A 50,120-nucleotide genomic window follows, 5' to 3' on the forward strand; every position below is an offset into this window, starting at 1 on the left:
AGCTTACAAGGCGATCAGAAATGCCACGCTGTAAGCCATGTTCAGGCTTCGTTCTTCCTTAGCGTGGTTCTACGAAGAAACCTTCCGATGGGGCCTGCTGGCGCGGAAGCGCGAGGTCTCGCGGAAGTTCTCGCCTTTCACGTCGAGCACCACGGCGGAGCCCTTGTAGGTCAGCAGGTTCGGGATCACGAACCCCACGCCCTTGCCCCGGCCTGTAGGCGCCACGATCAGCGCGTGGGGGAAGGTTTTTGAGACTAGGAACGGGCGCTTGGATTTCGGGGAGCCGAGCTTGCCCAGAAGGAAGCCACCGTCGGGCTTGGCAAAGAAACCGTTCCTGTTCATCTCGCTGCGGGTCTGCCAATGCGTCGTCCCGAAGCGGGTCAATGCATCCCCCAGAAGCGTGACGCTCAGCATCAGCGATGCCAGGCCGAAGCTGCCAAGGATGAGGTTCACCCAGAGGAAGTCTTTCGGTGCAGACTGAGACAGACCCCGATATTCGCGGGCAAGCAGGGTGACGTCGAAACGGGTGGGAGAAAGCCCATAGCGGAACATGACAAAGCCGGTCGCCACGACATAGCCCATGGCGAGACCGACCAGCACGAGGCTCAACACTCCTAAGGCAATCTTGCCTTTATCCATGGGTGATCCCCTTCTCGCCATCTGCCGCAGCGTGGCGTGCGCGCTGCGCCTCTATCTGTTCTTCCGCCAATGCATCGAGAACGCGCTCCATCGCCGGGCCGTGCGCAGTGACCTCGCTGCTCTGGAGATAGGTCTTGGCGAGTTCCAGCTGGCGCAGCGGATCCTCGGTGAATGTGTCCAGGACGTCCGCGTTACCGGCCCGCAGCGCGTCGATTGCGTCGTGGCTTAGTCGCTCGTTTATCTGCCGGACGATGTCCTGCTGCTCTGACTCGGAGAGCGGGCCCTCGACGTCGGCGTTTCGCACAAAGGCCATGACGGTTGGCGCTGTCTCTTCCAGATACCGGCGCTCGGCGTAGTCTTGTCGCGCCTGGTCCTCGATCTCGAAACTGCGCTCGCTGATATAGGCACGCGACGCGCCTAGCGAACGAAGGTGATTGATTTCGTCCTGGACGGCCTTCCCGAATTCATCATCCGGCATCTCCGTGCGATAGCGGGCGAGGGTGCGGAGCTCTTCGGCAATCGGACCGAGATGATCCGAAGGATCCCGCAAGGCGAGGTCCATGTCGCCAGCATGAAGCGTGCGGTCCTGCTCGGATACCGCATATTGCGGCGGCATTCGACTGTCGGTGATCTGTTCCCAGGCCATTGAGGCCAGTTCGGCATGTTGCGGCGATTTCTGCGCGTAGACGTCGAACGCGGCGCGGGCCTCTTCAACCTCCACGGCACCTGCCCGCCGGACGGACGGGTCGTCGAAGAACGGATGATCGAAATCCGTCCGGCGGAACTGCGCCACCAGCGCTCTGAACGCCTGCCGCTCCGATGGGGCAAAGATGTCGGACCCATCTTGCGCGAGATCACTCCCAGGTGTCGTCAACCGTTCACCAAGCGCTGCCTCAGCGTCATCCACCTCGTCGACCTCGGTTGGCGCGCGCAGGACGCGTACATCGGTCAAAACATCGCCCAGCCGAACATGCACGGCTTCCAGCCGGTCGAGCGCGTCTTCCCGGTCCGCAGATTTCTCCAGATCGAGGTCGCTTGCTTTGGCAATCCCCTGCAGATCCTGTGCCAGCCACTGGCGCTCCAATGCGGCATTGCCTGCCCCCTCCCGCAGGCGCGCGGCCACAGCCTCGGCATCGATGCCCGTGCCTTGCAACGCTTCGGCCAGCTTTGGTGCCACCTCTCCATCGTCAAGACGCGCGAGGTGATCTTCACTGGCGTTTGGCCTTGCATAGATGCCGTCCCGGGACGGAGCATCGACCAGGGCGGCGGAGCGATCCCCGAGCGGGTTCAAATGCGCGACCGAGGCCAGAACGTCGGTCAGCTTGCGCTCGATCACCGGCCTCTCGGCCGCCGGCGCCCTGTCGATCGCCGCCTCGATCTGGCGAATGTTCTGAGAAAACTCGGTGATCAGCGTGTCGAACGCTGCTTCGTCTTGGGACATGTAGATGGCTCCGTCAGCTTGCATCTGACCGCCACTGGCAAGGATGGTGCTGGCCCGCTCGAGCGCTTCGGCCACGTCGTCGAAATTCGAACGTGACGCCTCCGCCGCGAGCCCACGGTAGATCAACGCCTTGTGCCTGACGGTTTCCAGAGCGGCCCCCAGGTCCGCGCCGGTTCTCTGGCGCTCAACTGGGGGACGACCTTCGTCGCGAGCCTTGTAGATTTCATCGATCTCGGCGCGGTAGGTCGTGACGCCGCGATCCAGACGACGCGTCGCCTCAAGGCGGATCCCATGAACCCGGGCCGCCTCGACCATCGCCTCGCGAAAGGCGTCGTAGTTGAAGTGATGATCCTTCCCGAGAAAGAACATTTCGCCATCCTTGCTGCGGCGGTTCAGAACAATATGCGCATGTGGATGCGCGCGATCTTGGTGTATTGCAGCAATATAGTCGAATTGCGACCCCTCACCTTGAAAGAACTTCTCGCAGACCGCCTGGGTGATATCGCGCACCTCTTCACCCCTGGTCCCAACCGGGAATGCCATCAGCAGATGCGACGTATGGCCAAGCTTGGGGCTGTAGCGCTCGTTCCACTGGTTCTCGAACCGCCGCGCCACTCGGTTGATCTCGGCTTCCGAGAGCTGCTTCTTCCCGTCATGGGTGCCGCGACTGTCGAGGATATGGGTCGACTTTGTTGTGAGATATGTGAGCTGAGCCCGTAGCTGCGCCCCGGTGTGACAGCCCCCTTTCGAGATAGCCTTGAAGATCGCTGGCGAATAGCCGCGCGCGGCCCGAACCATCTGCGCGCCCCTGGAAAGCCCCTGCCAGGATCCCGAAACTCGGCTCCAGCCGCGGTCAAATAGCGCCGGGTCGATGCCACGGACCCGGTCACTCCGCGCCATTCTCATTCCTCTCGGCGAGGCCCGCCAGGGCAGAGCTGATCTCAAGGTCCAGCACGCTGCGCCGCGCACGCGACATCTCCTGGACCTGGTCGGCCAGATCGAAGACCAGACCCGCAAGGGCGCGGACGTCACGGTGACTTGAGGCCGGGTAGGACAGTCTCTCGCCCCGCACCTTGGCCTCGTTCAGACGTCGCGCGATCTGGTTCACGTTGTTGCCGACCCGGTTGAGCGCGGCGCCGAGGTTGCGCAACTCGTCACACATCTCGTCGTCGGGCAGGAAAACACCTTCGGCCGCCAGCATCAGGCGGCGCATGGCATCCGAGCGGTGCGCAATCCCGCGCCGCGACAGCGCCGCGTCGAACCGGCGCAGGTCGTCGTCCGAGACCCGGATCCCCACAACCCGCGATCGGCTGCCGTTCGCTGTCTGACGCTCATCCCAGTGGTTCACCACGTTGTAGATCGTCTTCAGGCTGACATCGTAGCGGGCTGCCAACGACACCGCGGAGACGCCGTTCCGGCGCTCTTGGGAGATGGTCGATCGTTCGATCACTGACAGTCTGCGGCGGCGGGGCATTTTGAAGTTAACGTTCCTATTTCTTGCCAACTTCGTACAAGCCCGCCGACTCCCAACGCAAGTGGAGTCGGCCATAAGGGCTTGTACTCAATGTAGAAAATCGCCCCGCAGGGGCGATTTCCCGTCCTTTGTCAAATGGATCGCGCGTCGCGCTCATTGCACCACGCGATGCGGTCTCCGCATCGCGCATCGCGTCTTTTGCGCCCCGTCTCTTGCACCCCGCAAGACGGGTTTTGCTGCGTGCTGACCGTCTCGCGTCACCCGCAGAACGACATACGCGAGACTGCCTCCCGTCGTCTGGAGCGCGCTATCCGTCTCCTGCATTCCGTCCGCGGCACATCGCCAAGCGCATCCCGACATTTGGAGGGTGTGTGGTGCCCCGCGACGAATGCTGACGGCGCCACGGCAAACGTCGCACGGTCATCGCATAACGCCACCCGCTGCATGCCAAACGCCGTTCGCCTCCCGACTTCTGCTTGACCCCTCCGCCTCATGCGTTTAGCGACACTTTAGCATTATCGTTGCGATTCACTATTTTTGCGGAGAGTCAGAATGCCGAACGAAAATCTTGTGGTGATCGCAGCGATGGCCCGGAAAGGGGGCAGTGGAAAAACGACGCTTTCGCGCGCCTTGATCAGCGCCGCGATCGCCGCCGGACGCAGAGTGATGTTGATCGACACGGACAGCACGAGAGTACTCGGTGCCTGGCATGCCCGGGCGGAAGCCGGTGGGCTGAGTTCGCCGCTTCTCTGCTCGGCCACCGTCGAAAGCGTGGCGGGTGTCGAGGGTCAGATCGATCAGGTCTACATGGCAGGCACAGCAGACTTCATCTTCATCGATACCGCGGGGGTCGGTGCCGAATGGTCAGACGGCATCGCGGTGCTTGCGGACCACATTGTGACGCCCGTCATGCTGTCGACATCTGATTTCGATGTCGGAGCGCAGACTTCTGATTGGTTTGAGAAGCTGAAATCCCGTGTTGACGACCCCTCCAGCCTTCCGCGCCACCACGTCGTCCTCAACATGGTCGACCCGAAAACGACCCGTGCTGACGCCGCCCTGATTGAAGAAGCGCTCACCCGTTTTCCGGTGATTGAGACCGTCATGATGCGACGAAACACTTACAAGGAGATGGATCAGAAGGGGCTTCTCCACGCCTTGGCGCTGGAAAAGCAATCTGATCCAAACCCTCTGATGCGTCCACATGTTCGTCATGTCGTCGAGGCGCTCGAGGAGGCGACGGACATCCTCAACAATATTCTTGCTGCGTGAGGACAGTCGATTGCGCAAGAAGATCCCGACCATCACTAGGCCCGACCCAGCCTACGCCGCCACCCTGCAACAGGGTGACCGCGAGATTCCCGGGAAGGAAGATGAGGCACAGGTCACAGCAACAAAGACAGGCACCCCAGCCACTGACGTTAACGCGGATCGGCACGGGTCAGAGCTTGTGCCGGAAGGTGCCGTGGCGCCGCACCAAGTCACCGCGGAAAGCTCTGACCCGCATACCAGCCTGAGAGCTCCCGTATCCGCGCGCGCATTGAGCCCGACCCGGAAGATCGACATCAGGGTCAACGCACTCGAACGACAGGAAGCTGCGCTAGAAACTTGTGGTGTTGAGCCAGCACATGTGGTGCGTGCCGCCCTGCGCCGTGCAGTCAAAGGCTGGCAACTGTCGCCGGTCTTCGCGCCAGTCGCGGAGGAGCGGCGCACTCGAAACACGCAGTGGCAGGCCCGGACATCTCTGGCAGTAGATGCAGCCAGCCTGGGTGTCCTCCTCCGGGACCACGACCCCCTCGACGTCTTGAGTAAATGGGCTCTGATCCGCGGTCAGGTGGAACCACGCATATGGGGCGAGATCGACAAAATCTTGGACGAAATTGCGGATCGCGCTGCATCGCCGCATGAACCGCACGCACCGTAAGGTACCCATCTGAAAAGATAACTTGCATTTCGCCGGTGGATTTTCGCCCACCCGGAACGGTTCATCTTGCAGTTGCAGAAACCTAGTCCTAACACCAGCTAACAGGAATTTCAGACCTCAGTAGTGACGAGTTGCGAGGTCCATTTAGGAGGAACGCATTATGAATACGAAGCCCCGCCTGACTGGCGAACCGATCATGCGCATCCTCTGCAAGACATCTGAAAATCTGGTTGGCTACCTGTACCAATGGAACAATGGCGACGTGCAGCCTGCCTGGTTCGACGGCGCCATGGCGGACGTTCGCTATGAACCATTCATTCAAGCGACGGAACAGAACCCAGTCGATCCGAAGACCCCCAAACCGCGTCAACAAGATCTGACGCACCTTGAAAAGGCCTAGCTCAAGGCATCGCATTGGTTTGTGGGTCATCCCGTCCCGCAGGTCCTTTGAGCGATAGAGTTGACTTCTATGCCTCACATGCGATCTAAATGTGAGTTATAGAAAGGGCATCTATAACTCATGGCTTGGAACTGGACGCTGCCAGATTGGCCGGATTTCCGGTATGACGCCTCCGCGCTGGAGCCGTTTGAGCAGACGTTCCTGCTGTCGTCCGGAGAAATCCTCGGCGCGGTCCATCATGTCAGCCAGCCGGAGCGCGAGCAACTTCGCATCGAACTGCTCAGCGAGGAAGCAATGCAGACGAGCGCCATCGAGGGTGAAATCCTCGACCGGCTCAGTGTCCAGTCTTCGTTGCGCCGCCATCTGGGCCTCGATCCGGACAGCTACCCTGCCAAACCGCGCGAACAGGGCGTCGCGGAAATGATGGTCGACGTCTATTCCAGTTTTGCAGAGCCGCTGACCCATGAGACGCTGTACCGCTGGCATCGAATGCTCCTGTCCCATGACCGTCGGTTGGAAACCATCGGGGCCTACCGACAACACGCCGAGGCGATGCAAATCGTTTCCGGCCGCCTTGACCGGCCCACGATCCATTTCGAAGCGCCGCCCTCAGAGCGGGTCATGCCTGAGATGGAGCGATACGCGGATTGGTACAACAAGACCGGGCCGGGGGGAGCAGAGCCGCTTCCAGCGCTGACGCGCGCAGGGCTAAGCCACCTCTATTTCGAGAGCGTCCACCCATTCGAAGACGGCAACGGTCGCTTGGGTCGCGCCCTCGCTGAAAAGTCGCTGGCGCAGAACATTGGCCAGCCGACCCTCATCTCGCTCGCCTTCACCATCGAGAAGGAGCGCAAGGGATACTACGATCAGCTCGAGCAGCATCAAAAAACGCTCGACGTGACCGATTGGCTCGTCTGGTTCGCAGAAGTTGTCTTGAAGGCCCAACAGGTAACACTCGACCGCGTAGGCTTCTTCATCAGCAAGGCACACTTCTACGATCGGCACAGAGACCACTTGAACGAACGCCAGGCCAAGGCCATCGCTCGCATGTTTCGGGAAGGCCCCGGCGGGTTCAAAGGCGGCCTCAGCGCCGACAACTATCTCAAGATCACCGGAACTTCACGCGCGACCGCAACCCGCGATCTGCAGGACCTGGTCGAGAAGGGTGCGCTCAGCCGGACCGGTGAGCGACGCCATACGAGGTACTGGCTAATACTCTCAGAAACAACGACATCGCAGCTGTCGGCGAAACCCGAAAGAACACAGATCGAGCTGAACAAGGCACTGGATCTGAAGTCCCCTTAAAGCATCCGCTTGCCAACTGTGGATCAGGTTGAAAAGGGGCCGTCCAAGCAAATGTGATTGAATTCTTTAATGGAAGAATGGAAGATAAGTCATTATCCGCGAGGAGATGCCCAATGGGTGATGATGCCGCGAAACTTTCGAACCTAAATTTGAAGATCACCGAGGATGAGCGGTGGGCCTTCAAGGAGCTCTGTGTCCGGCACCGGATGAGTCAGGTCGACGGCTTCCGTTTGGCAGCACGATTATTGGAACAGCACCTTGAGACGAAAACGAATAGCAGTGAAGGCGCATAGATGAACACCCTGACGACGAACACCTCTCTCGCCGATTTCATCTGGAAGAACGCGGACGACCTTTGGGGGAACTTCAAGCACGTCGATTTCGGTAAGGTAATCCTGCCCTTCACCCTGCTGCGCCGCCTGGAATGCGTGCTGGAACCGACCCGGGACCAGGTGCGCGAAACCGTCAAGACCATGAAGGACAGCCCGATCGACCTGGGCGTGATCCTGCGGACCCAGACCGGGTACCCGTTCTACAACACCTCGAACTACGACCTGCGCAGCCTCGGCGCGACCCGGACCCGTCAGAACCTTGAGGATTACATCGCATCTTTCTCTGACAACGCGCGCGTCATCTTCGAACAGTTCGATTTCGCAAACACGCTGGCCCGGATGGACAAAGCCGGGGTCCTCTACAAGATCTGCCAGAACTTCGCCGCCATCGACCTCCACCCCGACGCAGTTCCGGAACGGATCATGTCGAACGTCTACGAACACCTGATCCGGCGCTTCGGCGCCGAGGTGAACGAGGCGGCCGAAGACTTCATGACCCCGCGCGACGTCGTTCATCTGGCCATCGAGCTGCTGCTCGACCCGGACGACCAGATGTTCATCGACAACCCCGGCCTGATCCGGACCCTTTATGACCCCACCTGCGGCACTGGCGGCTTCCTGTCGGACGGCATGGAGCATGTGAACGCCCTGCGCGACCGGTACTCGGTCGCCCCGGTCATCGTTCCCTACGGGCAGGAACTGGAGCCGGAGACCCACGCGGTCTGCCTCGCCTCGATGCTCCTCAAGACCGTCGAGTCCGATCCCGGCCGAGACCTGTCGAAGAACATCAAGCTGGGCAGCACCCTGTCCGACGACAAGCTGGCGAACGAACGGTTCCATTACTGCGTCTCGAATCCGCCCTTCGGCAAGAAGTGGGAGATGGATCAGGCCGCCGTGGTTCGGGAACATCAGGAAAAGGGGTTCGAGGGCCGGTTCGGCCCCAAGCTGCCGCGGGTTAGCGACGGGTCGATGCTGTTCCTCCTCCACCTCCTCAGCAAGCTGGAGGCGCCGGAGCGCGGCGGCGGGCGGGCGGCTATCGTCTTGTCCGGCTCGCCCCTCTTCAACGGGAACGCGGGGCAAGGGGAATCCGAAATCCGGCGCTACCTGCTGGAGGAGGACGTGGTCGAGGCGATTATCGCACTTCCGACCGAGATCTTCTTCCGGACCGGGATCGGCACCTACATCTGGCTCCTGTCGAACAACAAACCGGCCCACCGGAAGGGGCAGGTTCAGCTGATCGACGCGACTGCGCTGTTCGAGCCCATGCGCAAGAGCGAGGGGAACAAGCGTCGCCGGGTCGGGGATGACCAGATCCGCCAGATCGTCCAGATGTATTCCGACTTCGTCCAGACGAAGGAAAGCCGGATCTTCGACGCCCGCGACTTCGGCTATCGCCGGGTCAAGGTCCTGCGCCCGCTGCGCAAGAAGGTCGTGATCTCGCCCGAAGGGTTGGCCGCGCTGGCGGATGAAACCGCATGGGGCAAGCTCTCGCGCGAAGTGCAGACCGCCTGGACCACGCTCTTCGAGGCGGACATGGGCGAGGCGCATGGCTGGCACCGGTTCGAGGCCTGGGTCAAGAACGCGGCCAAGCGTGACCCGGGGCTGGGCCGCGTGAACGCCGCTCTGATCAAGGCGTTCCAGAAATCCTTCGGCGTGTGGGACCCAGACCTCGAACCGATCCTCGACAAGAAGGGTGAGGTCATCCCCGACGACGACCTGACGGATTTCGAGAACATCCCCCTCGGCACCGACATCCGGGACTATATGGCGCAGGAGGTGCTGCCCCATGCGCCCGACGCCTATGTGGACGAGGATTTCCGCGATGAATACGACGGGCAGGTGGGCGTCGTGGGGTACGAGATCAACTTCAACCGCTACTTCTATGAATACCAGCCGCCCCGCGATCTGGACGAGATCGACGCCGAGCTGAAGGCGGTCGAGGCGGAAATCGCGGCGGTGCTGGCGGAGGTCACTGCATGACAGAGATGCAAGTGATTTCCGGGACTGCTTTACCCATCGGCTGGAAGCATATCCCCCTGAAGCACAATCTTCGTCGCCTCTCTGAAAAATCCAAGAAGGGCGGGAAGGTCGTGGCTTTGGAGAATATCGAGAGCTGGACGGGGCGCGCTATTGAAACGGAGTCCGTCTTTGACGGGGATGGCGTTGATTTCAGACGAGGCGACATTCTTTTTGGGAAGCTGCGCCCTTATCTCGCGAAGGTTTATCTTGCTGAAAACGCGGGGGAAGCCGTGGGCGATCTTTGGGCGCTTCGACCTCAAGACCACATTGAGCCGCGATTTGCTGCTTATCAGCTTCTCGAGCCGGGCTTCATTGATCGAGTAAATGGGTCGACAACCGGCGCGAAGATGCCAAGGGCTGAGTGGGGGTTCGTTGGTTCCATAAAGGTGCCAACCCCTCCTATCGAAACACAAACCGCCATCGCTCGCTTCCTGGACCGCGAAACCGGTCTGATTGACGGCTTGATCGAGAAGAAGACCCGGTTCATCGCGCTGCTGAAGGAGAAGGAGAAGGCGGCGATATCGCGCTTCGTTCGGCGCGGGCTTGACCGAAACACGCTCACCATCGACAGTGGGGTCGATTGGCGCGGGCGGGTACCTGCGCATTGGGTCCGGGGCCGGATGAAGGACCATTTCCGGCAGGAGAAGCGGCAGGGATATGAAACCCTGACCGTTCTTTCGGTCTACCGTGAGTTCGGGGTGATCGAGAAGTCGTCCCGGGACGACAATATTAACAAGACCCCCGAAGACCTTACCAAATATCAACTGGTCAAACCGAACAACCTCGTCATCAACAAGATGAAGGCGTGGCAGGGGTCGATGGGCATCGCCCAAATGAGGGGCATCACCAGCCCCGACTATGTTGTAATGCGCCCCATCGGCGAACATGACCCCAGATACATGCACCACTATCTGCGCGCGCAGCCCATGCCGTGGGTCTACCGTCTGATTTCAAACGGTATCCGGACCGATCAATGGCGCATGGAGGCTGAGAAGTTCTTGGGGCTTCCCGTGTTCATGCCGCCGATCGAGGAACAGCGGCGCATCGCAGACCGGATAGATGTTGAGCTTGAGCGGATCAGGAGCCTTATCACCCTGACCGAGCGCAGCATCGACCTCCTTCGCGAGAAGCGTTCGGCGCTGATCACTGCCGCCGTGACCGGGAAGATTGACGTGAGGGCGGCAGCATGACTTTTGGCGCGGACCGGTCGGTTTCTTATTGCTTTGGTAGGATTCCTGCCCTATCTAATGTCTCAACAAGACCCGCCACGCCTCGGACGGAACCTCGGTTTCGCACTGCGCACCCCGGCGGGTTACTTGTTTTCAGGGTATCGCTTTCACGGCACGGGGGTGCCGCATGAAGTTTGAAAAACCCGCCGTTTCTGTGCCAGATCAGATCGAACTCCTCAAACGTCGCGGCATGATTGTGGGGGACGAAGCCCAGGCACAGCACTACCTCAGCTTCATCTCCTACTACAGGCTGCGGGCCTACTGGCTTCCCTTCGAGGTGCCCGCCGCGAACAACGGCGATCACGCCTTTCGTGACGGGACAACCTTCGAGGATGTGCTGACACTCTACATCTTCGACCGTGAATTGCGGCTCTTGGTCCTGGACGCTATCGAACGGGTCGAAGTAGCCCTGCGCGCGCAATGGGCACATCACATGGCGATGACCTATGGGCCCCATGGCTATCTCGAACAGGGCAACTATGCCCACATCGGGCGTCATGCCTCTGCCGTTGCCGAGTTGAACAAGGAATTCAGCCGCTCGCGCGACACCTTCGCTACTCACTATCGCGACAAATACACCTCGCCGAAGCTGCCGCCGGTCTGGATGGCGGCAGAGGTCATGTCGTTCGGTCTACTTTCGAAATTCTACAGCGATCTGAAGTTGCGCGGCGATAGAAACGCCATTGCAGCCCCCTTCGCACTGGACGAAAGGGTCGTCACGTCTTTCGCCCACCATATCAGCCACGTGCGCAACATATGCGCCCACCATGGCAGGCTGTGGAACAAGCGCTTCACAGTGAAGATGACTGTTCCGAAATACCCCGCCAAGCTGCCCGTTGCGATGCGGGATGCCGATCCGCGCTATCTGCACAACACTCTGGTGATGCTCGATTACCTTTTGGCCCTGATCGCACCGGGCAATGAATGGAAACAGCGCCTTGTTTCGCTAATCGACGGCTGCCCGTTGGCTGATCCTGCGAGCATGGGCTTTCCGGCGGATTGGCGCGCCAGAGCGGTATGGAAGGTATGAGAATGCCGTTTTCAGCCCAATCAAAGCTGGCAAGACTTGTGAAAGAGGTGGCCGCATGACCACCGGTGAGACCTTCGGGCGGACCATCCAGCTTTTTCTGGTCGACGGGAAACCCACGGGTCTGCGCAAGGCGACGATCCACGGCAGGTCGGGTCTCTTGTTCGTCAGCGGAGCCTCGGCCGCGGCGGCTGCCGTGCTGGACCGGAACAGCAACGGACAGCTTGAGTGGAAGGTCCGAGGTTCGAAGCTGAATTATCACGAGTGGCAGCAGGCGCAGGCCGGCGGTACGGAGGTGACAGAATGAGCGACCTGCATCACGAGAAGCACCTCGAGTCCTATATCGTCCAAAGGCTCGCAGCCGCAGGCTGGCTGATCGGCGCCTCCGACGCGTTTGATGCCGACCGCGCCATGTACCCGGAGGATCTGGAGGCCTGGCTGCGCGCCACCCAGCCGCAGAAATGGGACCGGCTTCAGGCGATGAACGGCGACAAGACCCTTACAGTGGTCATGGACCGGCTGGAGACTGCGCTGGAGAAACAGGGAATAGTACAGACCCTGCGCCGGGGCTTCTCCGTCGCTGGCAGCGGTCACCTTGACCTGTCCGAGGCGGCCCCGGAAGACCAGCGCAACGAGAAGGTCCTGCACCGCTACGCGTCGAACCGGCTGCGGGTCGTGCCGCAGCTGAAATATCACCCGGGCCGCGAGCTCGCCATAGACCTCGGCCTGTTCCTGAACGGCCTGCCGCTGGCGACGGTCGAGCTGAAGACGGATTTCACCCAGTCGGTCGAACACGCGAAGGCCCAGTACCGGCGCGAGCGCTTGCCCGTAGACCCGGTCACGAAACGCAAGCATCCGCTTCTGACGCAGCATCGCGGCGCGGTTGTCCATTTCGCGATGTCCGACAGCGAGATCTGGATGACCACCAAGCTTGCGGGGGAGGACACCTTCTTCCTTCCCTTCAACAAGGGGAATGACGGTCGGGCCGGTAACGCGGCCCGGGCCGATGGGGAGTATCCAGTCGCCTACTTCTGGGAGGAAATCTGCCAGCCGGACGCGTTCCTGCGGATCTTCCACAGCTTCGTCTATGTCGAGAAGAAGAACGTGGTCGACTTGAAGGGGAACTGGTCGGTCAAAGAGACCCTGATCTTCCCCCGGTTCCACCAGTTCGACGCGGTCAACAAGATGATCGCAGACGCGAAGGTGAAGGGGCCGGGACACCCCTACCTGTGCGAGCACAGCGCCGGGTCCGGAAAAACCTCGACAATCGCATGGACGGCGCATGACCTGGTGAAGCTGCGCCGGGACGACGGGACTCCGATCTTCGACACGGTGATCATCGTAACAGATCGGAACGTTCTGGACGGACAGCTGCAGGACGCTGTCCAGCAGATCGACCACCAGAAGGGGCTGATCGCGGCGATCGACAGGGAGACGTCCTCGAAGTCGAAGAGCGAGCAGCTCAGCGAGGCAATGCTGAAGGGCACACCCATTATCGTGGTAACCATCCAGACCTTCCCCTTCGCGATGGAGGCGATCCTGACCGAAAAGTCCCTCCGGGACCGGAACTTCGCGGTGATCATCGACGAGGCGCATAATTCCCAGACTGGAAACACGGCCTCGAAACTGCAGGCAACACTGGCCCTATCAGCCAAGCAGGATATGTCGGAGATGACGGTCGAGGACATCCTTCTAGAGGTCCAGCGGTCCCGGAAGCGCCCGGCGAACGTGTCCCATTTCGCCTTCACCGCGACCCCAAAACACTCGACCATGATGCTCTTTGGGCGCCCGGCGGACCCGACAAGGCCCGCCGCGGAGGACAACCTCCCGGTCTCGTTCCACAAATACGAGATGCGCCAGGCGATCGAGGAAGGGTTCATCCTCGACGTGCTTCGCGGCTACGTCCCCTACAAGACGGCCTTCAACCTCGGGCAGGAGATCGTCGAGGAGAAGCGGGTTGATGGGAAGGCGGCGAAGCGGGCCTTGGCGAAGTGGATGACGCTGCACCCGACTAACGTCACACAGAAGGTCCGATTCATCATCGAGCACTTCTCGAAGAACGTGGCCCACCTGCTGGACGGGAAAGCGAAGGCCATGGTGGTCACCAGCTCCCGGGCCTCTGCAGTCCGGTACAAGCGGGCGTTCGACGCCTTCATCGCGGCGAACCCGGAATACGGGTACATCCGGGCCCTCGTCGCCTTTTCGGGCAAACTGACCGGGCGAGAGGTCATGCACCCGAATGACGACCTGTTGCAGGGGGATGCATTCGTCGTTGAGGAGGATGCGGAGTTTACCGAAGCGAACATGAACCCGGACGCGGGCGGCAAGGACCTGCGCCACGTCTTCGACCGACCGGAATACCGGGTCATGCTGGTGGCGAACAAGTTCCAGACCGGTTTCGACCAGCCGAAGCTAGTCGCAATGTATGTAGACAAGAAGATCGCGAACGCGGTCGAGATCGTCCAGACCTTCTCCCGTCTGAACCGGACCTTTCCCGGGAAGGACCAGACCTTCATCATCGACTTTATCAACGACCCGGAAGTGGTACGGGCCGCCTTCGCCCAGTATGACCGGGGCGCCAAGATCGAGGAGGTGCAGGACCTCAACGTCGTCTATGACCTGAAGGAGTTCCTCGACGATCAGGGGGTCTATGACGAGACACACGTCCTCGACTTCCAGAGGGCCCGGTTTCGGACAGCGACGGCCGCCGCCAGCGGCACCGATGACGAGGCGGCCCACAAGGCGATGTACGCCGCGACGCAGGAACCAACCGACGCCTATAACCATCGGCTCACGGAGCTTCGAAACCGCGCCTCAGAGGCCGAGGACGCCTGGCAGAAGGCGAAGGCGACCGGGAACGAAGACGGGATGAAACGCGCCGATCACGAGCGCGAACAGGTCGAGACAGCGATCGTGTCGCTGACGGATTTCAAGGCAGGCCTAGCCCGGTTCGGACGCCTTTACGCCTATGTCGCGCAGTTGGTCGATCTCGGCGATCCGGACCTTGAGGTCTTCGCGGCCTTCTCGAAACTGCTCGCGAACCGACTGGATGGGGTTCCAGCGTCCGAGATCGACCTGCACGGAATCGCGCTGACCGGCTATGACATCGTGGAGCGAGAGGAGGCTAGCAACGGCGAGGATGAGGAGCCCCCCACCCTCGACCCCATAAAGGGCGGCGGCGGCGGGGGACGGCCCGGTGCCCTACCGGTCTACATGCAGGAGCTCATCGAACGCCTGAACAGCCTCTTTGGGGAGGCCACCCCGATCGAGGACCAGGTCGCCTTCGTGAACCAGGTTGCAGCGATTACCCGCCAGAACCCGGTTGTGATGGCTCAGATCGATAATAACAGTAAGGATCAAGCGATGAAGGGGAACCTCCCCGGCGCGGTGCAGGCGGCAGTGGTCCGGGCAATGTCTTCGCATAGTGCGCTCGCCACGCTTCTCCTTAGCAAGGATCGCCAGGCCCTTCCTATCCTCGAAGGGGTGATCTACGAGATACTAAAGCGGGGCGAGGCGTTGGACCTCACTTCCAATTGATCCAGCAGAACTCTAAATGCGATGAGAAAATGGCTGCGTCCAAGATCGATCACTGAACGTAACCCCTCCGCTTCTTCACCGCTGCCAGCTTCATCAACGCGGTGATGGCGTTGCCTTCATCAGGGTGCGTCTCGACCATCATCTGCCCTCGAAACCCGATACGGCCCCATTCCCGCACAAGGCATGCGCCGCCAAACAGGTCCGGCTGAACGCTCATTCGATAGAAGCGCCGCATGTTGAGAGACGGGTCGATCCGCTTGAGATCGACCGTCGTCGGGAACACTTCCATTTGCCGCGATATGTCGAACATGTTGTTGACGCCTCTCTCCAAACCACAATATCAAGCGCTCTTCGACGTTTCCACTATGTTCTATCCCGAAAAGAAAGAGGGGGCTCACGCCCCCTTCTCGAACTTCATGACCGGGATGCCCAGCTTTTTGGCCTTGTCGGCGAGGTTTTCCTGGATACCGGTTCCGGGGAAGACGAGGACCCCGACCGGGAGCACATCCAGCATCGCGTCGTTGCGCTTGAAGGGCGCGGCCTTGGCGTGCTTGGTCCAGTCGGGCTTGAAGGCCACCTGCGTCACGCCCCGGGCTTCGGCCCATTTGGCGGCGATGAGCTCTGCGCCCTTCGGGCTGCCACCGTGCAGGAGGACCATGTCGGGATACTTGGTCCGGACCTGGTCGAGCTTGCCCCAGATCAGGCGGTGATCGTTGAAATCGGTCCCGCCGGTGAGGGCGACCTTGGGGCCAGCGGGCAACATCACCTCGGTCTCTGCGCGGCGCTTGGCGGCCAGGAAATCGCGGCTGTCGATCAGGGCGGCGGTCATGTGCTGGCGGTTCACCATCGAGCCGGTGCGGGGGCGCCAGGTCGATCCCGTGTGCTGAACAAACTCGGATGCGGCGTGATCGCGCATCATGTCCATGCAGTTCCGCCGTTCGACGAGGGTCAGGCCTTCGGCCGTCAGGCGCTCGAGCTCGACGGATTTCACCTCCGAGCCGTCCTGCTCGCGTTGGAGGCGGCGCTGCGCCTGTTCGTTCTCATCGAGCGACCGCTCGATCCGGGCCGTGGCGCGGTGGAAAAGGTTGACCTGGCCCCAGAGCACCTCTTCGAGATCGGGTTCCATACGGGTGTCTTCCAGGGTCGCGACGAGGGCGTCGAAGATGTCGGCGACGGCGACCGCGAGGCGCTGCCCATCGGGCATCGGGCGCGGATCGGGCTCGTCGAAGGGGCGGTAGCCATACAGCTGCAGCTCGTCGAGCGCATGGGCGGTCTGGGATGCGCTATGGGCGGGTTCATACGCGTCGTCGTGGGTATGGATCGTCATCGGTTTCTTGCCTCCGGGCCTGTCTCGTCCGCGCGTCATCCCGCGCGGCCTTCATGGGCAGACCCGAGCCGTCGGGGCGGTTGCCCCTTCACCCCGGCTTCACCGGGGCCGGAACAGCGTGGAGGAGGTCGGCAGGGAAGCTATTTGTCTCGCGATGCAAAGGCGGCTTTGCCGCCGGCGGAAATAGGTTCCCTGCCGACCTTGCAGGGGCAACCGCTTTGACGGCCTGCCCATCTCTTGAAGGCCGCGCAGGGCTGACGGGTGGATGCGCAAGGCCCTGGATGGGGTGAGGACGACGATCCAGAGCCACGACGGGATGCAGCCCCCTGCCCCGCACTCCCAGCCCCCCACCTGCGCGATGCAGCTCAGCTGGGCAGGCGATGCCGATCCTCTGGCCCGATCTGACCTGCCAGATGCTGGCGCAGCGCGTCCTTGCCGTTCGCCCGAAGATCATCATTGAAATCCCCGAGCCGCGGTTCCAGCACCCGCACGCGCACCCCGACCTCGGAGGCTCTGGCGCTCAACTTCTCTGCCGCGCGCTGCCCGGCCGGATCGCGATCGATCGCGACGTAAAGGCGCTTGAGCCCCTCCGGCAACAGGACCGCCCCGAGGTGACCCGAAGAGAGTGCCGCCCAGACGGGCAGACCTGGGATTGCCTCGGACAGGGACAGCATGGTCTCGATGCCTTCGCCGACGACGAGGATGTCATCGTGCGGGGTGAGCCTGACAGCATTGCCGAGTAGGTGACCCATAGCCCGACGCTGTGGATTCACTGCCGCCTTCCCCTGTCCGTCAGGCGCCAGCCAGGTGCGCTGCGCTCCCTGCACGGCCCCTGCCCCATCGGTGACCGCCGCGATTATCGCAGGTCTGGGGATGCTCCGGGTCTGCCCCTCTTCCCGATGCCAGCACTTCGGGTGGAAGCGTAAGGCGCCGTTCGCCCCGAATTGGGTGATGCCTCGGGAACGGAGGTAGGTCTCAGCAAGCGTGCCTGTGATCGGGTTCGAGGCAGCAAACAAGCGCGCCGCCGCGGGAGTGCCACCGGGCGCCTTGGCCTTCCTCGGCTCTTGCCTATCCGGGGCGACCGGCTGCGGACGGCCAAGATGCGCTCGGGCCTCGGCGAGAAGGTCGGGGAAGCGCGTGATCCCCGTCCGGGCGCGGATGATGTCCAGGAGATCGCCATGCTCGCCTGTGGCCCCATCCGTAAACTTGCCCGCTGCTCCTGGTCCCGACGCCGGGCCCGTCAATCGCACGAAGAGCGACCGGCCGGGGTTGTTCTGCAGATCGCCGACGATCCAGTAGGATCCTTCCCGCCGTCCGGCGGGAAGGTAGGCACGACAGACGCCTTCGGCATTTTCTGCCAGATCGCGCACGAGGTCTTCGGTCTCGGAATACATGGGTCAACAACCTCCGCGATCATGTAGCCTTGCGACAGGACAACGTGCAAGCAGACGATCCAGTATCGCGACGCCATCGGCGTCGGTCGGGCAGAACAGCCGAAGCTTCCAACTGATGATCTCCGAGAAGAAGCCATCGGCCTTGAGCCGATCCTTGGCTGCCTCCGAGAAGCCCGACAGTTCGATCCGGTTCGCGCCCATGACGCGCGAGCGGTGCAATTCCATCCCTTCGGACAGGCGCACCACGGTCTTGCCCTCCAGAACGAGGGCATGGACCTGCGCCGCCGAGAGCTTCGGCGCGTCTTTGGCCAGCGTGGTCGCGACCCAAGCGGGCGAGACGCGGCGGCCGATGATGCGTTGCCCGTCATCGGTCTGCAGGCGGTAGACGCGGGTTTCATCCTGGGGAAGCTGCTTCCAGATCGGCAGCAGCAGGCCTGCCACGATGTGCAGCGTGGCTTCGGAGAACTCCGGCACCTCGGCCAGTTCCGCGGTCCAGGCGGCGGAGAAGGCCGCGCGGTCGGCCTCGAGCCAGCGGGTGTCCTCCATGATCTTTGCCGGGACTGTGCTGGCATCGGTCGGGCGGATCAGGCGCAGGCGCGGCTCGATGGTCCCATCTTCCAGCATGTGACTGGTGGCGGGAACCTGCACGGCAGCCCGGCCCGAGCGGCTGTTGACCAGAAGCCGCGCCTGCGGGTCATCCAGCCATTCGAGCGCATCGGCCAGCGAGGTAGGCGTGTTGCGGCGCTTTTCCGCGATGGTCAGCAGCTGGGTTTTCGCGCCGGAGCCCGGATGGGTGTAGATGACCTGTACGTCGGTCACCCGGAAGCTCTCAGCACGGAGTGTCTCGAGCCCGAGATCATAGACCCCGGCGGCGATGGCGCCCTCAATTCGCTGATCGAGCAGCTCCTCGAAACCCGCGAACAGCACGGCCTGCATGTCGATCGTCAGCGCCAGCAGGCGATTGAGGAAGGTCGTGATCGGCGGCAGGTCATCCTTCAGCCCGTTATCATCGGTCAGGCTGAGCCCGGTCGCATCCTCGAAAGCCCCGAGCGAACATCCGGCCAGATCGCCGCGATAGATACGGCGGTAAAGCTGGCGCAGGGCGTCGCGGGCGTAGGGCGACTCGAGGTTGTCTTCGGGCCGGAACAGCCCTTGCCCGCCGGTCTGGCGCTGGCCGCGCGTTATAGCGCCAAGCGTGTCGAGACGTCGCGCGATGGTCGACAGGAACCGCTTCTCCGCTTTGACATCGGTGGCCACCGGCCGGAACAGCGGCGGCTGCGCCTGGTTGGTCCGGTTGGTGCGTCCGAGGCCCTGAATCGCCGAGTCTGCCTTCCAGCCGGGTTCCAAGAGGTAGTGGACCCGCAGGCGTTGGTTCTTCGCCCCGAGATCGGCGTGATAGCTGCGCCCGGTGCCGCCGGCATCCGAGAAGATCAGGATACGCTTTTCGTCATCCATGAAGGCTTGGGTTTCCGCGAGGTTCGCGGCTCCGGCCCGGTTCTCCACCACGAGCCGTGCCGAATGCCCTTCGCCCTTCCGCACGATGCGCCGCGAGCGCCCTGTGACTTCGGCCACGAGATCCGTGCCGAAGCGCTGGACGATCTGGTCGAGTGCACCCGGCACCGGCGGAAGCGAAGCCAGTTTCTCGATCAGCGCGTCACGACGCCGGACGGCTTCGCGGCACTCCACCGGTTGGCCGTCGCGCGTGACGGGGCGCGACGAGAGGTTGCCCTCGCTGTCGGTGAAAGGCTCGTAGAGCTGCACCGGGAAGGAATGGGCGAGGTAGTCCAGAACGTATTCCCTGGGTGTGATGTCACAACGGATATCATTCCATTCGTCGGTTGGGATCTCCGACAGGCGGCGTTCCATCAGCGCCTCACCCGTCGAGACGATCTGGATGACCGCCGCGTGGCCCGCAGCCAGATCGTCATCGATGGATGCGATCAGCGTGGGGGTCTTCATCGAGGTGAGCAAATGGCCGAAGAAGCGCTGTTTGGCGCTCTCGAAGGCTGACCGCGCTGCGGATTTCGCCTGGCGGTTCAGCGTGCCCGACCCGCTCGGCCCGTCGGCCGCGCCGGTAATGTTCGCCGCCTCCAGCGCCGCGGTCAGGTTGTTGTGGATGATGGCGAAGGCCCCGGCATAGGCATCATAAATGCCACGCTGCTCGGGGCTGAGAACATGTTCCAGCATCTCGTATTCGACACCGTCATAGGACAGCGACCGCGCCGTGTAGAGACCAAGCGCCCGGAGGTCGCGGGCCAAAACCTCCATCGCCGCGACACCGCCAGCCTCAATGGCTTCCACGAATTCCGACCGGGTCTGAAAGGGGAAATCCTCCCCGCCCCAGAGACCGAGACGCTGAGCATAAGCGAGATTGTGGACCGTCGTCGCGCCCGTGGCCGAGACATAGACCACGCGGGCGTTGGGCAGCTTGTGCTGCAGGCGCAGGCCCGCCCTGCCCTGCTGCGAGGCCATGGTATCACCCCGCTCGCCTTTGCCCCCGGCAGCATTCGCCATGGCATGGCTTTCGTCGAAGAGGATCACCCCGTCGAAATCCGCCCCGAGCCAGTCGACGATCTGGTCGACGCGGGATTTCTTCGATCCGCGCTCTTCGGAGCGCAAGGTCGCGTAGGTGGTGAAGAGAATGCCCTCGGTCAGAGGGATGTCGCGGCCTTGGGCAAAGCGCGAGAGCGGCGTCACCAAAAGCCGCTCCTGGCCAAGGGCCGACCAGTCGCGCTGCGCATCCTCTAGGAGTTTGTCACTCTTCGATATCCAGAGCGCCTTGCGTCTTCCTCGGGCCCAGTTGTCGAGCAGTATCCCGGCAGACTGCCGGCCTTTGCCCGCGCCGGTGCCATCGCCGAGGAAGAAACCCCGGCGGAAGCGGTCGGCGTCAACGGCATCGTCCGGTGCAGCGGAGACCACGTCTCCGGTCTCATCGACGGTCCAAGACCCAGTGAGATGCGCGCCATGCGCCTCCCCCGCGTAGATAACGGTCTCGAGCTGCGCGTCGGACAGCAGGCCGTCGCGCAGGACGGCCGGGGGTAGCTTGGGGCGGTACGTGGGTTTCGGAGGTGCGACAGAGGCCATGGCCGCCGATTGCACAAGCTTGGTCGGGTGCGATGCGGCGTCTGGGATGTCGATAGCCTGCAGACGGAAGGTCTCGTAGATCGCGTCGGACAGCCGTGCGGCGTCTTCTTCCTCGGCGGCGTCGCGGAGAGCATAGTCCAGTTCCTCGGCCTCAATCGGCGTTTCGGGTTTCGCCATTTGAGCCGCAGAGGTCGCGCGCGATCGGCTGGTGGTTGTGTGAGTGGCGCGGGCAGGACTTCCCGGGAAGAGGGAAGAATGGAACAGACCCGCATTTACTGCCTGTTCCAGTTCGAGGCGCGGCGGAACCTCTGCAGTGACCCGCGACATCAGATGCGCCACGTCCGGAGACAGGGGCTGGCGCAGGTCGGCGGTGATGCCGCCCGGCTCGCCGCCGCAGCATTTATCGAAGACAGAAATCCGCGTCTCGAAGCTGGTGCCGTGCTTGGCGAAAGCGGCGCCCGACACCGCGCCGGTGAAGACGAGATGGGCGGTCTCGGTCAGACGGCCGAAGGTCTCGGCCCAGGCAGGCGCAACCGGCGCGAAACCGGCTCCGGTGATGGCGACGAGCCGTCCGCCGGGGGCCAGACGCGCGAGGGCCGAGCGCAGATGCCGGGCCGTCGCCTCGGTCGACCGACCATCGACATTGGCTTGGGCCGAGAAGGGCGGGTTCATCATGATGACGCTCGGGCTTGAGCAGGCATCGAGATGATCGTCGATCTGCGCGGCATCGAACCGGGTGACCGGTCGGGCCGGGAACAGCAGGCGCAGAAGATCGGCGCGGGTGTCCGCCAACTCGTTCAGCGCGAGGCTGCCGCCCGCGATCTCTGCGAGGATCGCCAGAAGCCCGGTCCCGGCGGACGGCTCCAAGACCAAATCGCGGGGCGTGATCTGTGCTGCCGCCAGTGCCGCGAGCCCCATGGGCAAGGGCGTCGAGAATTGCTGAAAGCGCTCCATCTCTTCCGACCGCCGGGTGTGCGTGGGCAAAAGGCCCGCCACCTTGGCGAGGATGGGCAACAGCGCCGCAGGCGAGCCGGCCCGGGCCAGCAGCGCACGACCGAATTTCCGCAAGAACAGAACCAGCGCCACCTCGCCGGCCTCATAGGCGAGCTTCCAGTCCCAGGCACCGGTCGCATCGGAACCGCCAAAGGCACGCTCCATCTCGAAGCGCAGGCGCAGCGCGTCGATCTGAAGCCCTTGCGCCAGATCGGGCTGCAGCGCTTCGGCAACAGCAACGATCGCAGGGGCGGGATTTGCTGCCAACGAGACAATGGGCGCAGGCAAGGACGCCTGCGCAACAGGGGCAAGATGGGTCATCGGGAAACTCCGGAATGAAGGACAGGATCAGGCCCGTACACCCTCTCTCGGGCAGCCTCGGACCTGATCTTTCCCGGCCCCTCTCTCCCTCTCGCACCAAGGTGTTCCCGACGCTTGGCTTGATTTTGTTCTTGTTATGTTCTATGTTCAGAGCCAAGCCAGAATGGGGGTTCCACCATGGAAAGCACCAAGCACGCCCTGCCCGTAACGCCCAAGCAGATCGCCTATGCGCGGTCGCTCGTCCTGCGCAACCGGACGCTCCTGCCCTGGGAAGTTCAGCAAGACCGGAGATCTTTGAGCGGTTGGATCGAGGCTCAGGCCCGGCTGAAGCCGGTATCGGACATGGACCGTCTGCCGACCTCGAAGCAGGTAGCCTTCGCGGAGAAGCTTGCCCGGATCAAACGGCGCGCCGTTCCGGAGGAATGTTTCCGTGACAAGGGGCTCATGTCGAAATGGATCGACGGGAACAAGTGATCCCGGCACTGGCTAGCTCCGGCCTTCCGGAGCTTCTGCCATACCGTGGCTTGGCAAACCGAGCGTAGTTGCCAACCTGTAGATTGGCAGATTGGACCTTCGGGACGTCAGCCTCGGTCAAACTCCTGTCCGAAGGACACCGAAGGGCCAAGGTCTGGTCGCGGCGGCACACCAGGAGGTACACCACTGCGACCTTCGGCAACCACTGCAAGTCGTTGCCGTCTTTCGACCCAGCGCCTTCAGATCTCCCTCCACGTGGGACTAGTCCATAAATTCTTTGGAAATGGTGAGATTGGAGCGTCCACAACGCTGGAAAAGCAACCTCATCGAAGAAAACTATAGTGGTCTTTTGGGGCAGAGACGTCGCCGTGTGCCAGTTTCATGTCTTCGGACCCCGCCAAACAGGCGCTTGCGCCGCAACGCGTCAGCCGACGGCCGTAAGCGAGTAGTGCGGTGTCCCATCCCAAACAAGATCCCAAGACGCGCCAGGCCGGACGTTCTGGATGGCGTGGGGCTCGAAGCAGACGAGGCAATTCCCGCCCGGCGCGGGAGCCCGAACTGAGGGGTAGATCAGGCCACGCGATCCAGCCCGGCGCAGATGCTGGGCGAGGCTTTGGCCCTCGGGATATCCGACAGCCGGATCCGGATGCAGTGCGGGATGGCCCGGCTCGTCGGTCATGTCATCGAAGACGCCGATGAAATCCGCCAGCAATTCCACATAGCGGGCGCTGTCATGGAAACTGCCGGTAAAGCCGAGTTCGCGTGTTCGGTGCCAGGCCACTTCGCTGACGGACACCATGACATCCCATGCGCAATACCAGGCGCCGCGCTCCTCGGTGTTGAAGCGGTTTCCGCCGGCGCGGGTATAGGTGAAGGCGGCGTTGACATGGCTGTCGCCGTAGATGCGCAGATCTTGGCTCCGGCGCTGCCAGGCAAGCTCGCGCGGGTCCAGATGGGGATTGCGGCCACGTTCCGCCAGAAGACGACCGCTGGTCAGGCCCTCGATCTCTGCCAGGATCTCCATCTCGTCATCGGAATCGACGAGACCGCGCAGCGACGGTGGCTTGTGGTAAGTGGCGGGCAGGAGACGAACGAGACCGCGATCGGAAATCTCGGTCTGCTTCATGCCCCACCACGCAACGCATCAAGATAGGTCCGAACCGCGAGGATCTGCGGCAAACCCCCGTCGATGGCGGTGTCGACTGGTCGGCTTCCACCAAAGAGCGGCCCCTTGTTCGGTCGGGTGAACCAGCTTTTTGCCAGAGGCTCCGAGAAGTAGAGTTCGAGCGACTTGAAGATGCCAATTACAGCGCTGAGCCGCAGCAGTTGGTCCTTGGTGAGCTCTCCGGCGAAATCCGGCTTCTTGGCGCGCTTCCACGTGCTCTCTGACATGTCGGCAAGGCCAGCCGCTTCCTTGAGACTGAGACCCCAAGCATCGGCCACGCGTGCATAAGCTTTCAACGCGACGGCGTTGATCTGTGCGGGTTCCCGGATTTTCTCTGCAACGTACATGGCGTCCTCCATTGGCTTCAATATAGTCCATATGGACTTACTGTAAAGATCAAATGAACCTTACGCTTTGATCTCTGTTACCCGAACCGCCGCCCTCCTTCCGTGAACGTATACGCGTTGACGATGATCCCCTCCTCGATGGCCTGGTCTGAGGTGAGGTGGTCGTATTCGGCTTCAAGCTGGCGGTAGAGCCAGCGGGCCAGATCACGCAGCGCCTCGGTCACGACTTCTTCCGCATCCTCGGTCGGCGGCTGCCAGGTCGCGCTGTCCCGCGTGATGTCCACCGACATGGTGTATTCATGGTAGTAGCGGCCACGGTGGCTGGCCTCGGCGGCGAGTTGGTAGAAGTTCCGCCGCTGGATAGCCTGCAGCCGGTCGGCGATGCCGTGCAACGTCGCGTCCTTGGGCGCGTAGTCCCGAATGCGCGCGGCGGCGCCCTTGACGTGGGACCAGTAGCCTTCGAACGAAGCTCCATCACCCTGGCTCCAGAAGCCGGAGAACCAGATGCAGGGCTTGGCCCGTGTCCCGCCACTCATCAGGCGGACGGAGGTGGCTTTCAGGCGGATGCCGAGGAGCTCGCAGACCCGCTCGAAATCCTCATAGACCGCGTCCCACCAATCGTCATGGGGACCAAGCTCGCGATACCAGCTGCGCGCCTTCTCCTTGGCGGCATCCGAGAGTTCGGGGAACTGGTAGACGGTGGTGCAGATCACCTCAGGCATCGATATCCTCCCCGTTCAGCGCAGCGACCAACCATTCTTGCGTGCTGGACCAGCAGATGGATTTGCGAGCGCCGAGATCGATGGCATGCGCGCCACCGCCGAAGGCGTCGAGGCGCGGTCGGGAGCAGGTCAGAGCATACTGGAATCCCCAAAGGCCGGTGAGGTCGAGGTCTTCGGCGAGGCGCAGCACAAAGCGGATGACGGCTTCGACATCGCCGTGCTCGTCGTCATGGATCCAGAGGGTGCTGCCCTCGGACGCGTCCTGGCGCGCGAGGTCGAAGCCCGCGACCTCCGGGTCGTCAGCGTCCTGATCCGCAGCGCGGAGTTCCTGAAACAGCGCGAGCGCGCGGGCGGCCTTTTCGGGTGTGCCGACGTCGAGCAGGCATGAGAAATGGGTGAAGTAATCCGCCATGGGAACCTCCTGAATGGGGAAGACCCGGCCAAGAGGCCGGGTACTGAATCGGGATGAAGGGTCGGCCGGGAGCGATCAGCCGATCGACGTGTCGTTTGCCGCCTTTCGTGCGGCATGCGCGCAGAGCATCTGCCGGTAGAAACGCTTGCGCGCGGTCCGGAGGCCGCAAACAGCGCGCGTGTCGGGGTGCAGCGCCCGGACCGCCGCGCGGACCACTGCCAGTGGCGAAGCGGTCGGCGGCAAGCCAAGACTTAGATAAGTGGGATCGGTCATGTCACGTGACCTCGACCACGGGCGAGACGAGATGCGGATCGACCTGTGCCTCGATCCGTTCGGTCCGACCCATCCAAGGCTGGGGCCGAATGGCCTTCACCCAATCGGCGAAGCTCGGGATGAAGCCGAGGTCCTCCTTAACATGCTGCTCGCCGACCCAGCGGGTCGGGATGACGCGCCCGGTCGACAGCATGAGGGTCGGGCCGAAAATCGTCTCGGCCATGAAGATGCCCTCCGCATGGTGGCGCAGCGCCCGGTGCCGAAAGTCGGCTGTGATCTCCTTGCTCTGGTCGAACCAGGAATGCACGGCGAGGTAGTCGTCGACCGTGCCGCCCCATTTCTTCACCGAGGACAGGGCGTGGTGATAGGGATGTGCCATCGTCGCCTCCTCACAATTCATGGGTGTAGAGTTCGGACGAGGTGAAGCGCTCGTTGAACTCGAGGTGGATGGAACGAGCGCTCGCATCGAAGCAGAACTCGCCGTAAGCCCCGTCGTTGTTTTCCCAACCGCCATGGGTATCAGAAAGGAAGTCGTAGGCCAGTTGCTCAACGACATCTTCGAGCGAAAGCGCCCGCATCTCGACCTCCGGGTCGTCCCAGGTCAATGCGGCATAGGCGATCGCGGTCTTGGGGAAAGCAACCTCGGTCTCGCCAGCGTAGGCTTCGATGCTTTCAACCTGGCCGCTATCGCCATAGCCGTCAAAGCTCACGGTCACATGGGTGATGCCCGCGGCAGTCAGGCCATCGAAGAGGCGCTCCTTGTTGGCTGGACGCAAAGCTGCGATCCGCGCGTCACGCTCGGCCTGCCGGGCCAGCACGGCGGCGAAATCAATCCTGGACGGCGCCATCGGCGCGGCCAGGGTGGGTTCGATCTTGGACATTGGAAACTCCGAAATGAGGGAAAGGATCTGAACCCCGAGGCTCTCTCTCGTCCTCCTAGGCTCACATCCTCCCCTGCCCTTCTCTGACTCTCGGGCGTCACGCCGCGATCTGCAGGGCGCGAGACGCGAAGACACGCCAGAGCGGATCGACAAGACGGGCATCGAGAACGTCGGCGTGGTGCCGCAGCCGTCGCGCGAGGCTATGTTCATGCCACTCGGCCGCCCGCATGGCCTGCGCGCGGGTCTGGCTGGCCTCGGACACGACGGCGCGGGCTTCGGCGGCATCCGAGACCGGGTGGCACCATGCGACCCCGCCATCATTGGTAGCCCCGGCCAGAACGAGGCGGCCCTCCCGATCGAGGATTGCCAGGATGCGCGGAGCGTCTTCAGGTGTGATATCTTCGGCGTGAACGATTGCCCCCTGCATGGCGTCGGCCAGCGTTGCAAACCGCTCCAGTACCTTGGGGTGTGCCTGCCCGGACATGAGAGCCGCGGGCGCATGGCAAGCCGTCGTGAGCGCAAACGGCAAGTCTTGATCTGCAAGAACGGTCAGGAAGCTCGGCGGCAAACCTGTTTTCTGCGTTTCCGGCTGAGTTTGGAGAGGAAGGTCGAACATGGGCATATCTCCGACGGTGCGGAGAGCCTCTCTCCCCGCTTCAAACCGTCAAAGACCAAACCGCCCCCTCGGACTCTCTGTCGCTGATCGGGCCGATCATTTCGGCGTTGGTAAATCGCCCCATCGAACCCGCAAGTAGCGCCCTTCGCGCTTTGGAAGATCTTTTCGGTCGATCATGCGACCCGAGACCTGAAAATCCTCGTTGATCTTTACAACCAAGAGCTTGTTGAAATGCCCATTGGTATCGACCACAACCACATCCTTTGTCTTGAATGGCGTAATGGTTTTGACCTCGACATGATCATTGCCAAGTCTTCCGTCAGCACCCTGGGCGTAGGTCTTGTTCAGCTTGATACCGTACGTGATAGCACCGAACAGCTCACCGATATCGCCGTAGACAGAGAGGTGAAGGCCGGTCTCGAGGTGATAGCTTTCCGCGAGGGACAGGAGATCCTCAAAATATGGGATCATAGACCGGATCGCGTTCGGGTATTTAGCGCCCCACTCCTTGTAGCGAAGCTGCTCGTCGATTTCCGACCAGGTAACCCATTCGCCGTCATCATAAAATGCACGATCTGACCAATCGATTTCTTCCATGCGCGTACTTCCAATACCTAAACATGTCGGGCACGGTAGCAGATCGATGAAACAGGGACGAGACCGGAGGCGATATCGCCTCCGGTCGCCACCTCAACCAACGCGGTCGAGAAGCTTCTTGGCGCGCCCTTCCATATCAAGGCGGGCATCCTGCTGGGTCTTGTCGCGCGCAAGCCGCGTGATGCCCTGCACAAAATCGAAGATGCTCTCGGGCGGGCGGCCTTCCTCCATCAGAACCTTCTCGATGATCTTGCCGGATTCGGCTTTCGAGAAACCGCGCTTCCGCAGGAAATCGGCACGGTCCTCATCGCTGCGCGCCACGACCTGCTGTCGAGCTGCCCGGATCCCGTTCACGAACCCCTGCGGCGAGGAATTGGCAAACCGCGTCAGCGCCGGCGCCGCCTCATGTGCGAAGCGCGACGCTGCGTATTTCGAGTGACGGATCTTGATCTCCTGGAAATCCTCGACGCCCCAGAGGTTGCGGTTCTGGCACACCGCCCGCAGATAGAAGCTCGCCATGCCGAGGGTCTTCGCGCCCACCTCGGAATTCCAGCAATAGAAGCCCCGGAAATAGAGATCGGGGGAGCCGTCCGCCAGCTTGCCCGCCTCGATCGGGTTGCGATCATCGACCAGGAACAGGAAGACATCGCGGTCCGAAGCGTAAAGCGTGGTCGTATCGCGGCTGATTTCGACATCGGGGTTGTAGACCCCGGTCGACCAATCCAGCACACCCGGTACCTTCCAGCGCGTATCGCCCGTGCCATTGCCCGCGATGCGCTGAACCGCCTCGACAAGCTCGAAGTCATGGATGCGGCCGTAGTCGGGACCGGTCACGGCGCGCAGTTCCGTGCGGCCATCCTCGGTCTCGAAGGTCTTCACCTGCTCGGCGCGGTGGTTGGTCAAACCGTATTGCAGGTTGATCCCCGCCAGAGGCGCGGGAAGCTGCCGCAGGTAGGATGCCGGGGCACCGACGATGCTGGCAAGCTGGCCGAAGGCCCAGTGCGTGGGTGCGACCGGCTCATGCGCTTTCGGCAGGACCAAGTCGAGCCGCTCTGCACTGTCGCGCGCTGCCTCGACACGGATGTCGGCGGTTTGCACCACCCGGCTGCGGCTGCGCTCAGAGCGACCCTTCACATTGGCCCAGAGATCGTCGAGCGACAGGTACCGCTCGTCATCCGGCCTGTTGAACCATTCGGACGACACCCGCCCATTCCGATCACCCCGGCTCACATCCACTTTCCAGCCACCAGCCCGCGTCGGCTGTACCGCATCCAGAACTTCCACAACGCCCATCGGCATTCCTCCGCGACAGGTGCCGGGAGCCACTCTCCCAGCCCTCAACCTGTCACCGGGAAACCGGCCAACCTCAAACTCTCTCGGGCAAACGGCGCTAAGTCGGATGCGCCGCACGCCCGCAACTCGCTGGTGTTGACCTGCGTTCAAAAATGGCAGAGGTTAAACAAGGCCTTTCTCGCAGGCCGGTGTGCCCGCCACGCGAAGCTTTGCAGCGATCTTGATTTCGAACAGCAGACCTCATGCCATCGGCGGGTCTGATTAGCAGCGGGCACCTAGTCAGATCCAGCTTGGACATGGATCATGACAGAGAACGATCAACTTAAGACATTGAAACTTCTGGCAAAGCGATACGCTAGAGCGACGGGGCAGCCGCAGCACGTGGCGCTCGACTTTGTTGCTGCTCGATTGGGCTTTCCTCATTGGAACGCATTGACGGTCAGCGCAAAAGGAGAGTGGGCCCCATCCGAAGCACAAGTCGCCGCGATAAAGGCCTTCGTGCAACGGATCACGTCCTACGAGGGTACGACCTTTGACCATATCTTCGGGGGGCTCGACGCCATCACTCGAGGCGAAGTACGAGGGCATCCATACGAGTTGAGCACGATGCTTGGCGACGTTCGTATGGAAGGTGACAGCTGGCGCATAGTGCTGCCAGAAAACCCTTCGGCTGCCCCTCGTGTCGAGATCGACATCAAGCATGCCCAGACCAGCCCGATGAACGATCGCGTGCTACGTGAAGAAGCCATCGGGATTGCGAGGGAATTGATGCAGAGCGTCAAGGCGCGGCGATTTGCCGATTGGCCACGGCGCGCCACAAAGCCGGATGCGGAAGGAAATGTGCGGCACCCGTTCTTGGAGATGGAGGAATCGAACCTCTGGTACTGCCTTCACTGCAACTCAGAGATCACCGGCCCACAGATCGCTGGAAACCAATGGCACTGCCCCAGCTGCGGCGCATCACCAATCAACATTTTTCCAGAAGCCTTCTGGCTGGAACCGACCGATGAAAAACCAGTGCCAGTCCAATCCCGCGCCGAAAGGCAAGAGATTGAACCCATCGTGTCAATTATAGATCCGCGGCCAAGGCTTGACCTCGACAGTGACCAGGTGACCCATTTGATCCGGGCTGCCCTTTTCGAGGATGCGACCAATGCAAGCGAGCGCATGGGAGCGAGTCTGGCCGAAATCTGGGTTGATGACGATCTCGACGTGGTTGTTTCCTTCGAGGATCACTACTGGCCCGAGGACAAGGAGCCGACCGCTGCGATCGAAGTGGCCGCACTGCTTGGGATCGAGATTGAGTTGGAAGTTACTTGGTCGGATCCGTTGTTCGCATGGCCCGGTTTGGGCACCGTGACCCAGAGCACGGCCGATTATACGCGGTTGATGCTCGACACGTATCTCAGTCACGGCGCGACCATAACCAAAGACGAAATCTAGCTCGTGCGCACGTTGAACAATTAGGCGCATTCAAGGCGCTCAGCACCGGAAGGCAAGCGTGGGTGCCTTTTCCAGTGGCCCGAAAAGACTTTAGCCCGGCGGTCTAACCCGCCGGGCTCGAGGGGAGACCCCGTTCCTCAGAACGGGATCTCGTCGTCGCGGTCGACCAGCTCGGGGTTTTCGTTCTCGGCCGACTTCGGGCGGCTCAGGAAGTCGACCTTCTCGGCGATGATCTCGCAACCGTAGCGGTCGTTCCCCATGCTGTCGATCCACTTGGTGTAGTGGATGCGACCGTGGACGAGGACCTTCATGCCCTTTTCGCAATGCTCAGCGACCGTCTTGCCGAGACCGTTGAAGCAGGTGATGCGGTGCCATTCGGTGTCCATGACACGGTAGCCGTTCTCGTCGCGCATCACACGGCCTTCCGAGAGGCGGGGGCGCGAGGTGGCGAGGCTGAAGTTGGTGATCTTGGTGCCGCTCTGGGTGGTGCGGACTTCGGGGGTCTGACCGATGTTGCCGGCGAGGATGACGATGTTCTGCATGATAAGCTCCTGTTTTTCCTGTCTTCGGGACCGTCCCTTCGACAAGACCCTGAAAAAGCCCGTCGGGTGACGCGTGCACGGTGGACAGCATGGACACCGGACACCCCCAGAGGACCGGGGTGGAGCGGGCAGGACGCCAAAGGCGTCCAACACGGCCCGGACTGACGCGGGGTTGCGCGCAGGAGACCGAACGGGATTAGGGGATTGTCAGTCGAAGGGACGGCCCAGAAGACAGAGAGATACGGGGAGCCCATGCCAGACCATGTCTCCTTGCCAATCGGGACTGTTTGACCCAAAGCCCAGCACACCGCTAGCGGCCTAAGTGGCTATCACCAGCTCTCACCCCTGCCCGCGCCTGCCGAGAAATCCAGGGCCCTACCGCGATGGGTTATCGATACCGGGAAATCCAGGACACGGACCGCACCAACGGCTGCTTTCGATCCCGACGTACTGTCGCTCAGCGAGCTGAAGAAAATGCAGAATGACGTCGCCAAAGCGATTGCCACATTCGAGGATCGGCACAAGGTGGAAGCCCGCGCCAAGGTGGAAGCTTTCGCCCGGGAACTCGGCTACTCCCTAGCCTACGGCGACCCCGAACAGCGCACCGACTCCAGCGGTCGCCGCCATGGCGAGTGCACCCCAGAGCGTGACCCTTGCAGCACCTCGAATAACACCAGCACCGCCAGCAGAAGCGCCTAATCCACCAAGAACCGCGAGGCCGAGGATCGTCGACACGGCGACCAAGAAAACGATCCGTGCATCCGGGACGACCAGTGCGACGATCAAGGGCAGCACCGCACCCACGGCGAAGGTCAGCGCCGACACCAAGGCGGCCTGGATCGGGCGGGCTGTCACGGTCTCGGAGATGCCAAGCTCGTCGCGGGCATGCGATCCGAGCGCGTCACGTTCGGTCAGTTGCACGGCCACCTTTTCGGCAAGGTCTCGGTCCAGCCCTCGCTCGACATAGATTTGGGTAAGTTCTTCGAGTTCGGCCTCGGGTGTTTCCGCCAGTTCGAGGGTCTCGCGCGCAAGGTCAGCGTTTTCCGCGTCAGTCTGGGAACTGACCGAGACGTATTCGCCTGCCGCCATGGACATCGCGCCGGCCACGAGGCCAGCCAGCCCCGCTATCAGGACCTCCGGCTTTCCCGATCCTGCTGCGGCGACGCCGACCACGAGGCTTGCCGTCGACACCAGCCCGTCGTTCGCGCCGAGAACGGCGGCCCGCAGCCAGCCGATGCGATGCACCATGTGGATTTCGGAATGCGAGAGGCGGCTCATGGCGTGGCTCCTTGCGCGATGTCATCCTGCCCGGAGGAGACAGCCTTTGGTTTCGGAATAGTGGGTTCATGGGGCGCGATGCGCAGCGCGCGGAGGGCGTTCAGGATCACTGCAACGTCGATGACCTCCTGCAGGAGCGCCCCCTGCACCGGAGTGAGATAGCCGAAAGCCGCCGCGATCATGCCCATGACCGAAAGGCCGATCCCGGCGACAACGCTTTCGACAGCGATGCGGCGCGCGCCGCGCGCGATCTCGATCCCTAGCCCGAGCCGGTCGATACGGTCGACAAGCAGCACGACATCCGCCGCCTCCGCCGATGCTGCGGCCCCGCGTGCGCCCATCGCGACACCCACATCGGCCGCCGCAAGCGCGGGCGCGTCGTTCACGCCGTCGCCCACCATCATGACGGGCCCGTGCTTGCGCTCGCTGAGGACGAGCAGGACCTTCTGGTCCGGCGTCAGCCCGGCCCTCAGACCGTCGAGCCCAAGCCCCTCGGTGACACGCTCGGCCACGTCGGCGCGGTCTCCGGTCGCGAGCAGGATCCGCGCGATCCCCTCGCGGCGCAGGCCTTCCAGCATGGCGCCCGCGCCGTCGCGCAACGGGTCGGACATCACCAGATACCCCGCCAGGTGACCGTCCACTGCCACAGCGACCAGGACCGATCCTGCGCCTTTGGCGGGGTGATCGTCTCCCATTCGCCCAACGCGGGACACAACGAAACCGTCGCCGCCGACGATCACGCTGTGGCCCTCGACATGACCCGCGACCCCTTCACCCGGAAACTCGGCAACCTCGGATGGCACGGGCAACGAGAAGCCCCGCGCCTTCGCGGCCGCAACGATGGCCTGCGCGACAGGGTGCTTGGAGGCCTGATCGAGCGCGGCAGCGAAGCGCAGGATGTCGCCCTCGGCCATGCCGTCATGGCTGTCGATCGAGACGATTTGCGGCCGGCCGTCCGTCAGCGTGCCGGTCTTGTCGAGGATCAGCGTGCGGATGCGCGCCATCGTCTCGAGCGGTCCCGCGCCTTTGATCAGCACCCCGAAATGCGCCGCGCGCGACAGGCCTGCGACCAGCGCGACCGGCACGGCCAGGATCAGGGGACATGGCGTTGCGACGACGAGCACGGCGACGGCCCGGATCGGATCGCCCGTGAACCACCAGGCAGCGAAGGCAATGCTGACCGTGACCGCCAGAAACCCCAGCGACCAACGGTCGGCCAGCCGCGACATCGGCGCCTTGGAGGCCTGCGCCTCTTCCACCAGCCGGACGATCCCGGCATAGGTGCTGTCCTTGGCCTCGTGAGTTGCGATCAGGTCGAAGGCTTCGCCCGCATTGGTCGATCCGCTCATGGCCTCGGCGCCGTAACGGAGCCGGACGGGCAGGGATTCCCCCGTCAGCGCCGAGGTGTCGACGAAGGCCGTCTCTGAGCTCAAGGTGCCATCCACCGGCACCACGTCGCCCTGCCGGATCAGAAGGCGGTCGCCGGGCGCAATTTCGTTCAGCGGCACTTCCTCCAGCCCGCCATTCCGGTGTCTTGTCGCGGTCCGGGGCACACGGGACAGCAGGTCGTGCATTTCACGGCGGGCACGCCCTTCCGCGAAGGCTTCGAGGAAGGTGCCGCCGGAATACATTACGGCGACCACCGCCGCGGCGAGGGTCTCGCCGAAGACGAGCGCCGCCGACATGGAGAGCGCGGCGACAATATCGAGGCCCACTTCGCCGGAACGCAGGCTGCGCAGGATCTCGACCACGAGCGCGGCGAGCGCGGGAACGACGCCCGCGATCCAGACCGCGTTCGCGACGTCGGGTTCGCCGGAAAAGTAGAAGGCAAGTCCCGCAATCAGGCCGGTCGCGGCAATGAGCAGGATAGCGGTCTTGAAGCGGTCGGTCCGTGTCGTTTCCATGCGGCTCATCTCCCCTCGGCTGAGGCGATTGCCGCTGGCTCTTCGGAAAATAGTCGTCCGACTCCCACGCCCCTTACGTTGACAACATCATCGCGCAAGAGGAACAGGGCGTCGAGGCCGCTTTGTTTTGCGAGCGTCGCGCCTTTGACCGGCCCAAGCACCATGAGGGCCGTCGCCCAGGCATCTGCCTCTGCACAGCTGCGGGCCACGACCGTGATGGAGGCCGGCGACGCGATCAGCGGCGCTCCCCGCCTCGGGTCCATCGTGTGCGACAGGCGGCGCCCCTGCACCTCGACCCAGTGACGGTAGTCGCCCGAGGTCGCGACGGCGGCATCCTGAAGCGCGAGGATCGAATGCGGCGTCCGGCGCTCGGCGTCCGGCGCCTCGACCGCGATGGTCCAGGCTTCACCGTCCGGCCTGAGGCCCATTGCACGCATCTCGCCATCGATCCCGACGAGTCCGTCGGATATGCCTTGATTGCGGAGGATTTCGGCCAGTCGATCCACGCCGTAGCCCTTGGCGATGCCATTCAGGTCCAGCGCGATGGGTGCGGCCTTGCGCACGTGTTCGCCGTTGATCTCGAGCACGTCATGCGCCGGGCGGCGCGAGGCGGCCATCGCGGTGCGGATGCCATCCGGCGCGGCGGCCTCCGGTCCGAAGCCCCAGGCCATCACCGCGTCGCCCATGCCGATGTCGAAGGCTCCGCCAGAGGCGCGGCCAATTTCCAGGCCGAGGCGTAGCACCTCGAGCAATCGTGCAGGAACAGCGATCCATTCACCGATCGGTGCCGCGTTGAGCCGCATAAGGTCGCTGTCCGGCTTCCAGGTCGACATCTGTCCGTCCACCTCATCCACGGCCGCCTGCAATGCCGAGCGGACCGGCCCCGGGTCGAAACCGGGGTCCGCGAATAACAGCGCCGACCACCTCGTGCCCATCGTCGGCCCGTTCAGCGCGATGCGCGCCCGCTCAGTAGACATCTTCGACATACCGCCCCTCCGCCTTCAGGACTGCTGGTGTCAGCCCGGCCGGCGCGAGGATCTCGGCCAGCGCCTCGGCCACGCCGGCGGCCATGTCTCGTCCGCCGCAGACCATCACGCGCGCCCCATTGCGGATGAGCTCCGCGACCTGAGTGGCCTCGCTGCGCAGCGCGTCCTGGACGTAATGGGGACGCGCCCCGCGCGAGACGGCCGTGACCAGCCGGCTTACACGCCCTTCGTCCTGCCATCCGGGGAACTCCTCGCCGTAGAAGAAATCGCTGTCGGGATGGCGCATGCCGAAGAACAGGTGGATCGGCCTGCGGCGCGTATTGCCGCGCACAAAGCCCGCTAGCGGCCCGATGCCGGTCCCCGCGCCGATCAGGATCAGGGGCGCCCGGCTTCGGCCCGGACGGAAGCCGGGGTTGGGGCGCAGGAAGGCGCTCACCGTGTCGCCAGGTTCCAGCGCTGTGAGCTGACCCGAGCAGAGCCCGCCGGGATGCTTCTTGACCACGATCTCGATGAAGCCGTCGCGGCGCCCAGAGGCGAGCGAATAGAGCCGCGGGACGGTCCCGCCTTCGGGCAGAATGCCGATCAGGTCACCCGTCTGGAACCGTGCGAACCCGCCCCCGAGCAGCCGTTGCCCGAGCGAGACGCGGGGAAACGCGAAGCGGAGGATGGCGGTCGGGGCCTGCACCTCGGCGCCGTAGTCGCGGCGCGAGACGAGGGTCAGCGTGGTCGTTTGCGGCTGGACCGGCTGGTGCGTCAGTTCGAGTTCGATCCCGAGAGCGTCTCCGAGCGCCCCGCCCCAGCGCGCGAAATCCTGCGGCGATTGCCGGTCGATTGTGTCGAGCGGCAGAAGCTCGGGCCAGCCCTTCGCCTCTGCCGCAGTCGCGACGGACTTGGCGAAGGCGCAATAGGCCGGAAAGCTGCGGTCGCCGAAGCCGAGCACTGCCAGAGGAATGTCCGGCGCGCGGTCGGTCGCGTTCAGCCGGTCGAGAAAGCCCTTCGCCGAGGCCGGCGCCGCGCCGTCGCCATAGGTCGCGGCCAGCAGGATGATCCGCCGGGCGTTGGTGTAGCGCTCAGGGCCGAAGCCCGACATCGGGCCGACATGGACGCTCTGCCCGGCTTTCGTCAGCGCGGCGTGCAGCGTCGCGGCAAAGCCCCAGGTGCTGCCGCCCTCGCTGCCGACAAGCAAGATCGTCTCGGCGCGTCCGGCGGGCTGGTTGCCCCGGATGCGTGGTCGCCCGGGCCGCCCGGCGAGCCAGACCAGCACGCCGGTCGCGCCCATGGCCGGCACGCCGAGCGCCATGAGCCCCAGCACGAGCCCCAGCGTCGCCGCACCCTGTCCGGTGTGCAGCATGTAGATGGTCTCCGAGACGCGCTCCCACCCGGTCAGGTCGGCCCAGGCCAGCAGCGCCCCGTCGCCCTGATCGAGATATCCGGTGCCCCGGTCGGTCTTGAGCGTGAATACGTCTGTTGCGTCGCCGGGATAGGGAAAGCTCAGCTCGCGCAACTCGGCGACCGGCGTTCGCCGAAGCGTGGGCATCCGGCCCGGAGCGAAGCCGGTCTCCCCACTGACCTCGGCAGGGGCGACCGGCAGGACGCCTCCGTCCGGCAGGAGATCGAAGGTAGACGCCGTCATCCAAAGCGCGGTCGTGGAGGACAGGACGAGGCCGACAACGGCGATGCGTGCGATCTCGGCGTGCAGCCGCCCGGCAAGCGGTCCGCGCAAGGGTGAAAACCAGCGTCGCCAGCCGCCCACCCGCCGCGCGACCAGCGTCGCGCCGGAGAGCGAGAGGATCAGCATCGCGGCCGCCCCTGCGGCCATGGCGATGCGGCCGCCGTCCCCGAGGAACAGCGAGCGGTGCAGGTTGGTGAGCCAGCGTTCGGCCTGGTTCGGGTCGGCCGAGGCTACGCCCTCACCCGTCGCCGGGTTGATTACGGCGGCACCCGGCGCGCCCTGATCGAACCAGTAGGCAGTGATCCGACCGGAGGGCGACCGGCGGATCTGCTCGACGCCCGGATAGACGGCCTGGATGCGGTCCGCGAGAGCGGCTACGGTCAGTCCGGCTTCCGCCTGCGGCGCGGCGATGCGCTCGGCCGCAGGGAAGACCGACAGTGCCGCGCCGCTCAGGCCCAGGATGGTGACGAGCGCAAGGGCCAGAAGACCCGGCCAGCGATGGAGTGCACGGATCATGGCCCCACCCTTCACATGTCGTAGGCGAAGCTGGCGATGTACCGGCGCCCGCGCACCGGCGTGCCCGCGCCGTCGGTCGTGAGCGGTACGGCCACCTCGTTCGGACTGTCGCGCATGTCCTCGACGGCCGCGTCGATGTGGAGCGTGTAGCCCGCATCAAAGAGCGCGTCGGCGAGGTCGAGCGTGATCTCGAGCGTGCGGCCCGCGCCGACGCTGGCGCCGGTGATTCCGTTCACCTGCGCGGTGTCGCCGCCGGTGGCGCGGTACCAATCGCTGAGGTGCTCGTAGTACTTGGACTTGCCGCCAGCCATCCAGAGACTGCCGACATAGGCGCCCGAGGTGTCGGTGACGTAGAGCGCGAGATAGGCCCCGTCGCCGCCGTAATTGTTGAGGGTCGTGGTGAGCGTCACCGGCCGCGCCATGGCGAGGCCGGGGAGCGTCAGCGCGGTGGTGAGCGCGAGCGTTGCGAGAAGCGATTTCATCGGGTTGATCCTTGTTCGGAGAGGAGCTTGAGAGCGGTTCAGTTCACCTGAACCTGCGGCGGGGTGCCGTTCCCGAAGAGGCCGTTCTGCGGAGGGGCGACCGTGCCGGCGGGCGCGGGATTGCGGGCGCCGCCACGGTCGTCGTCCTCATCCTCGTAATCCATCTCGACGATCTGCAACGTCGCCGGATCGAGCTTCACCTCGATCTCCCGGCCATCCTGATCTCGGCCCTCGATCTCGTAGCAGCCATCGTCGATCTCGAAGTCGCGCACGGTCCAGCCGTTTTGCTCAGCCAGCTGCATCGCGGCCTCGCGCGGCTGCCACTGGTCACGGGGCACGCGGCACTCGTCGTCGTCGGCCAGGGCGGCGCCAGCGGGCAACAGGGCGATCAGGGCGAAGGCGGTCAGGGTCTTCTTCATGGCAGGGTCTCCTTGTCATCTGCTGAGGACAATCTGGAGACAGGACCTGAGGCCTTCCTGACGCGTCGGCGATTCCCGCTTCAGCTTGCCGTCAGGAAAATGGCCCCGCCGATGAGGGCGGGGCCAAAAAGGTGCGAGCGCAGGCCACAGGGCTGACATGGCGATGCGCCCTGCCCCGCGGTTAAGCGAATTCGAACTGCTCGAAACGCACACGGCGAGGCGTTTGGCCTTGTGCTTTCAAGCCCTTGAGGACCCCGTCCTTCAGGCCGGTTGGGCCACAGAACCACAGATCGGCTTGCCTGACTGCGAAAGGGGTGGCGCTGATCAGCCGCTCAGCCGTGAGCCTACCATCGCGCGCCGTGACGATCACCTCGAAACTGAATCTCGGATTGCGGGCGACCGCAGCGCGCAGCGTCTCGAGCCCGATCGCCTCGTCTTGCGTCCGAACACAGTGGACAAGGTGAATGTCGCGCCTTTCCGCCTCCGTCAGGCTTTCCGCCCAGGCGAGGAACGGCGTGATGCCAATGCCGCCGGCCAGCCAGATCTGGCGCGCACCGCCCTTGCGGAAATCGAAGCGGCCATAGGGGCCCTCAACCTGCACGCGCGTTCCGGTCCGCAAGGTTGCGGGAAGGCTCCGTGTCCAGCCACCCAGAGCCCGGATGGAGAACGTCAGGGTGCCATCAGGGCGCGGAGAACTGGCGATCGTGAACGGGTGCGGCTCGGACAGTCCAGCTTCCGGCGCTCGAACGAAAGCGAATTGCCCGGGCCGCCACCGCATGGCCCGGCCTCTGGGGGTTAGTGTCAAGGTGGTCGTGTCACCGGTCTGCCTGATCTGGCTGACGGTGAAGTCTCTACGCCGTAGGTGCGGAGCGAGCAACTCGGTGAAGATCCAGGCGACCACTCCGGCGATGCCGAAGGTATTCAGCACCAACATGAATGTCGGGTCTACCCCAGCAGGCATGTCGACAAAAAACTGGTGAAACACCACGATTGCAATAAGGGCTCCCATGAAACGATGGCTGAACCGCCAGAGCTGATAGGGAATCTCGAGCCCGATGAAGGGCAATCTCCGGAACCAGCTGACAGCGACCAGGGCGAGAAGTGCGTTGAAGGCAAGTTCGCCCGCCTCTTCACCCAGGTCCCCAAGGGAGGTTTCACGCACCAAACGCTCGAAATCCGGCTCTATCTGCTGGTGCAGTATCATCAGGACCATCGCGGAAATGCCGAGCCATTTGTGGACCCGGTACATTCGATCGAGACCGCCGAACAATGGTTCCACCAGTGGCGGCCGTGCGGCGAGGATCAAGGTCTGTGCCATCGCGACAACTGCCGCGGCCCCGACGGCAATACCAAATGCTGCATCCGCACCATAAGGCGCATAGGTGTTCATCCCGAGCAGAGCCGCCAGCAGGCATGGCAGCGCCACCAGCACCGGGCCCGTCAGGGCCAGAGGAGAGTTGAGGGAAAGCCGAGGGAGTGTGGGAAGGCCCGGCGCGGAGACATTACCATCACGATGCGCCGTATCAGTCATCGTCGCGTCTCTCGTGATCGCGGTCGCGACGATCATGCTCGTCGTCCTCAAACTCGAACTCGATTACTTCCAACGTGGCCGGGTGGACCGTCACCTCGATCGCACGCCCTTGGGCATCCCGGCCGTCAATTTCGTAGCAGCCATCGTCGATCTTGATGCGGCGCACCGCCCAGCCATTTTCCTCGGCAAGACGGGCAACCGCGTCGCGCGGCTGCCAATCGGCCATCGGGACGAAGCAGTCGTCGTCAGCCAGCACCGCGCCGGCCGGGAAGACCGCGAGAAAGCCGATAATTGTCAATGTCTTCTTCATGGGGCACACTCCTAGTGGCTGGCCTCTTGATGCACTTCATGCGCTGCGAAACTGACGGCAGCCTGAACGGGGTCGACCCGCAGGCTTCAGCTTCGTGTCAGGCAGACGGATCATGGAGGGACAACGGACAAGGACGGGTACGACCATGCGCATATTGTTGATCGAAGATGACACGACTCTCGGCGCTGCCGTGCGCGACCAGATCGCAGCCGATGGCCAGTCAGTGGATTGGGTTACGCGGTTGGATGCGGCGGGCGATGCGATGGCTGCTACGTCCTACGACTTGATCCTGCTTGACCTGATGCTGCCGGACGGGCGCGGTATAGGGTTTCTCAAGGTTTTGCGCACGCGGGGCGACGTGACGCCGGTCATCATTCTTACCGCACTCGACCAAGTGTCGGACCGCATCGAAGGCCTCAACGCGGGCGCAGACGACTACCTTGTGAAGCCTTTCGACCTGTCGGAACTGTCGGCGCGGATCGGATCGGTCGCGCGGCGCTACAGCGGCAACCCCAACCCGATCCTGACCCACGGACCGCTCGACATCGACCTTGCTGCGCGCAGCGTCCATCGGGATGGCAGACATGTGCCGCTGACGGCGCGGGAATGGGCGCTCTTCGAAGCCTTCCTCGCGCGCCCCGGGCAGCTCCTGTCCAAGGCGCAGTTGGAGGAGAAGCTCTACGCCTTCGACGCCGAGGTCGAGAGCAACACCATCGAGGTCCATGTCAGCCGCCTGCGGAAGAAACTGGGGAGCGCAATCATCGAAACCGAGCGCGGCATGGGCTACCGCCTGGGCAGGCCATGAGGTGGCCCGCAAGCCTTCAGGCGCGGCTCGGCCTATCCGTGGGGCTGGTGCTGACGGTGCTGTGGCTGCTGGCTGCGACGGTGACGGCCGTGATCGTCCGGGCCGAAATGGACGAGGTCTTCGACAGCGCGCTCCGTGAGACAGCGGAGCGGATCCTGCCGCTGGCAGTAACCGACATCGTCGGGCGGGAAGATCAGGGTGTGACCCAGCGGCTCGCCCCGATCCGTGCGCACGACGAGTTCTTCACCTATCTCGTGCGCGATGCCGAAGGCCGCATCCTGCTGCAATCGCATGCGGCGGACCCCACCGTGTTCCCCTCCTATGACGGGCCCGGGTTTCGCCAGACCGCGACGCACCGTCTCTACAGCGACGCGGCGCTTCAGGACACGATCCGCATCACAGTGGCCGAGCCGCTGGCCCACCGCATGTCGGTGGCTCGCGAAATCCAGATGGGTCTCGGCCTGCCCTTGCTGATCGTGCTTCCAGTGGCCTTGATCGCGATCATCCTGGCAGTTCGCTTCAGCCTTGATCCTCTGCGCCGGTTCCGCGCGCGGCTGGAAGCACGTGGCGCTCGCGACCTTTCGCAGGTTCCTCACGAGGGGCTTCCAACTGAAATCGGCCCGTTGGCTGATACGCTGAACAGCCTGCTGGCCAGATTACGTGAGGCGTTCGAGGCCGAGCGAAGCTTCGCCGCGAACGCCGCTCACGAGTTGCGCACACCACTCGCGGGAGCGATCGCGCAGGCGCAGAGGCTCAGGTCGGAAACCAAGGACCGAGCGGCTGCACAACGTGCGACCGACATCGAGGAGACGCTGAAAAGGCTGACGCGACGCACAGAACGCATGATGCAACTCGCGCGGGCAGAAGGCGGGCGATTGAGGATGGACAAAAGCTCGGATCTGAGGGGCGTTGCGAGAATTGTGGTGGACGATATTGGCCGCACGGGCACGCCAGATCGTATCAGGCTAAATCTTCCCGACATGGCTGTCATGTCAGATCTTGATCCCGACGCCTTCGCCATTCTGTGCCGGAACCTCGTGGAAAACGCTCTTCGTCATGGGGGACAGACTACCCCGGTCGACGTCACGCTGACCGCATCTGGCCAGTTCACCGTGGCAAATGACGGCCCTGTCGTGCCAGGCGAAACACTCGACCGGCTGACAGCGCGTTTCGAGCGGGCCTCTGCCACCTCCGACGGCAGCGGCCTGGGTCTTGCCATCGTCGCCGCAATCGCAGAGCGGATCAGCAGCCGCCTTGTCCTTCAATCGCCGCGGCCGGGCCGGACCACAGGTTTTCAAGTATCGCTCAGGTTGCCGATAGACGACAGCGAGTGACAGCGACATCCACTTTGGTTCCCAAAGGGTCAAATGCAGCCTTGGGATCAAGATCATCAGGGCCTGGCCTGGCGCGTCGGTTACCGTGCTATGCAGCGTCACGCTCGGAAAGGCAGCGCACAGCGCCAGCAGCCTGTTCGGAATGGACCCCGCGCTGATGAACGTCATGTAACCAGCGCTCACCATGAGGGTGACCGCTGTTTCCAGCATATAGGGATGGTCGACGAAAAGGCTTCCCGAACATGGTAGAAGCAGACTGTCGGAAGCGATTGTTAGCCGACTGACTATCCCCGGTCACGGGGGCATTACTAGGCCCAGGTGCACACCTGTGCCACGCCTGGGCCCTCGGGAAGTGAGGCCGAAGCTTCACCCGAACGGGTCGTATTCCGAGACGATCACGACCTCGTCGCCGTCGATTTCATCGGCGGGGACGGCACCATAGGTTCCATCACCTGCCTGGAAGACGACGATCGAGACCATGAGCGTGGCGGCGAGGGAAGCGGCGAAGGCGTGAGCATCTTTGCGGGACATCTGTTTGGCTCCTGTCTTGGAGGCGGAGGACCATCCCCCGCGCGACAGGACCCCGCAGGCCCGAAGACTGGCTGACATCACCGGGTGCGTTCGGCTCGTCCGAATCCACCCGGCGGCACGGGTTCGCCCGTAGTCCGACCCCTCGCGGGTTGATCTCGAAGACAGGATTCGGGGCAAGGAAGGGAATGGCGAGCGGGGGATGGTGCGACCGCTGACTGGAGCCGTATGTTCCACTGGTGCTTTCGCTGCCAGCCTCCCGGGCAGGCTCTTGGATGACGATCCCTTTCCGTATTGGAATGGATCCTATGGTGCCCCGCGATCTCGCGGGACAGGGGCGTCATGGATGAGAGGCCCGCTCTTGGGCGGGCCCCTTGGGTTCTACATAGGCTCAGGCGGCAAGCTCCGCGTCCCCTGCCCTACCGGCGTCTTCTTCGCCGACAATCTCCAGCCGCGCGTTGCGATAGCCTTCTCTGGCGATCCAGAGTTCGGCAGCCGTGACGGACTCGGCCAGGTGGAGCAGCTCCGTGCAGCCGCCGAAATCCAGCACGACGCGCACCTGTCCGGGCTTCGGCTCCTCAGCCACTTCGAATGTCAACGCACTGTCAGCCGAATGAGTCCGCATGATGGTGACAAGAATGACCCCGTCCGAAGAGAAGTTCCCCTCGTGCAGCGTGAACGACGCCGGCGCCGTCCAGGTCGGATAGGGTCGCGGCGGCTCCTTCTTGACGAGACGGCCGACGCCGTTCGAGCGCTCCCAGGCCGCGAGCTTCTTTGTGAACCGGGCGGGCGGTTTCGTTGTGCTATCGGTGTAGCGAATGAGCGCGCCCAGGGGCGCGGTTTCGAGAATGGTGGTTGGAGACATGATTCCTCATCCTGAATGCGTCATTTTGCATTCATCTTATTGATATTGTTGTATTTTATGTGATTGAGCGCGGGTTTCCCCGCCCTCGGATGGAGCGGATCACTCCGCGGCCATCATCGACGCATCATCACCCGGCAGGTCAGCGGTGAGGAAGGCGGGCAGATCGACATCCTCGGACAACTCGGTGTCGGGAACGTCACCAGACGCCCCCTGCCCTTCTTCACCTTCGAGTGCCGCCAGATCGTGACGGCGAAGCACCTCCGGCAACCAGCCGCTGCCCTTCAGAAGGCGCTCGGCCTCGGTCGCCATCTCGGCCTTCTTCAGGTGATCGAGGAGCTGCGCCGTCCCCTCCCCTTTTGCCTCGCGCACGGCTTCAAGGATCCGGGCCTTGGGCACGCGGTTCAGGTAGGTATCGGCCGTCGGCTCCCAGCCAGCCTCGACCATATCGAGATCGACTGCCTGTGCAAGCAAGTCGGCCTGCGCCATCCGTCGGGTCAGACCACTGGCGGAGATACCGGCACCGTAGGGGTTCACCTTCTCGTGGAGCGCGTTGATCCCGAAGCTAAGGCAATGCGCGAGCAAGGACAGCCGGCTCACCTGATCGAGGGAGGTCAGGTATTCCCAGAGAGCGGCATCGTCGCCAAGCGGAAGGTCGGCCTCCCACTCCGCGTGGCGATCGTCCACCAGCTTGGCAACCACGCTGTCCTTCAGATCGCTGGCCTGCGCCGACATGTAGACGTGACGCACCGATGCCTCGCAGCACCCGCCTGAAGCGCTCGACATCCGGAAAGTGTCGTTGACGAGCTTCAGGAGCAGCAGCGTCAGCGCGATGTCGGGAGAACGCCCGACAGCTTCGCGCAATGCCAAGGTGCGGTACGCCGTCAGCTCCATGACCAGCCGCTCGGGCAAGGGCTTCAAGGCACCATCGTCTTCTTCGTCCGACAGACCCGCCCCGAGCGCTTGACCAGCAGAGGTGATCACCGTGCCATGGCCGATACCATCCACGTTGCTCGTCGCCGAAAGCTCAGCGCCCTGCCTGTCTGCCGCCTGTTCACCGCTGTGGACGTCGGCCTCTGTCCGAGGTTCATCCTCCGGCCGCACAAAGCCCCGATAGACGGAAAGCTCGCCAGAGCGATCAAGCGTCACAAAGGCCCCTGCCCGCGCGATCTCCTCCGCGTCGAAGATCAGCGGCCGCGTCTCGAGCTTCTCCATCGCGACTTCGAGTTCGCCAAGGCGGGCGTCGGTCTCTTCAGGGAATTCGTCCTGGCCCTCGTACTCCTCTTCGAACGCCCGGTATTCGGCGAGCAGCTTGGCATGGGCCGCGCCTTCGTCATCCGACATCGGCGCCGGATTACCGTTGAGCCGTCGCAGGCCGTGGCTGTAGCCATAGGGCAGGTCGAGCGAGACCTCGATCCATTTCCAACCTTCGGTCGCGATGGCTTCGGCTTCAGCCTGAAGCTTCTCGCTGACCAGGCGATCGAGCAGGGCAGGGTCTTCCAGCCATCCGCCGTCGTCGCCCTGGAAGAGGTCGTGCAACATGGTGCCGCCCGCCGCCTCGTAGGCCTCGACGCCGACAAAGACGGCGCGCCGGTCAGAGGCCCGCACGGAGGTTTCCGTCAGCATGCGCCGGATCTGATAGGGCTCCTTGTTCCAGGACGACTTGATCGCCTCCCAGACCTGAATCTGACGCTCGTGGTCCGGATTGACCGTGAAGGCCATCAGCTGCTCCAGCGTCATTTCATCCTCGGCATAGAGCTCGAGCAGGGCAGGGGCCACGGCGGCGAGTTTCAGGCGCTGTTTCACCACCTGCGGCGTGACGAAGAAGGCGGCTGCGATCTCTTCATCGCCTTGACCCTTCTCCCGAAGCGCCACGAAGGCGCGGAACTGGTCGAGCGGATGCAGGGCTGCGCGCTGCATGTTCTCAGCGAGCGAGTCGTCTTCGGCGAGGATCGCGGAAGTGGCATCCCGCACGATGCAGGGAATGGGCGTGGTCTTGGCCAAGCGTTTCTGCTTCACCAGGAGAGACAGGGCCTGGAAGCGCCGACCGCCAGCGGGGATTTCGAACTTGCCGGTCTCGGAACCATCATCCGCCAGAACGGGTCGAACGCTCAGGCTCTGCAGCAACCCGCGGCGGGCGATGTCTTCGGCCAGTTCCTCGATGGAGATGCCGGCCTTGATGCGCCGGACGTTGGACTGGCTCAGCACGAGTTTGTCGAAGGGAATGTCCCGGGACGGGGACAGGGTGACTTTCTGGGCAGATTTCGCCATCAGATCTTCTCCGCGACGGGCGCCGGAAGCCACTCTCCCGATCTCACTTCCCGTCACCCCTTTCACAGCCCATCTCTACCTCTCGACATGTCCACCGCGGTGGACATCACGCAGTTGCTGCCCCAGAACTAGAAAGCCTTTCCAACAACAGTGATGGGTTGAAGTCAGTTTCTCTGCGACCGAGCGTGATGCTGTGGAAATACGCTCCAAAGTCTCGGATGCGATTGCTCATCTGGAGAATTATGAAGATGGCGCATGATGCTTTTTGAGAGCCTATCTTCTTAGCAGCCTTTTCGAAGGTGCTTTCGTGGATTCCCATCATTGGAGCGAGCGTTCTCGCGTGGCTTTCGACATCGTGCCAGTTCCTAAGTGAGTTCGTTGCGAACGATGTAGCCTGGTCACAAACGGTTGTGAGCGTTTGCAGGGGAGGTGTTTGGCTGTTGGTCCCGCTTTCTAAATCTTTTTGTTCTTTTTTAGACTTAGAATGGTGGCGGACAGTTTGCCCGTCATTGGCGGGCAGTTTCATTGTTTCTGGTGCGTCCACCGCGGTGGACATCTGTTTGCATTGAGCCTCCAGTTCGCCGAGCAAAGTACGATACTCCGCGATCGAGAGCTTCCTCCGAAGAACTCGGCGTACCTGATGAGTGAGTTCGTTCTCGGGGTCAGCTTCGTCGATCTGAGCAAGTTTGGTTAGGATTTGCTTTCGCAAAAACACGCGATCCCGACGAGCGTTTTCCATCGCTTGGGCTGTCGCAAGTAGTTCGCCGGCACGCGCGAGCAACGGAGCCAGCGACAAGCCATAGCTAATGGACTGACCTTCGGAGGACTTCACTCGGTATCTCTTGCGATTTGGGCTGTCGTGGCGCTTCATGAAACCGAGTTCAACAAAGCGATCGATGTGCCTACGGAGGGTTCGTTCATCGATCCCGCCGACTCGACGGCAGATCTCGTCGTTGGAAGCGAAGACTGTGTCTCCATGCCCAGGCTTGAGAAAGCTCAGCATCGCTTGGAGCGTTTGAACATGTCCTGGACGGAGACCGAACAGGCTGCGAGTATCTCTGAGCGCGCGGAAGACTGCCCAGATGTCGGTTTCAGGTGTTGACGTGGCGGGGGTGCCCTTGCCGACGCCAAAGGTCTGAACGGAAAGCTTTGTGAATGCCATGTTTGTTGAACGACGACCGTTGCGGCCCACAGCTTCCCCGGCTCTTCCCGCTGTTATTGGCGAGAAAAGGCAACAAAAAGACGTCCACCGAATCGGTGACTCTTGACCGGTATGTCGGAGATTGCTACATCACAGGTGCTAATCAGATGATGAGGGCTCTCCGGGGGAAACCTTGGGGGGCTCTTTTCTTTTTGGTCTTCGCCTTTCTCCTCTGCTCGTGTTTTTGGTTATGACCGGGGATCAGCTCCCCGAGCCTCTCTCATTCTGCCATTGTTCAAAAAGCTGTCGCAGCGTGGTTTCCGCGCGCTCTTCGAGCCATTGGCCGAATTCCGGGTTGTCCTTGCGGGTGATCTTGATAGCGATCGACTTGCCATCGACTGAAAGTGTGCCGACAGGGCTACCACTATTGTCCTTTACCACGGTCGTTTGGCCACGGGCGCTTTGGTCGGCTGCGCCACGCGCCTTGCTGGAGCAAGCAACATAGACGGCTTGAAACTTGTCCGAGCTTGGAGTGGTGTCAGGCAGAGAGGCAAGTGTCTCACGCGCAATGTCGACAAGCGGAACCTTCTCTGAAAGTGCAGCAAGATCACCCCATTGGCGTCGACCTACGCCATGAGCCGGGCCGATAAGCCGGACAAGTTCGTCAGGCAGCTGCTCGATGACTACACGATGGTTCGACACACCTTGCCGGGTGAGGCCTAGGGCGTCCTGAATGACGCCAGGCTTGTAACCGGCCTCCTGCATCTCTTTGATAAAAAGAGATTTTTCAATGAAGGACGGATCCAGCCGCAGGTTGTTTTCCTGACCTTGCGCGATCAGAGAAGCATCATCATCGAGCGTTCGAACGATCGCTTTGACGGTTCCACCAACTCTTCGAATGGCTGCAAGTCTGCGACGCCCGTAGATGATGCGGTATCGATCCGGTTGGTCAGAGGGGCGAACCATGATCGGCACTTGCTGACCATGCTTGCGAATGCTTTCGGCGAGATCTTCAATGCTACTATCTTCCAGGATCAGGCGATCCCGGAGGCCATCCATATCGATCCGGTCGGGTTCGATATCTCGGATTGAGTTGGCAGTGATTTCCCGGAGAGAGTCCCGCAATCCGCCAACCGAGCCAGGTAGCTTCGAGGATTTGACCGGGGCAGGGGAGGGGGCTGCCGACTCTTTCTCGTCTTTCGGTGGCTGGTTGAAGATATTTCGAGCCATCAGCGACGCCCCCATGCCATTTGGATTGTCTGCTCCAGCTCATCGGCAACGCTGTTCACGCTGGTCAAAGCCCGATCAATGGTCTTCCGAATGAGCTGGCTCGGGTCTACCTCATAGATGGTTTGCTGAGTCATGCCGGCGTCAGAAATGGCTGTCGACTTCAGCATCGGTTCAGTCATGACTTGGCCCGCAAGGATTGAACGTAGGTACCCGGCCATTTGCGTTTGTGGTCCGTCCGACGGCTCGTAGCGTGTGATCAGGAACTTTACGAAGTCCCAAGTGACATGTCGTCCAATCGCCTCTTCGACGGCTTTGACCGTTTCCGAAGCGAGTTTGAGGAACTGGCTCATCGAAGCGATGTCGAGCATGCCGGGGACGACCGTCACAAGTAAGCCCGTGGACGCTGCCAATGCTGTCAATGTCAGGAAGCCCAACTGCGGAGGGCAATCGATCAGCACGATGTCATAGTCTGAGTCGACTTCCTCTAGCGCCAGAGCAAGACGCTCTGCAAAAATCGGCTGAACCCTGCGCGCAAGGGCATTCGCTGTCTCGGTTTCGTACTCGGACAACATCAAGCCAGCCGGGACCATGTCGAGCTTGTGGAAGTATGTTTTCTGGATGACCTCCGAGAGCGGAACCTGATCATCGTATCTCAATGCGTCGTAGATTGTGCCGCCTTCGGCGAATTCGAGCTCAGGCCGGAAGCCGAAAAATGTCGTCAAACTGGCCTGCGGGTCGAGGTCCAGAACAAGCACGCGGTAGCCACGCAGGGCATACCTGTGTGCCAAATGGATTGTCGCTGTTGTCTTCGAGCTGCCGCCTTTGAAATTCACGACCGAAATGACCTGAAGACGGTCACCGTCTCGGCGGCCAGGTCTGTACGCGTCAGCATTTTTGCCTGTCCGCGCCAAAATGTTGCGGAGGTCGTCAACTTCTTCGGCCGTGTAGAACCTATGACCGCGACCGTCAGTGTGAACTTCTGGGAAGCTGCCATCTTTGTGGCGGTTGCGCAGGTTCGACGTACTAACGCGCAGCAACTCGGCGACCTCGGTCGAGCTGAAGCGGCGCAAGGACTTGCGTTCTTCTGGCTCGAACGCAACTTTCATCTGCCGGTCAAGCGACTCAGCAAGACTGTCTGCGAATGCTCCGATGTCAGAAGAGCCTATGCCTTGCGCGTAGCCCGTATTTCGATCATCCATGTTCTGCCGCCTCTCATGGCCTTTGCTAAGGCTCTTTGTCGTTCTGACGGTTAAAGCCACGTCTGACGCGTTTTGCCGTCAGAATGGAAATGCCACGAACATCTGAGTCCGGCAAGAAGAATCTAGATGTAGTGCAAAAGTTATCCACAGCACCAATTTGGCCGCGCGGGGCCCGCGCTATATAACGCATTGATTCCTAACGATAAAGGCCGCGTCTGGCGAAGCCGATACCCTTCGAGATATTTTCTGCTCGCGCGAACTAACCCCAAGGCTTTGTTGGATATTTACGTGGTTTTCGTCCAGTTGAGGCGATGATTCTGTAAGATTTTGGCCGAGTGACAGGAGTTGTCGCGTTTAATTCCCGATTTCAATTGAAGCAGAAAGCTGAAACTGAAGCGCTGGAATTTCATCTTAGCGCTTCACCAACGCGTCAAGATTCCT

The 50,120-nt window shown here is 62.6% G+C and carries 46 protein-coding genes; 14 read left to right on the top strand and 32 right to left on the bottom strand.

The genetic code is table 11. The annotated features are described in order from the left end of the window. Nucleotides 1-69 precede the first annotated feature (69 nt). Genes GGR17_RS17550 through mobC form a run of 3 tightly spaced genes read right to left on the bottom strand, consistent with a single transcriptional unit; the run spans nt 70 to nt 3,530 of the window. Entirely contained in the window at nt 70-639 is a 570-nt protein-coding gene (locus GGR17_RS17550) for a type IV secretory system conjugative DNA transfer family protein (protein WP_235974534.1), read from the bottom strand. Beyond that, nucleotides 632-2,980, bottom strand: coding sequence for a relaxase/mobilization nuclease domain-containing protein (locus tag GGR17_RS17555; RefSeq protein ID WP_007803321.1), 2,349 nt, complete (start codon nt 2,978-2,980; stop codon nt 632-634). Before GGR17_RS17555 ends, GGR17_RS17550 begins: the two co-directional genes overlap by 8 nt. Beyond that, on the bottom strand, nt 2,967-3,530 hold the full coding sequence (mobC, locus tag GGR17_RS17560) for a plasmid mobilization relaxosome protein MobC (RefSeq protein ID WP_007803319.1): 564 nt from the start codon (nt 3,528-3,530) through the stop codon (nt 2,967-2,969). Before mobC ends, GGR17_RS17555 begins: the two co-directional genes overlap by 14 nt. Before the next feature lie 576 nt (nt 3,531-4,106). On the opposite strand from mobC, the gene GGR17_RS17565 reads away from it, so the two are divergent. From GGR17_RS17565 to GGR17_RS17615, 10 genes are all read left to right on the top strand, one after another. Further along, a complete protein-coding gene (locus tag GGR17_RS17565) occupies nt 4,107-4,826 on the top strand; it encodes a ParA family protein (RefSeq protein ID WP_054540769.1) in 720 nt (239 codons plus the stop codon). Nucleotides 4,827-4,836: 10 nt separating this feature from the next. After that, nucleotides 4,837-5,478, top strand: coding sequence for a hypothetical protein (locus GGR17_RS17570; protein ID WP_054540770.1), 642 nt, complete (start codon nt 4,837-4,839; stop codon nt 5,476-5,478). A gap of 160 nt (nt 5,479-5,638) precedes the next feature. Further along, on the top strand, nt 5,639-5,878 hold the full coding sequence (locus GGR17_RS17575) for a hypothetical protein (protein ID WP_054540771.1): 240 nt from the start codon (nt 5,639-5,641) through the stop codon (nt 5,876-5,878). Between the two features lie 120 nt (nt 5,879-5,998). Then, on the top strand, nt 5,999-7,183 hold the full coding sequence (locus tag GGR17_RS17580; RefSeq protein ID WP_054540772.1) for a Fic family protein: 1,185 nt from the start codon (nt 5,999-6,001) through the stop codon (nt 7,181-7,183). Nucleotides 7,184-7,296: 113 nt separating this feature from the next. After that, entirely contained in the window at nt 7,297-7,476 is a 180-nt protein-coding gene (locus GGR17_RS17585) for a hypothetical protein (RefSeq protein WP_018001757.1), read from the top strand. Next, nucleotides 7,477-9,495 carry a type I restriction-modification system subunit M gene (locus tag GGR17_RS17590; protein WP_054540773.1) on the top strand — a complete coding sequence of 673 codons (2,019 nt, stop codon included), beginning with the start codon at nt 7,477-7,479 and terminating at the stop codon, nt 9,493-9,495. After that, the gene (locus tag GGR17_RS17595) at nt 9,492-10,724 is read left to right on the top strand and encodes a restriction endonuclease subunit S (protein WP_235974535.1); all 1,233 of its coding nucleotides are present in this window, start codon (nt 9,492-9,494) and stop codon (nt 10,722-10,724) included. The genes GGR17_RS17590 and GGR17_RS17595 overlap by 4 nt, the downstream gene beginning before the upstream one ends. Nucleotides 10,725-10,890: 166 nt before the next feature. Next, entirely contained in the window at nt 10,891-11,793 is a 903-nt protein-coding gene (locus GGR17_RS17600; protein ID WP_054540774.1) for an Abi family protein, read from the top strand. A gap of 55 nt (nt 11,794-11,848) precedes the next feature. Beyond that, nucleotides 11,849-12,097 carry a hypothetical protein gene (locus GGR17_RS20410; protein WP_054540775.1) on the top strand — a complete coding sequence of 83 codons (249 nt, stop codon included), beginning with the start codon at nt 11,849-11,851 and terminating at the stop codon, nt 12,095-12,097. Next, nucleotides 12,094-15,327 (top strand): type I restriction endonuclease subunit R, encoded by a 3,234-nt coding sequence (locus GGR17_RS17615; protein ID WP_054540776.1) that lies wholly within the window; start codon nt 12,094-12,096, stop codon nt 15,325-15,327. Before GGR17_RS20410 ends, GGR17_RS17615 begins: the two co-directional genes overlap by 4 nt. Nucleotides 15,328-15,376: 49 nt before the next feature. Here GGR17_RS17615 and GGR17_RS17620 read toward each other — a convergent pair whose 3' ends face one another. From GGR17_RS17620 to GGR17_RS17635, 4 genes are all read right to left on the bottom strand, one after another. Then, nucleotides 15,377-15,637, bottom strand: coding sequence for a WGR domain-containing protein (locus tag GGR17_RS17620; protein WP_054540777.1), 261 nt, complete (start codon nt 15,635-15,637; stop codon nt 15,377-15,379). A gap of 84 nt (nt 15,638-15,721) precedes the next feature. Then, complete coding sequence (locus tag GGR17_RS17625) at nt 15,722-16,654, bottom strand: DUF2493 domain-containing protein (RefSeq protein WP_054540778.1); 933 nt, start codon at nt 16,652-16,654, stop codon at nt 15,722-15,724. Nucleotides 16,655-17,019: 365 nt separating this feature from the next. Then, on the bottom strand, nt 17,020-18,048 hold the full coding sequence (locus tag GGR17_RS17630) for a DUF7146 domain-containing protein (protein ID WP_054540779.1): 1,029 nt from the start codon (nt 18,046-18,048) through the stop codon (nt 17,020-17,022). 3 nt (nt 18,049-18,051) lie between these two features. Beyond that, complete coding sequence (locus GGR17_RS17635) at nt 18,052-22,446, bottom strand: strawberry notch family protein (RefSeq protein WP_054540780.1); 4,395 nt, start codon at nt 22,444-22,446, stop codon at nt 18,052-18,054. Between the two features lie 177 nt (nt 22,447-22,623). Here GGR17_RS17635 and GGR17_RS17640 point away from each other — a divergent pair, with 177 nt between their 5' ends. Further along, nucleotides 22,624-22,920, top strand: coding sequence for a hypothetical protein (locus GGR17_RS17640; RefSeq protein WP_054540781.1), 297 nt, complete (start codon nt 22,624-22,626; stop codon nt 22,918-22,920). Nucleotides 22,921-23,344: 424 nt separating this feature from the next. On the opposite strand, the gene GGR17_RS17645 is transcribed toward GGR17_RS17640, so the two are convergent. The 10 genes from GGR17_RS17645 to GGR17_RS17690 form a co-directional block, all read right to left on the bottom strand. Then, nucleotides 23,345-24,046 carry an RES family NAD+ phosphorylase gene (locus GGR17_RS17645; protein WP_054540782.1) on the bottom strand — a complete coding sequence of 234 codons (702 nt, stop codon included), beginning with the start codon at nt 24,044-24,046 and terminating at the stop codon, nt 23,345-23,347. Next, nucleotides 24,043-24,444: an MbcA/ParS/Xre antitoxin family protein gene (locus tag GGR17_RS17650; RefSeq protein ID WP_028095451.1), complete on the bottom strand. Its 402-nt coding sequence runs from the start codon at nt 24,442-24,444 to the stop codon at nt 24,043-24,045. Before GGR17_RS17650 ends, GGR17_RS17645 begins: the two co-directional genes overlap by 4 nt. A 65-nt stretch (nt 24,445-24,509) precedes the next feature. Then, a complete protein-coding gene (locus tag GGR17_RS17655) occupies nt 24,510-25,154 on the bottom strand; it encodes a hypothetical protein (protein ID WP_054540783.1) in 645 nt (214 codons plus the stop codon). Then, entirely contained in the window at nt 25,147-25,566 is a 420-nt protein-coding gene (locus GGR17_RS17660) for a hypothetical protein (protein WP_054540784.1), read from the bottom strand. The genes GGR17_RS17655 and GGR17_RS17660 overlap by 8 nt, the downstream gene beginning before the upstream one ends. Nucleotides 25,567-25,641: 75 nt before the next feature. Then, entirely contained in the window at nt 25,642-25,839 is a 198-nt protein-coding gene (locus GGR17_RS17665) for a hypothetical protein (RefSeq protein ID WP_058249044.1), read from the bottom strand. A gap of 1 nt (nt 25,840) precedes the next feature. Next, entirely contained in the window at nt 25,841-26,218 is a 378-nt protein-coding gene (locus GGR17_RS17670; RefSeq protein ID WP_054540785.1) for a DUF6915 family protein, read from the bottom strand. A 10-nt stretch (nt 26,219-26,228) separates the two neighbouring features. Further along, entirely contained in the window at nt 26,229-26,720 is a 492-nt protein-coding gene (locus GGR17_RS17675; protein ID WP_054540786.1) for a DUF6878 family protein, read from the bottom strand. A gap of 97 nt (nt 26,721-26,817) precedes the next feature. Further along, on the bottom strand, nt 26,818-27,336 hold the full coding sequence (locus GGR17_RS17680; protein WP_054540835.1) for a hypothetical protein: 519 nt from the start codon (nt 27,334-27,336) through the stop codon (nt 26,818-26,820). A 96-nt stretch (nt 27,337-27,432) separates the two neighbouring features. Continuing rightward, nucleotides 27,433-27,933: a hypothetical protein gene (locus tag GGR17_RS17685; protein ID WP_007803268.1), complete on the bottom strand. Its 501-nt coding sequence runs from the start codon at nt 27,931-27,933 to the stop codon at nt 27,433-27,435. A gap of 93 nt (nt 27,934-28,026) precedes the next feature. Next, a complete protein-coding gene (locus GGR17_RS17690; protein WP_054540787.1) occupies nt 28,027-29,226 on the bottom strand; it encodes a hypothetical protein in 1,200 nt (399 codons plus the stop codon). A gap of 303 nt (nt 29,227-29,529) precedes the next feature. Between GGR17_RS17690 and GGR17_RS17695 the strand changes: the two genes are divergently transcribed. Then, entirely contained in the window at nt 29,530-30,669 is a 1,140-nt protein-coding gene (locus tag GGR17_RS17695) for a hypothetical protein (protein WP_235953169.1), read from the top strand. A 137-nt stretch (nt 30,670-30,806) separates the two neighbouring features. Here the strand turns inward: GGR17_RS17695 and GGR17_RS17700 are convergent, their stop codons facing one another. The 9 genes from GGR17_RS17700 to GGR17_RS17740 all read right to left on the bottom strand — a co-directional run bounded on the left by GGR17_RS17700 (nt 30,807) and on the right by GGR17_RS17740 (nt 40,309). Continuing rightward, entirely contained in the window at nt 30,807-31,211 is a 405-nt protein-coding gene (locus GGR17_RS17700; protein WP_008335991.1) for a single-stranded DNA-binding protein, read from the bottom strand. A 576-nt stretch (nt 31,212-31,787) separates the two neighbouring features. Continuing rightward, complete coding sequence (locus GGR17_RS17705; protein WP_054540788.1) at nt 31,788-32,489, bottom strand: VIT1/CCC1 transporter family protein; 702 nt, start codon at nt 32,487-32,489, stop codon at nt 31,788-31,790. Then, complete coding sequence (locus tag GGR17_RS17710; protein ID WP_054540837.1) at nt 32,486-34,393, bottom strand: heavy metal translocating P-type ATPase; 1,908 nt, start codon at nt 34,391-34,393, stop codon at nt 32,486-32,488. The genes GGR17_RS17705 and GGR17_RS17710 overlap by 4 nt, the downstream gene beginning before the upstream one ends. A gap of 5 nt (nt 34,394-34,398) precedes the next feature. Next, complete coding sequence (locus GGR17_RS17715) at nt 34,399-35,379, bottom strand: FAD:protein FMN transferase (protein WP_007803253.1); 981 nt, start codon at nt 35,377-35,379, stop codon at nt 34,399-34,401. Further along, nucleotides 35,360-37,567, bottom strand: a complete 2,208-nt coding sequence (locus tag GGR17_RS17720; RefSeq protein ID WP_054540789.1) for a PepSY domain-containing protein — start codon at nt 37,565-37,567, stop codon at nt 35,360-35,362. The genes GGR17_RS17715 and GGR17_RS17720 overlap by 20 nt, the downstream gene beginning before the upstream one ends. Before the next feature lie 11 nt (nt 37,568-37,578). Continuing rightward, a complete protein-coding gene (locus GGR17_RS17725) occupies nt 37,579-38,049 on the bottom strand; it encodes a DUF2271 domain-containing protein (RefSeq protein ID WP_054540790.1) in 471 nt (156 codons plus the stop codon). 38 nt (nt 38,050-38,087) lie between these two features. Next, nucleotides 38,088-38,468, bottom strand: coding sequence for a PepSY domain-containing protein (locus GGR17_RS17730; protein WP_054540791.1), 381 nt, complete (start codon nt 38,466-38,468; stop codon nt 38,088-38,090). Nucleotides 38,469-38,649: 181 nt separating this feature from the next. Next, entirely contained in the window at nt 38,650-40,035 is a 1,386-nt protein-coding gene (locus GGR17_RS17735) for a ferredoxin reductase family protein (RefSeq protein ID WP_054540792.1), read from the bottom strand. Continuing rightward, nucleotides 39,992-40,309 carry a PepSY domain-containing protein gene (locus GGR17_RS17740; RefSeq protein WP_054540793.1) on the bottom strand — a complete coding sequence of 106 codons (318 nt, stop codon included), beginning with the start codon at nt 40,307-40,309 and terminating at the stop codon, nt 39,992-39,994. Before GGR17_RS17740 ends, GGR17_RS17735 begins: the two co-directional genes overlap by 44 nt. A 145-nt stretch (nt 40,310-40,454) precedes the next feature. Here GGR17_RS17740 and GGR17_RS17745 point away from each other — a divergent pair, with 145 nt between their 5' ends. Then, entirely contained in the window at nt 40,455-41,114 is a 660-nt protein-coding gene (locus GGR17_RS17745; protein ID WP_054540794.1) for a response regulator transcription factor, read from the top strand. Continuing rightward, nucleotides 41,111-42,448, top strand: a complete 1,338-nt coding sequence (locus GGR17_RS17750) for an ATP-binding protein (protein WP_054540795.1) — start codon at nt 41,111-41,113, stop codon at nt 42,446-42,448. Before GGR17_RS17745 ends, GGR17_RS17750 begins: the two co-directional genes overlap by 4 nt. 366 nt (nt 42,449-42,814) lie before the next feature. Here GGR17_RS17750 and GGR17_RS17755 read toward each other — a convergent pair whose 3' ends face one another. The 6 genes from GGR17_RS17755 to repA all read right to left on the bottom strand — a co-directional run bounded on the left by GGR17_RS17755 (nt 42,815) and on the right by repA (nt 49,679). Next, entirely contained in the window at nt 42,815-42,979 is a 165-nt protein-coding gene (locus GGR17_RS17755) for a hypothetical protein (RefSeq protein ID WP_009574204.1), read from the bottom strand. Between the two features lie 388 nt (nt 42,980-43,367). Continuing rightward, the gene (locus GGR17_RS17760) at nt 43,368-43,841 is read right to left on the bottom strand and encodes a hypothetical protein (RefSeq protein WP_038068687.1); all 474 of its coding nucleotides are present in this window, start codon (nt 43,839-43,841) and stop codon (nt 43,368-43,370) included. A 99-nt stretch (nt 43,842-43,940) separates the two neighbouring features. Beyond that, the gene (locus GGR17_RS17765) at nt 43,941-46,109 is read right to left on the bottom strand and encodes a ParB/RepB/Spo0J family partition protein (RefSeq protein WP_038068689.1); all 2,169 of its coding nucleotides are present in this window, start codon (nt 46,107-46,109) and stop codon (nt 43,941-43,943) included. Nucleotides 46,110-46,215: 106 nt separating this feature from the next. Further along, a complete protein-coding gene (gene repC / locus GGR17_RS17770) occupies nt 46,216-47,271 on the bottom strand; it encodes a plasmid replication protein RepC (RefSeq protein ID WP_054540796.1) in 1,056 nt (351 codons plus the stop codon). Nucleotides 47,272-47,511: 240 nt separating this feature from the next. Next, on the bottom strand, nt 47,512-48,480 hold the full coding sequence (gene repB, locus GGR17_RS17775; RefSeq protein WP_233678008.1) for a plasmid partitioning protein RepB: 969 nt from the start codon (nt 48,478-48,480) through the stop codon (nt 47,512-47,514). Further along, entirely contained in the window at nt 48,480-49,679 is a 1,200-nt protein-coding gene (gene repA / locus GGR17_RS17780) for a plasmid partitioning protein RepA (RefSeq protein ID WP_028288490.1), read from the bottom strand. Before repA ends, repB begins: the two co-directional genes overlap by 1 nt. Between the last annotated feature and the right edge of the window lie 441 nt (nt 49,680-50,120).

This window comes from Actibacterium naphthalenivorans, assembly GCF_014196965.1.
In the GTDB taxonomy this organism is placed as follows: domain Bacteria; phylum Pseudomonadota; class Alphaproteobacteria; order Rhodobacterales; family Rhodobacteraceae; genus Actibacterium_A; species Actibacterium_A naphthalenivorans.

Coding starts and splice junctions, on each gene's coding strand:
- GGR17_RS17640 (WP_054540781.1), top strand. CDS start 22,624: ATGGAAAGCACCAAGCACGCCCTGCCCGTAACGCCCAAGCAGATCGCC.
- GGR17_RS17745 (WP_054540794.1), top strand. CDS start 40,455: ATGCGCATATTGTTGATCGAAGATGACACGACTCTCGGCGCTGCCGTG.
- GGR17_RS17555 (WP_007803321.1), bottom strand. CDS start 2,980: ATGGCGCGGAGTGACCGGGTCCGTGGCATCGACCCGGCGCTATTTGAC.
- GGR17_RS17705 (WP_054540788.1), bottom strand. CDS start 32,489: ATGAGCCGCCTCTCGCATTCCGAAATCCACATGGTGCATCGCATCGGC.
- GGR17_RS17650 (WP_028095451.1), bottom strand. CDS start 24,444: ATGGAGGACGCCATGTACGTTGCAGAGAAAATCCGGGAACCCGCACAG.
- GGR17_RS17670 (WP_054540785.1), bottom strand. CDS start 26,218: ATGGCACATCCCTATCACCACGCCCTGTCCTCGGTGAAGAAATGGGGC.
- GGR17_RS17580 (WP_054540772.1), top strand. CDS start 5,999: ATGGCTTGGAACTGGACGCTGCCAGATTGGCCGGATTTCCGGTATGAC.
- repB (WP_233678008.1), bottom strand. CDS start 48,480: ATGGCTCGAAATATCTTCAACCAGCCACCGAAAGACGAGAAAGAGTCG.
- GGR17_RS20410 (WP_054540775.1), top strand. CDS start 11,849: ATGACCACCGGTGAGACCTTCGGGCGGACCATCCAGCTTTTTCTGGTC.
- GGR17_RS17765 (WP_038068689.1), bottom strand. CDS start 46,109: ATGGCGAAATCTGCCCAGAAAGTCACCCTGTCCCCGTCCCGGGACATT.
- GGR17_RS17625 (WP_054540778.1), bottom strand. CDS start 16,654: ATGACGATCCATACCCACGACGACGCGTATGAACCCGCCCATAGCGCA.
- GGR17_RS17735 (WP_054540792.1), bottom strand. CDS start 40,035: ATGATCGTCGCGACCGCGATCACGAGAGACGCGACGATGACTGATACG.
- GGR17_RS17655 (WP_054540783.1), bottom strand. CDS start 25,154: ATGCCTGAGGTGATCTGCACCACCGTCTACCAGTTCCCCGAACTCTCG.
- GGR17_RS17710 (WP_054540837.1), bottom strand. CDS start 34,393: ATGGAAACGACACGGACCGACCGCTTCAAGACCGCTATCCTGCTCATT.
- GGR17_RS17590 (WP_054540773.1), top strand. CDS start 7,477: ATGAACACCCTGACGACGAACACCTCTCTCGCCGATTTCATCTGGAAG.
- GGR17_RS17575 (WP_054540771.1), top strand. CDS start 5,639: ATGAATACGAAGCCCCGCCTGACTGGCGAACCGATCATGCGCATCCTC.
- GGR17_RS17600 (WP_054540774.1), top strand. CDS start 10,891: ATGAAGTTTGAAAAACCCGCCGTTTCTGTGCCAGATCAGATCGAACTC.
- GGR17_RS17665 (WP_058249044.1), bottom strand. CDS start 25,839: ATGACCGATCCCACTTATCTAAGTCTTGGCTTGCCGCCGACCGCTTCG.
- GGR17_RS17685 (WP_007803268.1), bottom strand. CDS start 27,933: ATGGAAGAAATCGATTGGTCAGATCGTGCATTTTATGATGACGGCGAA.
- GGR17_RS17760 (WP_038068687.1), bottom strand. CDS start 43,841: ATGTCTCCAACCACCATTCTCGAAACCGCGCCCCTGGGCGCGCTCATT.
- GGR17_RS17755 (WP_009574204.1), bottom strand. CDS start 42,979: ATGTCCCGCAAAGATGCTCACGCCTTCGCCGCTTCCCTCGCCGCCACG.
- GGR17_RS17585 (WP_018001757.1), top strand. CDS start 7,297: ATGGGTGATGATGCCGCGAAACTTTCGAACCTAAATTTGAAGATCACC.
- repC (WP_054540796.1), bottom strand. CDS start 47,271: ATGGCATTCACAAAGCTTTCCGTTCAGACCTTTGGCGTCGGCAAGGGC.
- GGR17_RS17675 (WP_054540786.1), bottom strand. CDS start 26,720: ATGTCCAAGATCGAACCCACCCTGGCCGCGCCGATGGCGCCGTCCAGG.
- GGR17_RS17740 (WP_054540793.1), bottom strand. CDS start 40,309: ATGAAGAAGACATTGACAATTATCGGCTTTCTCGCGGTCTTCCCGGCC.
- GGR17_RS17715 (WP_007803253.1), bottom strand. CDS start 35,379: ATGTCGAAGATGTCTACTGAGCGGGCGCGCATCGCGCTGAACGGGCCG.
- GGR17_RS17550 (WP_235974534.1), bottom strand. CDS start 639: ATGGATAAAGGCAAGATTGCCTTAGGAGTGTTGAGCCTCGTGCTGGTC.
- GGR17_RS17595 (WP_235974535.1), top strand. CDS start 9,492: ATGACAGAGATGCAAGTGATTTCCGGGACTGCTTTACCCATCGGCTGG.
- GGR17_RS17700 (WP_008335991.1), bottom strand. CDS start 31,211: ATGCAGAACATCGTCATCCTCGCCGGCAACATCGGTCAGACCCCCGAA.
- GGR17_RS17725 (WP_054540790.1), bottom strand. CDS start 38,049: ATGAAATCGCTTCTCGCAACGCTCGCGCTCACCACCGCGCTGACGCTC.
- GGR17_RS17690 (WP_054540787.1), bottom strand. CDS start 29,226: ATGGGCGTTGTGGAAGTTCTGGATGCGGTACAGCCGACGCGGGCTGGT.
- GGR17_RS17680 (WP_054540835.1), bottom strand. CDS start 27,336: ATGTTCGACCTTCCTCTCCAAACTCAGCCGGAAACGCAGAAAACAGGT.
- GGR17_RS17660 (WP_054540784.1), bottom strand. CDS start 25,566: ATGGCGGATTACTTCACCCATTTCTCATGCCTGCTCGACGTCGGCACA.
- GGR17_RS17635 (WP_054540780.1), bottom strand. CDS start 22,446: ATGACCCATCTTGCCCCTGTTGCGCAGGCGTCCTTGCCTGCGCCCATT.
- GGR17_RS17645 (WP_054540782.1), bottom strand. CDS start 24,046: ATGAAGCAGACCGAGATTTCCGATCGCGGTCTCGTTCGTCTCCTGCCC.
- GGR17_RS17630 (WP_054540779.1), bottom strand. CDS start 18,048: ATGTATTCCGAGACCGAAGACCTCGTGCGCGATCTGGCAGAAAATGCC.
- GGR17_RS17615 (WP_054540776.1), top strand. CDS start 12,094: ATGAGCGACCTGCATCACGAGAAGCACCTCGAGTCCTATATCGTCCAA.
- GGR17_RS17730 (WP_054540791.1), bottom strand. CDS start 38,468: ATGAAGAAGACCCTGACCGCCTTCGCCCTGATCGCCCTGTTGCCCGCT.
- GGR17_RS17565 (WP_054540769.1), top strand. CDS start 4,107: ATGCCGAACGAAAATCTTGTGGTGATCGCAGCGATGGCCCGGAAAGGG.
- GGR17_RS17720 (WP_054540789.1), bottom strand. CDS start 37,567: ATGATCCGTGCACTCCATCGCTGGCCGGGTCTTCTGGCCCTTGCGCTC.
- repA (WP_028288490.1), bottom strand. CDS start 49,679: ATGGATGATCGAAATACGGGCTACGCGCAAGGCATAGGCTCTTCTGAC.
- GGR17_RS17750 (WP_054540795.1), top strand. CDS start 41,111: ATGAGGTGGCCCGCAAGCCTTCAGGCGCGGCTCGGCCTATCCGTGGGG.
- GGR17_RS17620 (WP_054540777.1), bottom strand. CDS start 15,637: ATGTTCGACATATCGCGGCAAATGGAAGTGTTCCCGACGACGGTCGAT.
- GGR17_RS17695 (WP_235953169.1), top strand. CDS start 29,530: ATGACAGAGAACGATCAACTTAAGACATTGAAACTTCTGGCAAAGCGA.